This window comes from Enterobacter sp. RHBSTW-01064 (genome assembly GCF_014103035.1).
Classification (GTDB): domain Bacteria; phylum Pseudomonadota; class Gammaproteobacteria; order Enterobacterales; family Enterobacteriaceae; genus Enterobacter; species Enterobacter mori.
Genome location: NZ_JABXOU010000007.1, coordinates 1 through 57,671, shown reverse-complemented (window position 1 = coordinate 57,671; position 57,671 = coordinate 1). Strand labels below are relative to the sequence as shown.

The window sequence follows — 57,671 nt, the reverse complement described above, 5'->3', positions numbered from 1 at the left end:
CGTGGCGGTAAGCACCATGCCGAGCATGACGCCTGCGACGATGCGCCAGGAGGCCACACGACCAAACAGAATGATTGCGCCACCAAGCAAAATCATCAGCGTAGAGACTTCCCCGATGGAACCCGGAATGTTGCCTATAAAGGCATCGAACCAGGTGACCGGCTGGCCGGTAGCATTGTTAACCAACGTTTCGCCGCCGCCTGCCGCCCACTGGGAAAGCGGCGTCGCGCCGGAGAAACCGTCGGCTGCCGTCCACACCAGGTCGCCGGAGATCTGTGCCGGGTAAGCAAAGAACAGGAACGCGCGCCCCGCCAGCGCCGGGTTGAGGAAGTTACGCCCGGTGCCGCCGAAGATCTCTTTGGCAATCACCACGCCGAAACTGATGCCCAGCGCCGCCTGCCAGAGCGGCAGCGTCGGGGGAACAATCAGGGCAAACAGAATAGAGGTCACGAAGAAGCCTTCGTTGATCTCATGTTTGCGAATAATGGCAAACAGCACTTCCCAGAAGCCGCCCACGATAAAGACCGTGATATAGATTGGCAGGAAGAAGACCGCGCCCAGCGTCATCATACTCAGCCAGCCCGCGTCGGCCGCAAAGCTTACCCCCAGCGACTGCGCCAGGCGGTAATGCCAGTCGGACTGGATCACCTGCGCCAGTTGCTGTGCATCGTACATGTGGTGCAGTGCCGGAATGGTCTGCAAGCCGACGTTGTACATGCCCCAGAACATGGCCGGGAAGACCGCAAACCACACCAGGATCATCATTCGCTTGAGATCGATGGCGTCGCGCACGTGCGCCGCCCCTTTCGTCACCAGCCCCGGCGTGTAGAAAATGGTCGTTGTCGCTTCATACAGCGGGTAGTACTTTTTGAGCTTCCCTTCGGTAAAGTGCGGCTCAATTTTTTCAAAGAGGTGTTTTAAGCCCATCGTTATCCTTCCTGCTCAATGCGGGTTAACACCTCGCGCAATACGGGTCCGTATTCGTATTTGCCTGGACACACATAGGTACAGAGCGCCAGATCTTCTTCGTCCAGCTCCAGGCAGCCCAGCGCCTGCGCACCGTCGGTATCGCCAGCGAGGAGATCGCGCAGCAGCACGGTAGGCAGAATATCCAGCGGCATCACGCGCTCGTAGTTACCAATGGGTACCATCGCACGCTCACCGCCGTGGGTGCTGGTGGAGAAGTTGAAAAGCTTATGGCGCAGGAAGTGACCCAGCGTGGTGCGGGTTACGGAGTATTTTTCTGCACCAGGCAGAACCCAGCCGAACAGCTCTTTCTCACGCCCTTCCTGAACGATGCTCACCTGCAGATGGAAGCGCCCCAGATAAGCCTGCGCGCCAACGGCATGACGGCCACTGAGTACTGAACCGGAAATCAGGCGGTTTTCACCCGCTTTTGTTTCATCGGTCAGCAGCTCATTGATATCTGCACCTTGTAGCGTCTTCACCAGACGTGGGTTTGTCGCCTGCGGTCCACCAATGGCGATCGTGCGTTCTGCACACAGCTCACCCGTGGTAAAGAGCATACCTATGGCAATCACGTCCTGATAATTCAGATGCCAGACCTGTTTTGCCAGACTCACCGGTTCAAGGAAATGGATGTGTGTGCCAACCAGCCCCGCCGGATGCGGGCCAGCAAATTCATTAAACGTTACCTGCCCCTGCGGATGGCCGCCCAGCTTGCCGCCGCTCGCCTGGCAGACATGGACCTTCCCGGGCGTCAGACGCGTTAAAAGGGTCAACCCGGCATCAAACGCCTTGCGATGCGCCAGGATAATAGGCTGCGGATCCGCACTGAGCGGATTGGTGTCGATGGCGGTAACGAAAATAGCCGCCGGTACGGTTCCCGGAACCGGTGACTTGCTAAAGGGGCGGGTGCGAAATGACGTCCACAACCCCGACGCCAGCAGCTGCGCCTGCACGGATTCGCGGCTGAGTGTCGCGAGGTCGGCCACATCAAAACGCGCAAACTCGCGCTGCTCATCGCCTTCAAGACGGATCACAACGGATTGCAGCACGCGGCGTTCACCGCGATGAATCGCCACAACGGTGCCGCTGGCCGGGGCCGTAAACAAGACGCCCGGATTTTTTTTATCCTCGAAGAGCGCCTGGCCTTTTATGACGCGATCGCCCTCTTGCACCAGCATCGCCGGGCGCATCCCCACATAATCGTCGCCCAAAATAGCGACATGGCGAACGCTGGCCCCTTGTGCGACATGCTGATCGGGCACACCGGAAATAGGCAGATCAAGTCCTTTTCTTATTCTAAACATGTAGTTAGCAGGTATCCATGAACAACAATCCAGAGGGGGTGAAGTGTACCATTTTCGTCCCTGAGGGGGCAGAAGATCCGCCTCCTGGCGTGCCAAAATGCGAGCTATTACGCAAAGTTCCTGGAGTCAGGGCGATTTGAATGGGTTATAAAGTAAAACTAATTTGTAAACACAAAGGTTGGCTCTTGCGAAAATCTTTATCGGTGCTAATGTGAGCGCTCCTGTCCAGATTAATCTGATTTCGGGTCTCTTTTGCCGTCCTGGCAATTTGGTCATGGTTTTATCAAGGAACTAGTAGTATGCGTAAAATCGCATTGTTCATTGCGATGCTTCTGATGCCGTGCATGTCGTTTGCCGGACTGCTCAGCAGTAATAGCTCAACGACACCGGTTAGCAAAGAATATAAACAACAGCTGATGGGATCCCCGGTTTATATTCAAATCTTCAAGGAAGAACGCACTCTCGATCTGTTTGTGAAAATGGGCGAGACATATCAGCTGCTTGATAGTTACAAAATTTGTAACTACTCCGGTGGTCTGGGGCCAAAACAGCGTCAGGGCGATTTCAAAAGTCCGGAAGGGTTTTACAATGTTCAGCGTAGTCAGCTAAAACCTGACAGCCGCTTCTATAAAGCCATTAACATTGGCTTCCCGAATGCCTATGACCGTGCACACGGTTATGAAGGTAAATACCTGATGATCCACGGTGCCTGCGTGTCTGTCGGCTGTTATGCGATGACCGACTCCGGCATTGATGAGATTTTCCAGTTCGTCACGGGCGCGCTGGTCTTTGGGCAGCCTAACGTACAGGTCAGCATCTATCCGTTCCGCATGACGGACGCCAACATGGCGCGTCATAAGTACTCCTACTACGCGGATTTCTGGAAACAGCTGAAGCCAGGTTACGACTACTTTGAGCAGACCCGCAAGCCACCGGTGGTCTCTATCGTCGATGGTCGTTACGTGGTCAGCAAGCCGCTGAGCCACGAAGTCGTCCACCCGCAGCTGGCGTCAAATTACACGGTCCCCGAGACAAAATAGCACCCACTCGCCTGGCATAATCTTTTGCCAGGTTTCGTTGCCCGTCAGCGGCTGCGTTGCGATAACAGTGACCACATCGTTCGGTGTGGTCTCCTTCTGAAAGTCTATCTCCACATCCTGATCGAGCAGCGTCGCAACGCCAAACGGCGCGCGGCGGGTGATCCAGAACAGATTCGTTGAGCAGAACGCCATCACATAGCGCCCGTCAGAAAGCAGCATGTTGAACACGCCTTTTTCACGCAGTTCAGACGCCAGCGTCGCGATATATTTGAACACGGCGGCCATGTTGCCGGGCGTGCGCGGATAGCGCTCCGTCAGCTTGTGCAGCAGCCAGCAGAAGGCTTTTTCGCTGTCCGTTTCGCCGACCGGGCGGAAGTTGCCCGTCTCCAGCGACTTATAGCCCGTAAGCTGCCCGTTGTGCGCGTAGGTCCAGTTACGGCCCCACAGTTCACGGGTAAACGGATGGGTATTTTCCAGCGCCACTTCGCCGCGGTTTGCCTGACGAATGTGGGCGATCACCGAGCGGGACTTGATGGGGTAGTCCTGCACCAGTTTGGCAATCGGTGAGTTGAAGCTGGGCTGTGGATCTTTGAACGTGCGACACCCTTTGCCTTCGTAGAAGGTGATGCCCCAGCCGTCTTTATGCGGCCCGGTTCCTCCACCGCGCTGAACCAGCCCGGTGAAACTAAAGCAGATATCGGTTGGCACATTAGCGCTCATCCCGAGCAGTTCGCACATACAACACCTCCACAAAACGCCTTAACGCGGGAAGGCGTAATTATTGCAGCCAGTTTGGATTCGGACAGCGCGCAGAAACCGGAGCGTACACGTAGTACGTGAGGATTTCGAGCACTGCCCGGATTCAAAATGGCAAATAAAATAGCCTTCTTACTTAACCATCTCTTTTTCGATCAGTTGGATCAGGATATGGATCACTTTGATGTGAATTTCCTGAATACGGTCAGCATAACCGAAGTGCGGAACGCGGATTTCAACGTCCGCTGTACCGTCCATCTTACCGCCATCTTTACCTGTCAGGGTGATGACTTTCATCCCTTTTTCACGCGCGGCGGCGATCGCTTTGATCACGTTACCGGAGTTGCCAGAGGTCGAAATCCCCAGCAGCACGTCGCCTTCACGGCCTACCGCTTCAACGTAGCGGGAGAAGATGTGGTCGTAACCGAAGTCGTTGCCTACGCAGGAGATGTGGCTCACGTCGGAAATCGCAATCGCCGGGTAGCCCGGACGGTTTTCGCGATAGCGTCCGGTCAGCTCTTCGGCGAAGTGCATGGCGTCACAGTGGGAGCCACCGTTACCGCAGGAGAGCACTTTGCCACCGGCTTTGAAGCTGTCGGCCAGCAGGACCGCTGCGCGCTGAATAGCGTGAATATTGGCATCATCTTTCAGAAAGTTCGCCAGCGTTTCCGCCGCTTCGTTCAGTTCGTTACGAATAAGATCCTGGTACATGAGGATAATCCTTCAGTATTGATGAAATAACACAGTGGAGTGTACCGGATAGCGTCAAAAGCGAGAAGCTAAAGCCATGCGAATCGTCCGGCGTTTTGTTTTTTCGTGCCGACGAAAACGCGAACAATGTGAACCAGGTTGTAATTATTTTGTAAACACATTGCTAAAGGAATTTACATCAACTACAACCATATCATCACAAGTGGTCAGACCTCCTACAAGCAAGGGAGCTTTTCTTTATGATGATTTTGAGCATTCTCGCAACCGTTGTACTGCTCGGTGTGCTGTTCTATCACCGCGTAAGTTTATTCCTGAGCAGCCTGATTCTTCTGGCCTGGACGGCTGCGCTTGGCGTCGCAGGCCTCTGGAATATCTGGCTTTTAGTCCCTCTTGCCATCATTCTTCTGCCGTTTAACCTGGCACCGATGCGTAAGTCGATGATCTCCGCGCCGGTGTTCAAAGGCTTCCGCAAAGTGATGCCGCCAATGTCACGCACTGAGAAAGAAGCGATTGATGCGGGCACCACCTGGTGGGAAGGCGATCTGTTCCAGGGCAATCCTGACTGGAAAAAGCTGCACAACTATCCGCAGCCGCGTCTGACCGCTGAAGAACAGGCCTTTATTGACGGCCCGGTGGAAGAAGCGTGCCGCATGGCAAACGACTTTGCCATCACCCATGAAATGGCCGATCTGCCGCCAGAGCTGTGGGCGTATCTGAAAGAACATCGCTTCTTCGCGATGATCATCAAGAAAGAGTACGGCGGTCTGGAGTTCTCCGCCTACGCTCAGGCTCGCGTCCTGCAAAAGCTGGCGGGCGTTTCCGGGATCCTGGCGATTACCGTTGGCGTGCCTAACTCCTTAGGCCCGGGCGAACTGCTTCAGCATTACGGTACCGAAGAGCAGAAAGATCACTACCTGCCGCGTCTGGCACGCGGTCAGGAAATCCCTTGCTTCGCGCTGACCAGCCCGGAAGCGGGCTCCGATGCAGGCGCGATCCCGGATACCGGCGTGGTCTGCATGGGCGAATGGCAGGGTGAACAGGTGCTTGGCATGCGCCTGACCTGGAACAAGCGTTATATCACCCTGGCGCCTATCGCCACCGTACTGGGTCTGGCCTTTAAGCTCTCTGACCCGGAAAAACTGCTGGGCGGCGATGAAGATCTGGGCATTACCTGTGCGCTGATCCCAACCTCTACCCCAGGTGTTGAAATTGGTCGTCGTCACTTCCCGCTGAACGTGCCGTTCCAGAACGGTCCAACCCGCGGCCAGGATATCTTCGTGCCGATTGACTACATCATCGGCGGTCCGAAAATGGCCGGTCAGGGCTGGCGTATGCTGGTGGAATGTCTGTCGGTGGGCCGCGGCATTACCCTGCCGTCGAACTCAACCGGCGGTCTGAAGTCGGTAGCGATGGGGATTGGTGCGTACGCCCACATCCGCCGTCAGTTCAAAATCTCCATCGGCAAGATGGAAGGTATCGAAGAGCCGCTGGCGCGTATCGCGGGCAATGCCTACGTGATGGATGCCGCTGCTTCTCTGATTACCTACGGCATTATGCTGGGCGAAAAACCGGCCGTGCTATCCGCGATTGTGAAGTACCACTGTACCCACCGCGCGCAGCAGTCGATCATTGACGCAATGGATATCGCAGGCGGTAAAGGCATTATGCTCGGCGAAGGCAACTTCCTGGCGCGCGGCTATCAGGGCGCACCGATTGCCATCACCGTGGAAGGGGCAAACATCCTGACCCGCAGCATGATGATCTTCGGTCAGGGCGCAATTCGCTGCCATCCGTACGTACTGGAAGAGATGGCCGCTGCGCAGAACAACGACGTGGATGCCTTCGATAAGCTGCTGTTCAAACATATCGGTCACGTGGGCAGCAACAAGGTGCGCAGCTTCTGGCTGGGCCTGACGCGCGGCCTCACTAGCGCGACGCCAACCGGCGATGCGACCAAACGTTACTACCAGCATCTGAACCGACTGAGTGCCAACCTGGCTCTGCTGTCTGACGTCTCCATGGCGGTGCTGGGCGGTAGCCTGAAGCGTCGCGAACGTATCTCCGCCCGTCTGGGCGATGTGCTGAGCCAGATCTTCCTGGCCTCTGCGGTCCTGAAACGCTACGACGACGAAGGCCGTCAGGAAGCGGATCTGCCGCTGGTGCACTGGGGCGTGCAGGATGCGATGTATCAGGCTGAACAGGCGATTGACGACCTGCTGGCGAACTTCCCGAACCGCTTCGTGGCGGGTGCCCTGCGTGCGGTGATCTTCCCAACCGGACGTCACCACCTGGCACCGTCCGACAAGCTGGACCACAAGGTAGCGAAGATCCTGCAGGTACCGAGCGCAACCCGCTCGCGTATCGGTCGTGGTCAGTATCTTGAGCCGACGCCGCATAACCCGGTGGGTCTGCTAGAAGAGGCGCTGCTGGACGTGATGGCCGCCGATCCGATTCACCAGAAGATCTGTAAACAGCTGGGCAAAAACCTGCCGTTTACCCGTCTGGACGAACTGGCAAAACAGGCGCTGGCCGGTGGCATTATCAATAAAGATGAAGCCGCTCTGCTGGTGAAAGCCGAAGAGAGCCGTCTGCGCAGTATTAACGTGGATGATTTCGAACCGGACGAGCTGGCGACGCAGCCGGTAAAGCTCCCGGAGAAGCACCGCAAACCTGAAGCAGCGTAACGCGTTTCGCTCTGACAAACCCCGCCCTGAGCGGGGTTTTTTATTGCCACATTTTCTCGTAATGACGTGCTACAGTGTCAAAAAGCGGTCTTTTGAGGAGTCTGTATCGTGCCTGGTTTGAAGATTTCGATTTTGCAGCAACCTTTAGTGTGGATGGATGGCCCCGCCAACCTGCGCCACTTTGATCGTCAACTGGAAGAGATTACCGGGCGTGATGTGATTGTCCTGCCGGAGATGTTCACTACAGGTTTTGCCATGGAAGCGGCGAAACAGTCGATGCCTCAGGACGAGGTGGTCGCCTGGATGCAGACCAAAGCGCAGGAGACCAACGCGCTCATTGCCGGTAGCGCCGCGCTACAAACCGAACGCGGACCGGTGAACCGCTTCCTGCTGGTGGAGCCGGAAGGGAAAGTGCATTTTTATGACAAACGCCACCTGTTCCGCATGGCGGATGAGCACCATCACTATGAAGCGGGTCACGAACGCGTAGTGTTCGAGTGGCGCGGCTGGCGTATTTTGCCGCTGGTCTGCTACGACCTGCGCTTCCCGGTGTGGTCGCGCAACCGCAACGATTACGATCTGGCGCTGTATGTCGCCAACTGGCCCGCGCCGCGCTCCCTGCACTGGCAGACGCTGCTGGCGGCACGCGCGATTGAGAACCAGGCGTACGTGGTGGGCTGTAACCGCGTGGGCACGGACGGCAACGGGCATCACTACCGCGGCGACAGCCGGGTGGTGAATCCACAGGGCGAGATTATTGCCACCGCCGAGCCGCACCAGGCGACGCGCATTGATGCGGAGCTGTCGTTGACGGCGTTGCAGGAGTACCGGGAGAAGTTTCCGGCATGGCAGGATGCGGATCCGTTCAGTATTGGGTGAAAAAAAGCCGGGTGGCGGCTACGCCTTACCCGGCCTACATAGAGCACAGCGTAGGCCCGGTCAGCGCAGCGCCACCGGGCGTTAATTAACTCACCAACGCCTGCCCGTCTTTGCGGCTTTCCGTCGCGGCCACGTAGTGCCCTTCCGGCAGGCGATAGATCACCTGCGCACCGCCAAAGTTATAATCCTGAAGCGGATCATCCACCACGATCTGATGCCCGCGTTCGCGCAGCGCGGCAATCGTATTGCGATCGAACGTTGATTCAACGATCACCTCCCTGCCCTGCACCACGCGCCAGCGCGGGGCGTCAATCGCCGCCTGCGGGTTTTGTCCGTGCAGCATAATGCGCAGCGCCATCTGCATGTGCCCCTGCGCCTGCATCGGGCCGCCCATCACGCCAAAGGACATCAGCGGCTGGCCGTTGCCGTCCATCGCAAAGCCCGGAATGATGGTGTGGAACGGACGCTTGCTGCCCGCCAGCGCGTTCGGGTGATGTGGATCCAGCACAAACCCGCAGCCCCGGTTTTGCAGGCTGATCCCGGTGTCCGGCACCACAATGCCTGATCCAAAGCCCATATAGTTGGACTGAATAAACGAGACCATCATCCCGCTGGCGTCGGCGGTGCTGATGTAGACCGTGCCGCTCTGCGTCGGGGAGCCGTAGACAAAATCAGAGGCCTTATCGTGATCGATAAGCGCCGCGCGCGACTTCAGATAAGGGTCGCTCAGCAGCTCTTTTGCCGCGAACGCCATGTGTTCTTCATCCGCCACGTAGCGGTCGAGATCCGCCAGCGCCAGCTTCATCGCCTCGATGGAGAGATGAAGAGACTGCACGGAATCCGGGTGATGCTTCTCAATGCCGCACTGCTCCAGAATGCCGAGCGCAATCAGCGTGGCGATCCCCTGGCCGTTTGGCGGCAGCTCCTGCACCGAACCGCCCGCGAAGTCGCGCGACAGCAGCTCAACCCAGTCCACGCGGTGGTTTGCCAGATCCTCAGCCGTCAGGTGCGCGCCGTGCTCTTTAGCAAAGGCGGCAATTTTCTGCGCCAGCTCGCCGCGGTAAAAGGCGTCGCCGTTGGTTTTCGCAATCAGCTCCAGCGAATTCGCCTGCGCCGGGTTACGGAAGATTTCCCCCACGCGCGGGGCGCGGCCTTCCGGCGCGAAGCAGGCGCTGAAGCCCGGCTGATCCTTCAGCTTGTTATAGCCGCGCTGCCAGAGATGGCCAATCAGCGGGGAGACCGGGAAGCCGTTGCGCGCATAGTCAATTGCGGGCTGCGCCAGCGTGGTCAGCGGCAGCGTGCCGAAGCGTTCCGCCAGCGCGACCCAGCCGGATACCGCCCCCGGCACGGTCACCGCGTCCCAGCCGATTTCCGGCACTGCGGTTTTACCGGCAAACAGATCCGCATGCCAGCTCGCAGGCGAACGACCGGACGCGTTCAGACCGTGCAGCTTTTCACCGTCCCAGACGATGGCAAAGGCGTCGCTGCCGATCCCGTTGCCGGTCGGCTCAACCACCGTCAGCGCCATCGCGGTGGCAATGGCCGCATCTACAGCATTCCCGCCCAGCTGCAGCATCTTCATACCTGCCTGTGCCGCCAGCGGCTGCGATGTCGCAACCGCGTTATGGCCCAGCATCGGCGGGCGTCGTGAAGCGTAACCGGACGTAAAATCAAGCGCTTTGGTCATCATGACTCCTTAGTCGTGGCGCGGATCGAGCGCATCGCGCAGCCCGTCGCCGAGTAAATTAAAGCCCTGCACGGCAAGGAAAATCGCCACGCCGGGGAACACGGACATCCACGGCGCCTGCTCAAGAAACCCTTTCGCGGTATTGAGCATGGACCCCCAGGACGGATTGGGCGGCTGCTGTCCCAGCCCTAAAAACGACAGGCTGGCTTCGGCGATAATCGCCGAGGCAATCGCCAGCGTGGCCTGCACCAGGATCGGTGACATCACGTTTGGCAGGACGTATTTAATGATGATCCAGCGATCCGGCAGGCCAATCGCCCGCGCGCCGTCGATGTACTCTTCGTTGCGAATGGCGATCACCTGGCCGCGCGTCAGGCGGGCGAAGATCGGCATCGCCGAAAGACCGATGGCGATCATCGCGTTGGTCAGGCTCGGGCCCAAAAATGCCCCCAGCGCGATCGCCATGATCAGGAACGGACAGGCCAGCAGCGCCTCGATAAAGCGCGAGATCACCCCGTCCCACATCTTCTGGAAGTAGCCCGCCACCAGCCCCAGCGGCACGCCGATAACCACCGCAATCACCACCGACATACAGCCCGCCATCAGCGAGGTGCGCGCCCCCCAGATAATGCGGGATAAAATGTCGCGCCCCAGCTCGTCGGTGCCGAACCAGTACATCGCCGACGGCGCTTTGCGCACCGCCAGAAAGTTGGCTTTAACCGGGTCGAACGGGGCAATCCACGGTGCCAGCAGCGCCACCAGCACAAAGAACCCCACGACCACCGCGCCAATCACCGCGCTTTTATTGCCGAGGAATTTCTTCAGCACCCGGTTCTGCGCGCGCGGCAGCGCGGGGGCAACGGTTTGCGTTGTCAGTTCCGCCATGGTTAACCTCGCATTTTCGGGTTGATAAGGACGTAGAGCACGTCGGCCAGCAGGTTGAGCATGAGGAAGCCAATCGCCACGATCAGCACCACGCCCTGCACCACCGCGTAGTCACGGTTAAATACCGAGTCGACGATCATCTTGCCGAAGCCCGGAATGGTGAAGACCTGCTCGGTCAGCACCGCGCCGCCCAGCAGCTCGCCGAACAGCAGCGTGGTGAGGGTGATCACCGGCACCAGCGCGTTGCGGAACGCGTGCTTTAGGATCACCGCCTTCGGCAGCAGCCCTTTCGCCCGCGCGGTGCGGATGTAGTCCGCCTTCAGTACCGCAATCATCGAGGCACGGGTGTGGCGCATCAGCGTTGCCGCGAGCCCCGTTCCGAGCACGGATGCGGGCAGCAGCAGCGTGCGCAGGTTCTGGAGCGGATCTTCACTGAACGGCACGTAGCCGGAGGCAGGCAGCCACTGCAGGTTCACCGAAAAGACCAGAATCAGCAGGATCCCCAGCCAGAAGTGCGGGATCGAGATCCCCGAGATCGCCACGAAGTTCGCCCCGTGATCGACCCAGCTGTTTTTGTTCACCGCCGCGAGGATCCCCATGCTGATGCCAAACACCAGCGCGATAATCATCGCCAGCAGCGACAGCTCCAGCGTAACCGGCAGCTTGCTGGCGATCAGCTGCGTCACCGGTTCGTGCGTGCGTAAGGAGACGCCCAGATCGCCCTGCAGCGCCCGCGTCAGCCAGTGAAAATACTGCACGGGGATCGGCGCATCGAGGTTCAGCTCCGCGCGCAGCTGGGCGATGACGGCCGGATCGCGCTCCTCCCCGGCCATGGCGATCAGCGGGTCGCCGGGCAGCAGCTTTTGCAGCCCGAACACCATCATGCTCACCAGCAATAGCGTCGGGACGGCCAGCAGCAGACGTTTGCAAATCAGTTCCAGCATGGGTTCTCCTCAGGACGTTTATTTCGCCAGCGTCAAACCGGCCAGACGCACGATGCCGTCCGGGTACGGCTTAAAGCCCTGCACGCTTTTGTTCAGGCCAAAAATGCGCGGCTCAAAGTAGAGGTAGGCAATCGGCATATCGGTCTGGAGCTGCTTCACCACCTTGTCGTACAGCGGCTGGCGTGCGGTCTGGTCGGTGCTCTGGCGCGCCTGGGTCAGCCATTCATCAACCTGCGCGTTGCTGTAGCGGCCGTCGTTAAGCGTGCCTTTGCTATTGATAAAGCCGTAGATGCTGCCGTCCGGATCCGGGCGTCCCGACCAGCCGGAGAAGCTCAGCTGATAGTCACCGCTCTGCTGGCGATCCAGCAGCGTGGCAAATTCGGTCATTTGCAGGTTCAGGGTGAAACCGGCTTCGGCGACCATCGCCTGCAATACCTGACCCACCTGCTGCGAGGTTGGGTTGTTTGGCACCAGCAGGTTGACGGTCAGCGGTGCGGTGATGCCTGCCGCTTTCAGCAGCGCTTTGGCTTTGTCGACGTCACGCGGCGGGACCGGCAGGTTAACGTGATACGGGCTGACCGGTGAAAACGCCTGGTTGGCCGGGGTGTAGAGCCCCTCAAAGACCACCTGGTTTAACGCATCGCGGTCGATGGCCTGAGAAAACGCCTCGCGCACGCGAGCGTCCTTAAACGGATCGTTCGCCGGTACCTTGCCGTTGTTGATATTGAAGGTGATGCCCTGATAGCCCAGACCGGTCACCTTCGCCAGCACCAGCTTGCTGTCGGCTTCGACGGTTTTAACGTCGCTGGCGGCGATGCCTTCGGTCAGATCAAGATCGCCCGCACGGAGGTTCGCGAGGCGCACGGAGGCATCCGGGATCGGCAGATAGATAATTTTGTCGAAGTGGTAAGCACCTTTGTTCCAGTAGTTGTCGAAACGGGTCAGAACGATGCGGTCCTGGGACACGCGGCTGTCGAACTTGTACGGGCCGGAACAAACCGGATGGGCGGCAAAGTCAGGCTTTTTCGCCGCCTCGGGGGCCATCATCGCGCCCGCGCGGTCGGTGAGCTGCATCAGCAGCGCGGCATCCGGCGTTTTCAGGTGCAGCGCAATCTGCATCGGGCCGGTGACCTCTACCGACTCCACCGACGAGATCTCGCTTTTACGCAGGGAGCCTTTCAGGGTCAGGGCGCGGTCGAGGTTGTATTTTGCGGCGGCGGCATCGAATTTCTCACCGTCGTGGAAGGTGACCCCGTCTCGCAGATTGAGCGTCAGGGTTTTACCGTCCTCGCTCCACGCCCAGTCTTTAGCCAGACCGGGGACAACCTTCAGGTTTTCATCCACGTCCACCAGCCTGTCGCAGAGAGAGGCAAAGACGAAGCGGCCATAGTAGGTGCGCGCCAGATGCGGGTCGAGCATGTCCGGGTCAGCGCCCAGACCGATTCGCAGCACGCTTTCAGAATGGGCGGGCAGCGCCGCGCCAAGCAACATAACACTTCCCAGTACGGTCAAAAGAGAATTACGCATTGTCATTATCATGAGTTCCTTGAAGGAAGGGACGAGTGAGTGGCCGCGTGTTCAAACAGCGCGCGGCGGCGCAGAAAAGCGGCGGATGGCGGAGCAATCTGGATAACGCTGCGATCGCGGTTAATTTCCTGCCAGCGGTGGCAGGCAACCTGACGGCCCCCGTCGAGCACCTGATTAATCGGCTCGACCTGGCGACATTCATCGGTAACGTACGGGCAGCGGGTGTGGAAACGGCAGCCGGACGGCGGACTGGCCGGGTTGGGCAGATCCCCCTGCAGCAGCGGCGCATCGCGCTCAACGCCCGGCTGCATCTGCGGTGCAGACGCAATCAGCGCCTGGGTATAGGGGTGCAGCGGTGCGTCAAAAATCTCATCGACGGTGGCAAGCTCAACGATTTGCCCAAGGTACATGACCGCCACGCGGTCGCTCATATGGCGGATCACCGCCAGACCGTGGGCGACAATCACCATCGTCAGCCCCAGCTGGTGCTTCAGGCTTTCCAGCAGGTTGACCACCTGCGCCTGAACGGAGACGTCCAGCGCGGATACCGGCTCGTCACCCAGCAGCAGCTTCGGCCCCGAGGCCAGCGCGCGCGCGATGCCGATACGCTGGCGCTGACCGCCGGAAAACTCGTGCGGGTAACGCCCGGCCCAGGCGGCAGGCAGACCAACAGTTTTAAGCAGTTCGGCGACGCGATACTGGCGGTCCGCTTTTTTCATGTTCTGATGCAGCCACAGCGGCTCACCGACAATCTGCTCCACCGTCATGCGCGGGTTCAGCGAGGCGAAGGGATCCTGAAAGATAATCTGCAGCTCGCGCCGGAGCTGGTTAAGACGGGCACCGGAGGCGTCGGTGATCTCCTCCCCCTGATAAAACACGCGCCCTTCGCTGGCGGCCAGCAGGCGCAGCAGCAGACGTCCGAGGGTAGATTTCCCGGAGCCGGACTCGCCGACAATCGCCAGCGTTTCGCCCGGCATCACCGAAAGTGAGACGCGATCGACCGCCGTGACAAAGCGTGCCGGGGCAAAGAGCTTTTTCGGACCGGGGAAGCGTTTACTCAGGTCGCGGGCTTCAAGAATGGGGATGGTCATGCGATTTCTCCCAGGGCAATGTGCTGTTCGAGCGGCACGCGGAAGCAGGCAACCTGATGGCCCGCGCCGAGCGTAGTAAGCTGCGGTTTTTCAGCGTGGCAGCGCGTCTGAGCAAACGGGCAGCGCGTTGCGAAACGGCAGCCTTCAGGCATGGATTCCGGCAGCGGTACCGCGCCGGGAATGGTGGAGAGTTGCCCTTTACGCGCCCCAAGAGAAGGAATCGAGCCCATCAGGCCGATGGTGTACGGGTGCTGCGGGTCGGCGAATATCGCCTCGACGCTGCCCTGCTCCACCACCTGCCCGGCATACATCACCGCGACCTGCTGGGCGACTTCCGCCACCACGCCTAAATCGTGGGTGATCATCAGCACCGCCGTGCCGGTTTCCGCTTTCAGGGTGTTGAGCAAGGCGAGGATTTGCGCCTGAATGGTGACGTCGAGCGCGGTGGTGGGCTCATCAGCAATCAGCAGTTTAGGGTGGTTAATCAGCGCCATCGCAATCATCACCCGCTGGCGCATACCGCCGGAGAGCTGATGCGGATAGGCTCTGAGGCGCATCTCTGCCGCCGGGATCTGCACCTTCTCGAGGATCTGCAGCGCGACCTTCATCGCCTCGGCGCGCGAAACGTTCTGGTGGCGTATGACCGCTTCGCTGAGCTGATCGCCCAGCGTAAACGCCGGATTGAGCGAGGTCATGGGCTCCTGGAAAATCATCGCCAGCTCGCTGCCGCGCAGATCGGCATATTCCCGCGGCGAGAGCTTGCGCAGGTCATGACGACGAAACTGCATCTCACCGCTGACAATCTGCGCGCTGGCGGGCAGTAACCCCATCAGCGCTAATGAGGTGATACTTTTTCCGCAGCCGGACTCCCCCACCAGCGCCAGCGTTTCGCCCGCTTTGACCGTCAGGGAAATGCCGTCAAGCACGCTCACCGGCGAGCCGGAAAACCTGACGTTGAGATTATTCAGCCGCAATACGGGCGTGGCGTCCTTAAAGGGTAGGGTCGTCATAGCGTGAAATCGTCCTCAAGGTGGATCGCCTGAATCAGCGCGGCCTGCAGGCTGAGCAGGTGCTCGCGCATCGCGGCGGCGGCTTCATTAGGCTGACGATGGATAATCGCGGACATGATCTTGTGATGGTGGTCGTTGTAGCTGTCGACACGTTCAGGCGTGCGGGCAAGTTCACGCAGATGCTGCCAGCCGGGTTCCCGGCGGACGGCATCAATCGCATCAAAAAGCCCGAGCATCAGGCGGTTGCCTGCGGCTTCGGCAATGGCGCGATGAAAGGCGCTATCCCACAGTTCGTTGAGATCGCGGTCATCCGGGCTGACCTTATCAATGCGTTCCAGCATGCGCTGCATGAGCGCGAGGTTTTCCCTGGTGGCACGCAGTGCCGCAAGCCGGGCTAAGCCGGGTTCAAGCTGTAGACGAGCTTCCATCACTTCCAGCAGGTTAGTCTGCTGAACCAATCCCTGAAGGGCCAGCGGTTCAACAGGAGCTGCCGGGCCAATAAAGGTCCCTTTCCCCTGCTTTCGCCAGATACGCCCCTCTTCTTCCAGCACGTCCAGCGCACGACGGACTTCACGTCGCCCTACGCCGAGAGTATCCGACAGCTCACGTTCCGTGGGCAGCGGAATGCCTGGTGTTGACTCATGCTGGTTGATTAACCCGCGCAGCTGCTCAAGCGCGGTGCTGGAATTGGCCAGAAACCGTGACGTTTTTTCCATATTGGTTCGCTCGCTTTCATCATGACTTTATTTTTATTAACGATAAGTTATTGATATGACGCGCTACTTATCGTGCTAATGATTAAGCAATAAACGAACCAATTCGCCATTGGTTCAAATACAAATGACAGGGGTAAAATTAAGGTGATGATTTTTAATATATTATTTTAATCGATTCGGTCGGGCACAGACACACGCCAACACGCATACATGCCAGGGAATGCACAAAAATAGTGCAACATATGCACCAAAAACGATCAATTGTTAATTTTATGCACCTAAATTGTTTTTATTGTGTTAACCAACGGTTATGTCATATGCGCAACTTTGCCCCCTAAGGGCGAGCGTTCTCATTATTGATATCTTCACCCTCTTCTTTATTGATATCTTCACCCTCTTCTTTCGCCGATCCCGGTCATTAAAATACGCTTGTCATTATTCTATTTTTTTATTTTTGCCAACAGACCATTTCAGATATTTAAAATATCAACTCTGATTACTTTAGTTAATAAAGTCCAGGGACGTAACGGTCGATATTTCCGATATCTCAACATACATTCCACGACGTAAAGAGCGCATCATAAAAAATCAACAAAACGACAACAACCACAACGCTAAATAAACATTTCACATGTCACATTTCCATTTAAGAAAACACATAACTAACTGTTTTTAATGGATTTAAATCTTAATAAGAGTACCAGAGTGACAATTCATATTATTTAATTAAGAATTTTACCTGGTGGTCTGTATGATTATTCCTAAAGAACGAAAGCAATTTCGCTAAACATCTTCTCATTATTAATGTATCGATTCAGTGCGTGTGAGGTAAAATATGTACAGTGCGACTAACAACCCAATCTATTTATCTTCCACTGATAGACTGCCCGTCTGTCATACGCCATCTATGCATTGCTATGGTTGTGATAAAAAATGTCATTTTGACAATTCCGCACTGCATGAAATTAAAGAGTGCTCGGGTCTTGAGTATTACATCTGGCCTGACAATAATAGTTTTCTTGTTGAAGGCATTCGTCATTATTTCACTGACGTAAATGATAAATACATTACTCAGCCTGTGGTGATTATTGATTTTAGCCATAAAAACATCAATTACTTCCTGTCAGACAACTGGCTGGATCAGTTCAAGAACATGAGACTGATTCTTGTCACCGATAAGAAGATGACCGCCATTGCCCATTACTGGTTTTACAACGACACGTCCGACACGACGATAAGTTCGGTGATCTTTTACGACGACACGGCCGAGGAGGTGGCAACAAAACTGCAGAAAACCTTCCTCGCGAAAACGATTAAGCCCGCAGGCAGCAGGCCAAAACTGAGCCAGAATGAATACAGTCTGTTTGCGTTTCTTTTCAACGGATGGACGCCCAAGAAAATCGCATACCGAAACGGAACCAGTGTCAAGAACACCTATGCGATGAAAAACAGAATCGAACGCAAGCTGGGTGTGTCAATTACGCGACTCGCAAGCTGACGTATACTGAAAAAAACGGCTGGCATGGCATCATGCAGTAAAATACTCGCTGTCGAAAATTCCTGGTACGACCGCGAGTAATCTTACTGCTACCCGTTTTCATCCGTAATGCAATTTTAAGATGAATGTTGATATATTATATCAAATTTAATATTTATAATATGGACGCACTGCGTTTAACTTAATGGATAGAGTGATTATTAATAATATTGAACACCACAACAACGCAATGCGCTGCTATGGATGCGTGAATAAATGCGTCTATACATCTGTACAAACAAAAAAGAATGTAGAGTGTACCGGTGTAGAATTTTACATTTGGCCAGAGAATAACTCATTCCTGATTGAGGGACTGCTGCAATATTTTAGCAATATTAATTCAAAAGTGATTTCACAGCCTATTGTGGTTATTGACTTTAACTATAAAAACATAAATTACTTCTTAACAAACAACTGGTTAAGTCAGTTTAAAAACTCCAGATTGATTTTAATCACGGATAAAAAAATGGCCGCTATCGCGCACTACTGGTTTTACAACGACACGAGCGAAACGGTCATCAGCGCGGTCATTTTTCATGATGATGTGACAGAAGATATCAAAACCAAGATTAATCAATCCTTTATGGGCAAGATCACACGCCCCTCGGAGAAAAAGGCAAAGTTAAGTACAAATGAATACGCGCTTTTTGCTGAATTGTATAAGGGACAACTGCCAAAAAAAATCGCCATGAAAAATGCGACTAACGTAAAAAATATCTACGCCATGAAAATACGTATAGAGAATAAACTTGGCGTTCCCATATCAAGACTTGCCAGTTGAATAGTAATACGCAGGAAGCAGACATTTACCTGCCGAGATGTAAATTATTCCTAAGCGAGTGGTTACTTATCCTTATTGTGTGCCTGATGCTTAACTCATACACTAAGATATTGCCAGCGCTTGTATTTTCAGCATAAACAATCCGCTACCACTCATCGTATTCATGGATGTTTCTGGTCGTTTTTTAAATCGCACATTCTTTACTTTTTTAATTCTAAGTGAGGAACGTCACTACAGGTCTGGATTCGATAATGAGCACGCATCTTTCCACCGTTGAAATTAATTCAGAGCACGACTTCAATAATATTGAAGATCCCCGAAAAGATTCCCTTCTGTGGGGTGTTGAATGGCTTTGTACACATCATGCTAAGTTTGCCAGCAAAGAAGTCCTCTATGCTGGCCTGCCAAAAAGCGACAAGCTTGAGCCAGAAATGGCATTGCGCATGCTTGACCAGATGGGAATATCTGCCGGTTGGGTAAAGCGCGATCTGAGCACCCTCTCCTCGTGGCTATTTCCTTTACTGATAGCACGTAAAGACGGGACCTATTGCATTCTTACCGCGCGTAACGGAAAGCGCGGAGAACATACTTATAAGATTGTGGTACCGGAAAACGAAGGAACCGTTGTCGTGACGGAGGCGGAGTTAAACGACGTCTACGGCGGTTATGCCCTCGTCACGACGCGCAAGCCGACGCTGGACGAGCGTGCAGACGATCAGCTGTTGCCGCAGGCTCAGGCGGAAGGGCATTGGCTCTATTCGACGCTATGGCGCTACCGCCACTACTTCTACAGCGCGGCGCTGGCCGCTCTGCTGGCGAACATTCTCACGCTGGCAGGCACCTTCTTTACCATGAACGTCTATGACCGCGTCATTCCCACGCAGGCCTACGTAACGCTGTGGTCGCTGGCGATTGGCGTGGTGATTGCCATTGTATTTGAATTTTGTAGCCGACAAATTCGAGCCTACCTGATCGACATCGCCGGGAAAAAAGCGGACCTGATACTCGGGGCAAAACTGTTCCGTCAGGTGATGTCGATGCGAATGGAATACAAGCCACAGTCCTCGGGCACCTTTGCCAACCAGCTGCGTGATTTTGAGGCCGTGCGCGACTTTATTACCTCAGCAACGCTGGCAACGTTGTCCGACCTGCCGTTTTGCGCCCTCTTCATGTTCGTCATCTACCTGATTGGCGGCCCGCTGGCGATCGTGCCGTTAGTCGCGATGCCGCTGATTTTGATTGTCAGCATCATCATCCAGTGGCCGCTGGGCCGCTACATGGAAGAGAACGTCCGCGAAATCTCACTGAAGCAGGGTCTGCTGATTGAGAGCATTGAAGGGCTGGAAGCGCTGAAAGCGGCACAGGGCGAAGGGGTGATGCAAAAACGCTGGGATGATTTCAGCGCTCTGGCAGCCGCGTCGTCGATGAAAACGCGTTATCTCTCGATGCTGACGACCAACTTTGTCTCTTTCGTGCAGCAAATCACGACGGTCTGCATCGTCGTTCTTGGCGTGTATCTCATTCACGCTGGCGAGCTGTCGATGGGGGCGATGATTGGGGTGGTGATCCTTTCCAGCCGCTCGCTTGCGCCGCTGGCGTCGGTTGTCGGATTAGCGCTGCGCTATCAGCATGCCAAAACCGCGCTGAAATCGCTGAACCAGCTGATGGAAACACCGACCGACCGCGATGCCTTGCTCAATTATCTGCCGACGCCGAATTTCACCGGCAGCATGCGCCTCAACAAGGTGGGCTTTACCTATCCGGTGCCGGGCATGATGGTTGCGCCGCGCATCCTCGACAACATCAACATCAATGTTGAAGCCGGTGAGCAAATCGCCGTGCTGGGCAAAATCGGCAGCGGGAAATCGACGCTGTTGCGCGTGATGGCCCGCCTGTATCAACAAAGCAGCGGCCAGATGTTCATTGACGGCGTAGATGCCACCCAGATTGACCCGGCGGACTGGCGAGCCGCGGTGGGCTATGTCGGCCAGGATTGCCGTCTCTTTTTCGGCACGCTGCGCTACAACATCATCATTGGCAACCCCGGCGTAAGCACGGAGGAGTTCCTGCGCGTCGTGCGTCTGACCGGGCTGGATCACGTGGCCGCCAGACACCCGCTGGGTTTTGACATGCCAATTGGCGAAATGGGCAACTGCCTTTCCGGTGGACAAAAACAGCTTGTCGCCCTGGCCCGCTGCCTGCTGCTGCGCCCAAAGGTCCTGCTGATGGATGAACCCACCAGCTCAATGGATGCCATGACCGAAACGCTGTTCCTGCGTCGGCTCAAAGAGGCGACGCAAGGGCAAACGCTGATCATTGTGACCCATCGCATGTCGGTACTGAGCCTGGTTGAGCGTCTGATTGTGCTGGAAGACGGGCATGTCGTGAAAGACGGGCCAAAAGATCAGGTGATGGCCAGCCTGAATGAGAATGTGATGAAGAAAAAACAAGCGATGCATTCGGTTGAAGAGAAGCAACAGAAACAAGGTGTAAATGGATGATGAACGAGGACGAAGTTAATCATAACGCCTCAAAGGGAGAGGCCGACTCCGGGACGGATGCATCCTCCACGGCGTTGAGAAAGGTAGACGGCAACGGCGGGAAAACGCAGCTGGCAGTGCAAAAACCGCAGGCCACAGGAAAGGTCAAAGCAGACGATTTGAAATTCATGCATGACCTGCAGGGCGCGCTGATCGCACAGAAAACCCCGTTCAGCATGATCATGCTCTACACCATCGCCCTGGTGGTGGTGGTGTCGCTGGTGTGGGCGCATTTCGCCCGGGTTGAGGAGATCACCCGTGGCGATGGCAAAGTGATCCCGGCCAGCCGCGAGCAGCTCATTCAGAGCCTGGAGGGGGGGATTCTTGAGGAGCTGAACGTTCAGGAGGGGGATATCGTCGAGAAAGGGCAAATTCTGCTGAAAATTGACCCGACCCGCGCCGGGGCCAGCTACGGTGAATCCCTCTCTAAAGTGCAGGGGCTTAAGGGCAGCATTGCCCGCCTTCGCGCGGAAGCTTACGACACGCCGTTGTCCTTCCCGCCCGACATCGCCGGGATTGAGTCCATCGTGCGTGATGAAACCCAGGCCTATAACGCGCGCCTCAAAACCCTGAACGAGAGCGTTCAGGCCTTACAGCGCAGCCTGTCCCTGGCGCAAAACGAGGTCAGCCTGTCAGAGCCGCTGGCCCGTAAAGGGCTGATGTCAGATGTGGAGATCCTGCGCCTGAAGCGTCAGGCCAACGAGTTCAGCCTGCAGATCGCAGAGCGGACCAACCGCTTCCGCTCCGACGCCAACAGCGAGCTTAACCGGCTGGAATCTGAACTGGCGCAGGCGGAAGAGATCCTGCGCGGGCGTCAGGATGTGATGAACCGAACCACGGTGGTTGCGCCGGTACGCGGCACCGTCAACAACATTCGCGTGACCACGCGCGGCGGCGTTATTCAGCAAGGGGCGGAAATCATGACCATCATCCCGCTCGAAGATAACCTGCTGGTCGAAGCCAAAATCAAACCGTCCGATGTGGCCTTTATCCATCCGGGGCTGCCCGCCACGGTAAAAATTACCGCCTACGACTACGCCATTTACGGCGGGTTAACCGGCGTCGTCGAGCACCTGAGTTCCGACACCCTGATTGATGAGGAAAAAGCGCGTCAGGGACGTGGCGATTCGACCTATTACCGGGTCTTCGTCCGCACCAATCGGGCGGCACTGCAGGTTAAAGACAAGGAGTTCCCAATCATACCAGGCATGGTGGCGAACGTTGAAATCAGAACCGGGGAGAAGACCATTTTGTCTTACATCCTCAAACCGATACTGAAAGCGCGCGAAGCATTCAGAGAGAGATAATTTTATGGTTAAGGCACGTAAAGAGCGTCGTTGGGCCAGGGTAGCCACCGCGGTTGCACTCTGTTTGCCCTGCTCTTCTTTTGTCATTCCGCTCCACGCGGCTGACGTGGCGCAGGTTAAAAAAGACCTGTCCTCGCTGCCGCCGATGCGCACACAGTCACAGTTAACCCGCGCCGCGCAGACGCCAGCGCAGCCTGCGGTACGCGCGAGCACGCCGGGGACGGTTCAACGGACTTCGCTGCCCTCGATGCGCACGCAGTCGCAGTACGCCAGTACGCATAAAACCGTACCTACGCAAACGTACCCCGCATCGCGACCGGCAAGCTACGCCGCGACGCAGCAAACTGTGGCACCTGAGCCGACGCTCGAGAACAGTACGAGTAACAAAGCGGCACTGAAAACGAATTACGATTTCTTCCCGCCCGTTAAAGAATACTATAAGCCCGAACCGGCCTACGCGAACGTTCGCCAACAGGGCGCATCGGCAAGCCCCCGCGCCACCAGCGGCATGTCGCACGGCTATTTCAACGGTGCCAGCACCAATGATTCGCGGGAATTCCTGCGCAGCATGGTGGCAAGAGCGCTGGCGTACAGCCCTGAGCTGCGTGCGGCCTCCTCTGAGGTTCTGGCCTCGGACTACATGGTGGATCAGGTCAAAGGCCAGCGTATGCCGCAGGTGCGGCTGGGCGTAACGTCGCCGCTGACAACCGTGGGGGGAGACCGCCAGTCGTCCAACAATACGCATATCAGCGACTCCAGCGGGACGGTATCCGTCAACACCCCCGTGATCGACTGGGGACGAATCAGCCATCAGGTCGATAACTCGCTGGAAACGGCAAAAGCGGCCCGCTATTCCAAAGAGTATTCTCGCGAGCAGCTGGCCTATAACACCGTGTCCGAGCTAATGAACATGAGTCGGTACCAGCAAAGTAAACAGGTGGCGAAGAACTATGTTGGCCGCATGAAAGAGCTGGTCAACATGCTGTCGCAAATCACCCAGGCGGACCGCGGCAGAGAAAGCGAACTGGTGCAGGCGAAAGCGAAACTGATGTCCGCTCAGGCGAGTCTCGACAACATCGAGCATCAACTGAGCGCCAGTAAAATCAAGCTTGTGCGCCTGCTTGGCGCAGAGCCTGTGCTGCCAGAGAATTTGAGCTGGCAGGATACGATTATCCCGGCATCCGTCGCCATCGGCTCGCTGGACAAGAACCCGATGATGCTTAACCTGCAGTCCAAAGTCCGCGCGGCGGAATCGGAAGCAGAAAGCATTAAATCGGCTGCGCTGCCGCAGGTAAACTGGGTGGTCTCCAAGAGCACCGCCAAGGACGGTAACGGTAATGAAGCGGGCTGGTATACCGGCCTTAACGTGGAGTGGGAGGCGTTTAGCGGCGGCTCTCAGCGCGCCGCTCAGATGACGGCCCGCGCAAAAGCCAACGTGGCGCAGCAGCAATATGAAGTGAGCTACCGCGATCTGGAGTATCAGATTAACTATCAGGTGCAGGTACGCGACTCGTCATTCCTGCGTGCAGATGATTACGAGCGTCTCTCAGGCGAAACTGACCGCGTGCGCCAGATGTTCTACCAGCAGTGGTATCACCTGGGTAAACGCACGTTGCTGGATGTGCTGACCGCTGAAAACGACCACTTTAACAACCAGCTTTCCGCCATTAATAATCGTTATGACGGGTACATTTCCAACGTGAACGTCATTGCCAGCGCCGCGATGATGCTCACCTGGATGCGGATAGCCTGAGCCGTATCGACCTGATAAAAAAAGCCAGACCCTCATTGCTGAGGGTCTGGCTTTTTTATTGCCCTTCGCGTCTTACCAGAGGGCGTTTTCTTTATCGATCTCCGCCCAGCGCAAATACATGTCGCTCGACATCATGAAATCGTTATGCCATTTCCACCAGGCGTGGAGGGTGTAATAGGCCAGACAAGGCAGGTAGCTCAGCAGGAAATACACCTCAAACCACACCTTCCACCCCAGCAGCGTGAGTAGCAATCCCACCACGGCCGACCAGACAAACTCCACACCCACCAGCATCACCAGCCTCAGCCACAAAGGTTTTTCGGACAGGCTGCGCCAGGGGATCGTCGGGGAGAAAAACAGGTCGATCTCGTTAAGGAAAAGATGCCCCAGGAAGATATACCGCTTCGTGAACCGTAAAAACAGCAGATTAATGGCCAGCACCACCGCGCAGAGCACCAGCATGGTAATGATGGACTCGAGGGTGAAGTAACGGCCATAGCGATCGAACTGTTCACTGTTCCGTAAGGGGCTAATCGTCAGCAGGTTCATGACGACGGACATGACGACAGCAATGGCGACATAATGGGACAGACGTTTATATTTCCCTTTGTCCCGCGCCGAGGCGATGACCTGTCGGATGTAGATCGAACGCATCGCCGCAAACATTCCCCAGACGATGAGCGGCGCGACGATGGTCAGCGTCAGCAGCACGATCCCAGGCTGAGCCAGGGTGAGCATCAGCGCAATAATGCCTGCGAAAACCAGCGTGGCGATCGCGAGCACCATCACCGGTTCGACAATCATCGCATTCACCGGCTTATTCTCTTTCTGCAGAAACACAGATAAATCGACATTTTTGACCACGCACTTATAGGCCCAGAACGCCTTGAGATCGGCAATGAAGCTATACAGGATCAGCGCAAAAATACCGCTCGCCAGCCAGGCATCCTGCCGGGTAAAGGAAAATCCGGCGTTTTTCCAGTAAAAACCCATCAGGATCAAGGTCACGATAGAGATAAAAAGAAGGTTCCTTTTATCCTGAAAGCGAATGAACGTTAAATAATCTGGAATCATATTTCGACCATTACATCTCTAATGCTTTTCTGCAGTGCAGGACGCGTTCGGCATTAAAACCGGCAAAATCATTCAGCATTTGACCGAGATAAGGTTTGTTACTCATCTCCAGGAACAGCGGACGCTCTGAATGGTTGATAAATCTGGCGACAGAATCGTTCCATTTCACCGTGTGGGTCAGGTGCAACGACAGATTTTCTTTGATGTTTTCCGGCACGATTTCCATCCTGCCCGTCACGTTCATCAGCACATCATACGCGGGTGAGGTGAAAGGTTGTCCGGCGAGGAAATCCCGCATCAGCTGGACGCCCTCTTCCATTAAACGCGTGTGCCAGGCACCGCTGACGCCGAGTTTGATCGGCTCATAGCCCTCATCCGCCAGCACCTGGGCGAAGTCGCTCAGTGCCGCCGGTGTCCCGCCGATAACCTGCTGGCGCGGCGTGTTGTCACAGCTGATATCCAGCGCAATCCCGGAACGGGTGATGATGTCGCTCAGGGTGGCAAAATCCGCCCCTTTCAGCGCGATCATTGCCCCTTTCTGCTTTTTGCTCACCGCATCCATGGTGCTGGCACGGAAATGCAGGGTGCGGAATAAGGTCTCCAGAGAGACTGCCCCCGCCGCATAGAGCGCACTGTATTCCCCGACGCTGTGGCCGCAGGCCCCCGTCACCCGCAGGTTGGGGAAACGCTCACGGCAAAGGCTATAGAGCGATACGTTGATCGCCGTGACGGCCAGCTGCTGTACCGTGGTCTGGATCAATCTGTTCATCGGCCCCTTGAGGCAGAGTCGGCGAAGATCGAGGCCAGAAATATCGCTGGCGCAATCCCAGATCTGTTTCGTCGTCGAATTCAGATCCCACAGATCGCTGCCCATCCCGATTACCGGGTTCCCTTGCCCGGAAAACAGCAGCACGACAGGCTGCGATGCATTATCAAGCGTCATAGTCATTTCCTTATAAATAATACTTAAAGCCAACGTAACCACCGGCGACATCACCGAAGAATGCAAACTCAGAATTTGCGCTACCCAGTGCGGAATAGACGCCGGTATACGCTTCCAGCTGGTCATCAATAAACGTCAGCGGTGCGCTGAGGTGTAGCCCTGCCATGGTGCTTTTATCCATCAGGTTAAGGATGAAATAGGGCTGTGCGGTAATCTGATGCGTGAACTGCACGCTGGACCAGGCGTTGAGATAATGTTTTCCCTGCAGCATGCCTTTGTTCCCGGTATTGCTTATCTCGGAGGCCATCAGGTATTTATAGGAATCATATGCCCTGTCGAGCGGTGCATAGCCTGTGCCGGTGTTCAAAAAGGTCATCAGATCGCGCTGCTTGCGCCATTCTGATCGTGAATAGCCTTCGCTCTGGTAATAGTATTCCAGGCCGAAAACGTTGAAGGTATCAGAGGTATATTGCCCGCCCACGGCCAGCTCAACGCCCTGTTTCTCTTTTGTTTCATACAGCGAGGTGGGGAACTGATACCGCTCCAGCTCAGCGCTTTTCTCTTCAGACAGATGACGCCAGCGCTGCTCCGCATGCCACGCCACGTCGGCATTGAGCGTGAGCTGAGGGGTATAGTTGTAACTGTCTGAAAGCGCGAGCGACAGCGAGTCGCCCATCAGGACGCGCATCCCCGGCGTATGGTCACGGAAGACATGGGAGTTATAGCTCAGCAGCCAGGATTCACTGCTGTTGCCACGCTGATTCGCAGACCAGTTCCCGGAAGTCAGATAGTATTCATCCACCGTCGCCAGCTTCGGGATCATCGTCAGCGAAAGCGACTCGTCCCGGCTATCCATCGTCAGCGTTGCAGCCCAGGAGGAGGACTGATAAGCCGAGCGGAGCTGAGGATCGTAAAGCCGCGTCGGTTTTGCACCGTCGTAATAATGCGGCGTGAGATCCGAAGGCGAGCGCAGGAAGAAGAGCCCCGGCCTGGACGGAAGCTTCCCGACCTCAAGCTGCAGGCTGTCCGACAGGGTGTAGACCAGCTTAAGGCGCTCAATTAACAGACGTGAACGGCGGTCATCTTCTTCAAACGCACCGAGCTTACGTGGGGAATACCAGGTTAGCCCATAGAGGGATAAATCCAGGTCCAGCGTATCCTCAACCAGCGAACAGCGGCTTGCGACATTCACCCCGGCATCGTTGTAGATATTGTGTCGGGTGTACGGGTTTCGGCCATTGATTCGCCACTCCGAAATCTGTTTTTTAACGACAGACACCTGCTCATACAGCGTGACAGACGTGTTCTTTGCAACGTCACTGCCGGACAGACAATCCGCGAATACGCTGACGGGCAGCGCGGCGAGCATCAGGGTTAAGCCTGTTAACGTGCGCTTCATTTCGCGCCTCGCTGAATAGACTCTCGGGTGAACGCCGATTCAGGTAACGATTCATAACGCACATCGCTGTAGGTCATGACGGAATAACTCTTGCCGTGGCGCGCCTCTTTCACCACAATTTTCATCGGGCGCATTTTGCCTAATACCATCTGGAAATCCTGATACAGCACTTCTTTAATTAACTTATTGTCCAGAGAGAAATAGGCTGCTTTATAAGGACGGTTATCCCCCTCTTTTTCAACGTAATAGTCCACCTTCGGCCAGGTCACTTCAGCCGATTTACGCACCAGCTCCAGCTTATAGCACTGCGTTTCGCCGCAAGGCTCTTCACCCTTCAGCGTGGCGTCGTAGGCATATTCAAAGTTGGTGACAATGACGTCGCCATTGGAAATTTGCCCAATCAGACGCTGCTGGCGAGAGACGGGAACAGGACGGCGGAGTTCTGGCGTGTAGAACCATAAATCGTACCAGTCAGAGAGCAGCACCTTTCCCTTGTCGCGCGGCGGATAAATAAAGCGCGCCAGGGAGCGGGCATCCGCTTTCATCTCACCTTCTGGCTTCATAAAGCGCATGGAAATATCCAGCACCTGTTTATTGTCGGGCTGCGTGGCGCCCGTTTTAAATTCATGGATGGTGAGGGTGTAGCGAAAGGGTTTATTTGGCGAACGGACTTCATCCGCACGACGAATAATATCCACCGCCTTGTCATCGGCAGAGGCGGAGTACGCCCCTGCCGAAAACAGACAGGCACCCAAAAGGAGTGAGGCCATAACACTGCGTTTCATATCGCTTCCTTACGAGAATTTAAATGCGTCCGAAATATTGAGCCGTGAAGCACGTAATGCGGGTAATACCGAGGCCCCCGTGGCGGTCAGGATCGGCAATACCAGGGTTATCCAGTTAAGCGCGACGCTGTCGGTTTTAATAAATGCGGTATAGCCCTGCGATTGCCCCGGCGACGGTGGCATCGCGATACCGTACAGATTAATGACGCTGGCAATGGCGTAACCTATCGCCAGACTGCCAATCGCGCCGATAATGCCGATGAAAATCCCTTCCAGTAAAAACAGGCGGGTCACATGCAGCGGTTTGAGGCCGATGGCTCTGAGCGTCGTAATTTCACGGGTGCGTTCGATAATATTCATCGTCATCGAATTACCGATCATGAAGATGACAATCAGACCGACAATCAGCTTAATAAAGAAATAGATCCCGGATAACAGCCCTTCCACCTGCTGATAAAATATCGAGGCGTCTTTCCAGTCTTTTACGATCAGCGGTAAGTTATGCTCGGCAATAAAGCCACGCAGTTTCGCCGTGAACGCGGCTGTATCGTCCTCTTTCAGCAGGATCAGCACTTTACTCACGCTGTTGGTGCCCATAATACGTTGAGCCGTACCCAGCGGAATTTTCATCGCCACGTCATCGTAATCTTTGATCCCGGATTCAAAGATGCCGCGTAGCTTCATGGAGAGCGCGCCCTGCCCGCCCTGCGTATTGACCACCAGCACGTCCAGCCAGTCGTCGTAATGCGCATTCAGCGTTTTCGCCAGGCCGCTTCCCAGCGTGATTTCGTCCGTGCGGATGCGGGACAGATCGCTGCCGGTGATTAATTTATCAAACGAGCCCAGCTTCAGTGCAGGTAGCGGTTCAACGCCCAGCGCGGAAAAATAGCTGGAGGTTTCACTCTCATACTGTGAAATAACGCCGGTGAACTCCAGCTGACCAGAGAGCGTCGAGATATCCTCAGCCAGAGCCGGATCGTTAAGAATCGCTTTCTTTAATGCCGGATAATCGTCGATCAGGCTTTTGTTTTTATTAGAGGTCTCAAAATAATTTTTGTTATAAATTTGCACATGACCAATATTGGTTCGAATCGTTTGCTCTTTCAAAATCCAGAAAGAGTAATCAATAAACCCGCCGTACAGGAAAATCGACACGCCGCCCAGCATGATGGCCGCCATGGTCGAAAACGATCGCCTTTTGTGGCGAAACAGATTTAAAAAAGCAAACTTCACGTCCCGCGATCGGAATACGACACACCAGAGGACAAAAAGCAGGATCAACAACACAACGCTATTCGCTAACACCATTTCCCCGGACATTTATTTCCCTTTCGCCAGCGGCAACAATACTTCTGTCACTTCGTTGATATCCCACTCTGGCGCACTGCCCGATGCCAGAGACGATGCCGTATTCGCATTACGCAGTTCAATCTCTGCCAGTAACGCGTCTGCCTGCCGCTTGCGTTTGCAACTCAACAGCGCGCGATAACGCATTTCGTTGATGTGTTCCACCAGCCCGGCATTGAATACGTCAGGCGTATTCAGCATTTTTTCCGTATCGTTTAACGTCACCACGCAGCGCCCGATTGACGCAGGCAGCCAGGCATCGACCCGGGCACGCATATAGCGCACCAGCATGTTGTCTTCATACAGATCAACCGCCTCGTCCAGATAGAAAAAGCCCGTTTTCCCGTACTCAGATGCGCGAATAAAATCGTTGGTCTGGAGAGCGCGATCGGCCTGACGCAACGTTCCGTAGGCATAGAAAACCAGCGAAAGAGGATTGTCGTTGGCTTTGTATTCTTTAAAGAGCGACTGCGTCATCTCTGCAAGCATGTCCGCTTCCTGCGGAAAACCGCTCTTAATGACATGCTCGGCGACGGGCGCCGGTGCGGCTTTGATGTTCCCGACATAGGCCAGGCACAGCAAAAACCAGCAAAGAAGGAAAAAATTACGATTGTGAATCATGAACTAAAACTCCGTCCTTAATTTCAACCACGCGCCGCGCACGCTCTTTAAGCTGGCTTGAATGCGTGGAAATAATAAAAGTGGTGCGCGTCTCCTGGTTAATTTTCAGCAGAAGATCCAGAATGGCCTCCCCGGTGACCAGATCGAGGTTTCCGGTCGGCTCATCGGCAATGACCACCTGCGGGTCGTGCGCCAGCGCCCGGGCGATGGCCACGCGCTGCTGCTGGCCGCCCGAAAGCTGGCCCGGTTTACGCTCGGTGAATCCCGCAAGCCCGACGCTGTCGATGAAGTGCAGCGCCCGCTCTTTGGCCTCTTTTTTCCCGACGTGGCCGTTTAACACCAGCGGGAAAAAAACGTTATCGAAAACACTCAGTACCGGTATCAGATTGAAAAACTGAAAAATAAAACCCAAATGCTTGCCGCGGATCGCCGATAATTGGTCTTCCGGCAGATGATTCAGTAATTTTTTCAGAAACATCACCGAACCGACGGTGGGTTTATCAATTCCCGACAGGATATTTAACAACGTACTTTTGCCGCTGCCGGAAGGCCCGCAGAGCGCCAGAAATTCGCCTTTTTCTATTTCCAGATTGATATTTTTCAGGGCATTGACTTTGCCTTCGCCCGAGCCATAACTCTTATAGATATTGTTCAGCGATATCGTTGGGAGTTCTTTAATTATTCCGCTCATGGAGATGTCGTTATTCCTTGCAATATTCAATGTCGAAATAGCTGTAACCAAACTGCTTGTCGGGAACGATGGTTCTTAATCGCCCCGAAAAATCAGCATGTTGTTTGAGCCAGGCAAAACTTAACGCTGGAGTCAGGCAGCCGCTGGCACCGTAGAGATCAACCAGATCCAGCGTGTTCTTCGCGGGCAGCGTCGAGCGAGACAGCAGGTCTTTTCGCAGGCCCGAAAATGCAATCTGTTCAGGAACCTGAGTGTGCTCAATGGCATCGGCCATGACGTATTGCCCACCCTTCACCCGGATAGCGCTTTCCTGCTGGCTGAAGATGAAACACCCGGCGCGTTCAACCGTTAAATTGACGTCTTCGGCCTTGCCTTTACGCTTCTCTCCCCACTTGAGGGCAATGTCTTCATCAGAAAACACCAGGATCGGGATCGCCCGGTACGCCGTGCAGATCACGACAAAATCAAACACATCCCAGCTCAGGTAGTCGTTGGCCAGGCTGAGGGCCTGCACGAAGGATTGCTTCTCACCGCGGAGCTTGCAGGTGGGAGCGTTAACCGAGAATTTCTTGACCAGATTTTTGGGCAGCGTGTCGATCGCTGAGATATGCAGCGCGCTGGAAATATTCTCAAACGGGCCGGATTCCCCCCAGGCGTCGACATAAATAAATGCCGTGCGCTGCTTCAATAACCGCATCCGCTCTTTTGTGGGCAGCGCCATAAGCGCGTCATCCGCCGCCTGCTCCATCGCCTCAAGGTATTTTTGATATTGCGGGTTACGGATCATTTCACCGGGATAGAGATCCGGCTGCGTACCAAAACGTTTTAATCCCCAGCCATGAGCGTGGGTGGATTTCATCGCCTTATTGTATAAGTGTGCTTCCCAGGCGTTTAACCAGCTGGGTTGATAGAAATAAAATTTATCTTCCGGCTCAATAAGCGAAAATGAGGATAAATACATAGGGCTCTCCATAATCGTTCAAAGGCCTCGATGAATATCAGACATCACGGCACCGATAATTGAACCATCCACGCCAACCCCTACCTTAAGCAGATGGTTTTTGTGGTGCCCAATGATGCCGCGGTCAATAACAACATGCTGCGCAACGCTATCAATAATGGCGTCGTTGCCCACGGGTGAAATCAGCTCTTTCTGCGATAACGTATGGTGACCAATAATTAAATCGACGATGCCTGAGCCGGTGGCGGTATAGCCAATCTGGCCTTTATAGGCCAGAACCGGAAGGGTATTCCCCTCAGCAAAGACCTCTATCGCTTTTGCTTCCGCTTTATCACTGATGGATGAGCCGTTGCCGTGCGGCATAATCGCGCACAGATCTTCCGTGCTGAGGTCCGCTTTTTTCATCGCGGCCTGCATCACCTTTAATACATTGGTGCTGAGCCAGGAACTGTCATTGCTTCTTCCGGCGCTGATCTGCGTGTAGGTGGTTTGCAGTCGTATCCCATGCCCCGCTTTTCTGGCGCGTCGGTGGCGCGCATTTTCCAGCAGGATCGCGCTGTATCCCTCAGCAAAAAGCACGCCTTTACTGTTTTCACCGAACGGCTGGACCAGGTGCGTATCCAGCATCGACTGGGTATCGAGGAACCAGATATCCTGGGTTTTAATTTTTGAGCAGTTCACCACCAGCACAATATCAACGCCGCCATGCTCAATTGCCTGGCAACCTAAATGCACCGCCGTCATCGCTGAATTACTGGTGCAGTTCATATTGGGCGGTAAATACTGCAGGTGATATTTACGCGCAAGATTTCCGGCAATACGATCCTGCGACATATTATCGACGTGCAGGGTCATTAATGATTTTGTCAGATGAATATCTTCAATATCATTTTTGTTATAGAAACTCTTGAAGGCCATGCCATCGACCCGAGGGCCGATGCCGGTTAAATAAACGCGGGCGTTGCACCCGGCCAGCCATTGAACATCTAATCCGGCCTGGGCGAGTGCATCGTCGATCAGACGATAAAGCAGATCTAATGCGCTATCATCCGTATGATCCAGCGTGGCAATATGCTTATTGCCATCGAACCCACACTTAATTGCCTCGTCGTCGGATTTAAACCAGGGCTTTCTTTCAACACGTTTGCCCAGCTTCAGATTTTGAATAAGCTGAATACTGTCTTCGGCAAACGGCAGACAGGAACTGAACCCCGAAATGATAGCGGCATTATCCACAATATTATCCTTTAATCACAAACGCGTAGTAGTTGCCGCCTTCCGTCGCGCCCACCAGCAGCACGTGCTTCAGGGCGAGCGTCAACGGTTCACGAACGAAGTTGATTCGCTTATCGAAGAACTCAACGGTATGAGGAATGGCGGGAACCGCCTGCTTCTTAATACAGTCAATGATGACGGCCAGGTTAAGCAGCCCGGCAGCAGACGCGACAAAGCCAAAGCAGGCGTTATAGTTCACGACCGGCACGTCCGGTTTGGCCTGAGCGAAGGCTTCAACGATGGCATCGATTTCAATGCGTGAGCTTTCATCGCTGCCGTTGCTGGTGCCGCAGACCAGATCGATCTCCTGCGCCGTGACGCCGGCATCTTTCAGCGCACGGGTAATCGCCAGCGCCATGGAGGCGGATTTCTCGTCCTGCTGAGAGGCATCGAAATAGCTGTTGCTACAGGCTTTACCGTAACCGACCACTTCTGCCAGCACCTCAGCACCACGCTCTGCGGCGCGCTGCGGATCTTCCAGCAGCAGCATGCAGGCACCTTCGCCGGGAATGTAGCCCTTCGAATCGTTACCGTAGATGTGGTAGTCGCGAGCGTCAGAGGTCATATGGAGCTTGCGGGTGACGGCATTCATATAAAGTGACATCGACGGGAAATACTCGTCCGCACCGCCCACCAGCACCTGCGGCTGCAGATCCTGACGCACGATTTCGTAGCCGTAGGTTAATGCGCCTAATGCCGCATTCTCCCCGGTCGCCAGGGTGGTGGTGTAGCCCTTGATCCCTTCGGAAATACCGCAGAACGTCGGGATTGAGTTCATCAGCGAGCCCGGGAACTCAGAGGTTCTGACCTTGCGCGGGTCTGGCTTCAGGCTTTGCAGGTATTTGTAGGTGGTTTCCTGTGGGCCGCTGGACATCCCCATCACCATGCCTAGCGCATCGCCATCACGTTTAATTTTACGCTTCGCCTGTTCCAGCGCTTCGGACAGCGCAATCAGCGCGAAGGTGCCGCCACGGGTGGCTTTACGCGGGTCAAAGCGACGCAGATGCTTACGCGGCTCAAGGCCGGTGACCTGGAAGGTTTTAAAGTGCTCGTTCGCTTCCGGACGGGTGGCCGTCAGCACGCTGAACTCTTCACCAAACAGCGTCTCAAACTGACGGGTTGATTCAAGCACATCCAGCAGCTCTTTCGCCTCTTCCAGCGTGTCTTCCGGGAAGGTGACGCCACCCAGTTCAACGGTATGGTTCTGCTTCCAGACGTTATCGAGGATCTCGTTAACGGTGTGACCAATCGCGGAGACGGCCCCCAGACCGGAAATTGCCACGCGTTTTTCGTCGTAGGTGCTGACCGGAACAGAACACGGCTCCATGCTGATAATCATGCTGCAGTTATTACCGCCGAAGGCATAATTGTTCTTCATGAAGAGGTTGATTTTCTGGTCGCGGAAGTCGTTTGGCACGTAGTCCAGATCGCAGTTTGGACGCGCGTTGTTGAAGTTCAGCGTCGGCAGAACGCGGTTATCCGGCAACGTCACCAGACACGCGATCAGTTCGACGATACCCGCCGCACCGATGTTATGGCCAAAGTAAGACTTGGTGGAGCTGACCAACAGCTTCTCGTTGTTGGCGAACACCTTTTTCATTGCCAGCGTTTCGATGCGGTCGTTCGCTTCAGTGCCGGTACCGTGGGCGTTGACGTACTCAATCTGCTCCGGGGTGACGCCCGCGTTTTCCATCGCCTTATGCATCACCTGTACGGCACCGCTGGCGCGCGGATCTGGTCCAGTTTCGTGGAAGGCATCGCAGGAGGTGGCGTAGGAGAGGATTTCACCGTAAATGGTGGCGCCGCGCGCGACGGCGTGCTCGTACTCTTCCAGCACCACGGCGCCCGCGCCTTCACCAATCGACATGCCAGAGTTGCCGGAAAACGGCGTACAGGCTTCCGGATGCATGACGTTCAGGGCATAAAAACCGGCGAAGGTTGGCAGGTAGATCGGCTCTGTCCCGACGGCCAGCATCGTTTTGCTTTTGCCGTTCTGGATATAGTCAAACGCCATGCCGACCGCGTTAGGGCTGGCCGTACAGGCGGTCGCAACCAGTTCAACCCCGCCCTGCAGTCCGAGCAGCGTAGAGACGCTGGAACAGCAGGAAGAGAAACCGCCGGAGAACAGCGCTTTACGCAGGGAGAAATCTTCCATGCGTTGTTCAAACAGCGGTAAGAACGCCTCGGTGCCCGCGGAGGAGACGCCCACAATCAGGCCCGTCTCTTTCAGGTGCGTCTTGTTCTCGGCCAGCCCCGCCTGATTCAGCGCGTCTTTACCGACCTTATAGGCCCAGAGTGCGGCATTATCCAGTGACGCAATAACGTCATCCGGTAATTCTGAATAATCAATATCATGTAACACTTCAGCCGCGCGGGCGTTTTCAAACCATTTTGAAAAACGCACGCTGTCGGTGACGCCATTTTTTTTATTTAATAATGCGTCTCTAAAATCCTGAAGGTTTTCTGCCAGTGAGGAAAGGATCCCAATCCCGGTAATAACAACGCGTTTCCGGTTTGTCTTCATAACTATGTACCACCGTGTACAGACACTAAACAGTGAGAAAGGATCCGTGGCGTTATATTGCCCACGGATATCTCACTCACTGTTAAAGATGAATAATGAATTACAGCGCGCTTTTCGCTTTAGACGCGTCGATAAAGCTGTGCTCAGTCGGATTAACCAGCATGCTCAGGTTATAAATAAATGGCATACCTTTGGTTTTTGCCGCGACAGTTTCCGTATTCGTTTGAATAGAGAAACCGCTGATATCTGACCATGCGTATTCATTTTCCAGCAGTGCCAGGGCAATGAAGCACTGCAGCGCCGGAGAGAAGACCGCTTTCACAACGTTACCCACAGCCTGACCGTCAACCAGCACGCTGTCGCCTGGAGCAATGCCCGCGCATTCCCCTTCGACGATCATGCCGATAACCTTGCGCGCGCCTTCACCGTGAGACAGTTCTTCAACGGCGTCTTTACCTACAAAGCCTTCTTTGTCGTACTGCACGGCCCACTGCAGCTGCAGCTCTACCGGGTTAAGGTTGTAGCCAGCCCACAGCGCGTCATCCCAGCCTGGGTTTTCGATACGCACAATTTTCTGGTAGTCCAGCCCGCCGGTCTGCAGCTGGTATTTGCTACCGTGCTCCAGCAGCTGCTGCCACTGATCCAGCAGCTGTTCCTGCTGGCCCACAACCATGTAGGCGAACTCGCCGTGTTTGCCGCAGCGGAATACCATCAGTTCGTTATCGGTATTCATGTACTCGTAGTAAGGCAGGCCGATGACGTCGAAACCGTGGATTTCGGACATTAGCTCCCAGGAGTAAGGTCCTTCAACCATGATTGCGCCCCAGCTCTGCTCACGCATGTCGGCAATTTCCGGGGTTTCCTGGACATCCAGCTCGTCGGCTTTTTCCAGAAGGGCATTCAGACCCGCGATCAGCTCCGATGACGGGATGTTTTCAGACAGGATGTAATAGCCGTCGGATGAGCAGAGCACGTACACGTCGCCGCGGACGGTACCGTCTTCATTCAGCACCAGAGAGTAGATCCCCTGCTCGTCACGAATAATAGAGACATCGGCAGAGACCAGGTTATTCACCAGGGCCCAGGCGTCATCACCCATCACGCTGACGATGGACATGTGGGAATAGTCCACCAGCAGGGCATTTTCACGTACGGCTTTGTATTCCACCATCGGATCATGATAGGCAGAAGGAACGTTGGCATTGTTGTAAATGCCCATTTTCGCATTGTTTTTCAAATGGAAATCATAAAGAGACTTCATAACGGGATCCTGTTATTCGCAAAGATAAATTAAGCTTTTTTCTTCTGGATGATAAACGTCGCCAGATTATTGATACTTCTCATATAAGAAGGATCGTCGCTTTCGTTAACTTTAATATCGAAAACTTTATCCAGCATGACCACGATTTCCGTTGCATCGACGGAATCCAGCTTTAAGCCATTGCCAAACAGGGCTGTATCATCATCAATTTGAGATTCATCGCGCTGAATATTTAAACGCTGAATAATCTCGGTTTTAATTGTCATCAGCACGTCCTTGCGCTGGTCAATTTCATTTTTCATTGTTGTCATGGTATTAACTCTCTCAGGGGTTTACTTACTTTCGCGGTAATTAATAATGGTGCCGTGGCTGATTAATCGCTTTCCGACGTTTGCCGTCACGGAATAGTGCTTAAAGCCATGAGCATCAGAAAATGCCAGCTTGCTGGTGACTTCAATCGAGTCGCCAGGGTAGGCAATATCTTTAAATTTTAAATTCTGGGCAGCCAGTACGCCGCGCACCTGCGCGCGGCGGGTGCGGATGATCTCCCGCATCTCATCACGCGTGATGAGCGCATGGATATCGCGTAACGATTTGAGTTCACCGCCGTACGTCTCGCTGTAGATATCGCAGATATCGGTGAGGAACGAGAGGTACTCACTGGCCTGACCAAAGATTTCAGAAATAATCACCCCGGGCATGATCGGATCGTCCGGGAAGTGCCCGAGCAGATAAGGCTCGTTATAGGTGATGTGCTTCGTCACTTTCACAAAGCCATTTTCGCCGTATTTGAAGTCATCAATTCTGTCGACCATCAGCAGCGGCTGACGCCAGCCGCCCATTTCCAGAAAGATCTTCGAGGGGATAACGTATTTAGACATAACTCACCGCATCACCAGGCCGCCATCGATAACGATGGTTTGACCCACAATGTAACTGGACGCAGTCGAGCCCAAATAGACGACGGTATTGGCCACCTCGTCACATTTGCCCAGACGACGCAGCGGAATAGAGGCGGTCACGCCGCGCACCACCGTGCGGGAGACTTTTTTCACCATTTTGGATTCAATCATCCCCGGCGCGATGGCGTTGACGCGCACGCCGTACGGTGCCAGCTCGGCAGCCAGCGTGCGGGTGAAGCCCAGAATCGCCCCTTTAGACGCGCTGTAGTTCGCCTGCCCGACGCTTGGGATAATGGCCGCAATGGACGCGACGTTGATGATGGCCGGGTTTTCTGAAGAACGCAGCAGCATTAACGCCTCTTTGGTCAGGCGGAAAATACTGAACAGGTTGGTGTCCACCACCTGGCTGAAATCATCAAAGCTCATTGAGGCAAAGAGGCTGTCTTTCACAATACCGGCATTGTTCACCAGCACATCCAGCTTGCCGACGGCTTCCGTCAGGTGAGAACAGAGTGCAGAAACGCTCTGCGGATCGGCGAGGTCGCACTGAATAATAGACAGCTTGCTGCCCGCCGGATGCGTCTCTTTCAGCTCCGTTAACTGCGTAGCATTTGATTTATACAGCGCGTAAACATCGCAGTCCTGATCGAGAAACTTCGCGCAGATCGCCAGACCAATATCTCCGCTCGCTCCGGTGACCAGAACCGTCTTTTCCTTAAGATCGTTATATTGATACATAATATTCACAAATAGTTAGGTTAATAAAGTATGACAACGGCAGTCGCATAATTCTGACAATGCGAAATACTGAGCGAGGCATTCTCGAGCTGCTTTTCGACAAGCATCTCTTTTACTCGCCCGGAAAAAATAAAATGGGGGCAACCCAATTCGTCATGGCCAATTTCGATATCCTTAAAGGTGATCCCGTCGCGATATCCACAGCCGAGCGCTTTGACGACCGCCTCTTTTGCCGCCCAGAATCCCGAGGCGCGTTCATAATTCGGGTCTTCGCGGTTAATTTTTATATTTTCCTGCTGGGTAAAGACGCGATGTAAAAAATCGGTTTGCCAGTTTTTTATCGCCCGCTCTATTCGCGAAACTTCCACGATGTCCGTGCCGATACGCATTTTTCGTACTTCCCTGTTCAGAGCTGATAAGAAACATTCAGATTAAAATTAAATTTATTCACGTCCATGCTGCCCGGGTATTTTACCGGCATGGAGATTGACGAATCGTACGCCAGGCTTTTGACGTTACCCTGAATACCTATTGTGCTGCCGATGATAATCTCTTCGCCGTAGAGGCTGTCCCGTCTTATATGGCCTGCGTCGACACCCAAATAGTAGTTAGCGTCTATGCCCCGCACCGGACGATAAACGGTATTTTGCAGGTAGTATCCGCTGTTCCCGGTGAGGCCCACGCTGTTTTCAAACCCGCGCACGCTCCACCGGTCGCCCATTGTCATTTGGTCCTGCAGCGTCAGCTCGCGCGGCGCGTATTGCGCCAAAAAAAAAGCGTTATACACATTGCCGCCGAGCTGGCGGGTATAGTTACTTTCAACATTAACAAGCTGGCTAACAGGGCTGACGTTGCCATAGATCATATCGGGCGTATGTTCCGCCCCGAACCAGCTCAGGAATCGCTGCCAGGAGAGCGACGAATCCCAGTGAGCATTCACTAACTGCTGCTTATAGTTAACGCCAACCTTGACGTTATCCATATCGCGCTTCTGCAAGACCAGCTCTTCCCCCTCCACCGTATAGCCTGATTTCCGGCGTATCAGCTCGGCGCTGCCGCTCACCTTGCGGGTTTTATCCCGATAGAGCACGCGTGATGCTTTGAGGTTTGCGTAATCACTTTTCCCCGCATAGTCCACGGTGGTGTAGAAAAGCGGTAGGGTCTGACGCGACTTGCTGGTGCTGTAGAACAGTGAATAGTTCCAGTAGCCTACCGGCAGCGCGTAGTAACCACTCACACTTTCATAGCGGCCATTGGTGCTTTTTGTTCCCGCGAGATAAAACAGGTCGCTGAAGCGGGCAGTGTTGTACAGGTAACCCACTGCAGAGGTCAGATACTGCCCCGTTTCTTTCACACCCCAGTTGTTATAGCTCGCCCGCACGCTCCAGTTTTTTTCACGGTTCGTGTTGATGTGAATCGTGCTATATCCCTGCTTTGTGCCCGGTTCGATGTTGATTTTGACGTCAACACCCGGCTCCTGCTGGAGGTTTTCCAGCCCCTGCTCAATATCGCGAATATTCAGGATGTCTTCTTTCGCAAAAGGCAGCATCAGCGGATTAATGTCGTTACTGTCGACAATAATCTTTTCAATTTTCCCTGCACTCACGTCAAGCTTCAGCGTGCCGGACGCAATGTTTTGCGTTGGGATCGTAATACGGGTGGTGATGTAACCCGCATCGATATAAAAATCTTGCAGCGCCGCGGCAATTTTCACCACGCCAATACTGCCTACACAGCGGCCGAGGATCTCTTTTTTGATTGCCCTGTCGGTCTTACGCTGAAGAAAATCATTTTCAAGAACCAGAGACCTAATCGTGAAGCAGTTCTCTTCTTGCGGTAAATCATTCAGCCTGAATACTTTACGTTCGGTACTGGAATAAACGTCCTGCCGGTATACCTTTTGTTCTTTGAAAGTATTCAAATCGGCATTTTGCTGCTGTTTAATCAGGTTATTAATACCCTCTTCCGCGAAGGCATGAAAACTTAACAGCAACAATAAGGGTAAAAATTTAAATCGCGATTTCATTAACTTTCTCAGAAAAAAAGGCAGCAGGGTCTCGTTCTGACTTTGCGCTATCAGGCGATAGCTGCTGCCTTGTGTTACACCTTACAAATTACATACCTACAACGTCGCCGGTATTGGTCACTTTATTTGCATTAAGTTCCATACCAGACAGGCCGCCAAATACGGCGTTGCTACCGCTGTTAGTCAAGTTGTTGACGGTGACACCGGCAACACCATAACTCACCATATTCAGGTAGTTATAAATATTGCCCGCTGTTTTCACCAGCAGGGTATAATCGCTCACGATATTACCGCGGTTATTAATGTCGGTACCGGCATTAATCGCGATATTCTGCGCAAGGATATTGCTGTTGGCGTTATTGGTGACATGACGCTGAGTATCAATTTTCGCGCTGGTCACACCCACGATGTCTTTAAAGTTCTCAACACCGTTCAGGGCATTAATTGCCAGTGCGTTACCTGAAGAGATGGCATTGCGGTTAGTCAGTGCACCTTTCAGGATATTGAAGTTCAGATCGCCTTTACCGCTGATCCAGCCGTAGTTGGTCACGCTGTTATCGACAGTCAGATTAACGTTCTTGTCTGATGCGATAACGCCGGTGGCCGTGTTGTTCTCCATGCTGCCATCGCTGTAGTTGCTCAGCGAACCTGCGGTCACGTCCAGGTTGCCCGCGCTGTAGGTGGTAGCATAGTTGTTATAGAACGTACCCGCTGCTTTGATAACAGCATCTGCACCGCTTACCAGCATCGCACGGGTGTTATCCAGCGTCCCTTTGGACAGCACGCTCAGCGCACCTTCATCCGCGATGATGCTGCTGTTGTTGTTGTAGACGTTCTGACCGGAAAGCGACACGCCTTCACGACCAATCATGCCGCCAACATCGCCCGTCACGCCGAAGGTTTCGCCATGATTACGAACAAAGTTGTTACCGTCACGGTTTTCAATATTCCCTGCCGCGTTAACGGAGAGCTTATTGTCCGCCACGATCATTGCGGTGTTGTTGTACACAGTGCCTTTTGCATCGACGGTAACGTTCTTACCTGCGATCAGACCGTTGTTGTTATCAACGGTGTTGGCCGCCAGCTTGATATTACCCGCCTGCGAAAGAACTGAACCACGGTTGCTGTCGAAATTACCTGTCAGCGCCAGATCGATATTGCCGTTTGCTGCAACCCGACCGTAATCGTTATTCAGTCGGTTCGCTTTCAGGGCAATGTCGCTACCGGACAGGATCTGACCGTAGTAGTTATCAACCGTTCCACCTGCAGTGATAGTCACGTCGCCAGCCTCAGAGCTGATTTCACCGCGGCTGTTATTCACGTTCCCGGCGGCAGTCAGCGTTAAATCACCGACCGCTTTGATTTTGCGCGAGTTGTTATCAATGGTATTGGCACTTAAGGTCGCGTCACCATAGCTGATCATATTCAGATCGTTATAGATGTTACCTTTCGCGCTCAATGCCAGGCTGCTGTCAGCAACGATGTTCCCGCGGTTATTGATGTCATAACCCGCGGCGATCGTAACCTTATCGCCAACCATGTTGCTGTTGGAGCTGTTGGTCACGCCACGCTGGGAATTCACCACCAGATTCTCGCCAGCGGCGATATCTTTCAGGTTTTCGATACCGGTCAGCGCGGATACCGTCAGTGATTTCTCAGCAGAAACGGTATTACGGTTGGTGAAAGAGCCGTTCAGAATGTTGACGATGGCATCACCCAGGCTGCTGATCCAACCATAGTTGGTCAGGCTGCCCTTCAGATTCATGGTCAGGTTCTTATCCGCCGCAATCACGCCCGTTGCATTGTTGTCTTCGAGCGCGCCGTCGCTGTAGTTGCTCAGGCTGTTGGCATCAATAGCCATGTTGCCCGCACTGTAGAGGGTGGAGTAGTTATTGTTCAGCGAACCGCCAACCTTGATGGTGGCATCTCCGCCACTCACCAGCAGTGCACGGGAGTTATCCACGTTGCCTTTTGCCAGCAGGGTCAGTGGGCCATCTTCAGCAACAATACGGCTCTGGTTGTTGTAGATATAATTCCCGGAGAGCGAAACGCCTTCTTTACCAACCATACCGCCGTTCTGCTGCGGCATACCGAAATAGGTGCCGAACGCAGAACCGAAATCGGTACCGTAGCGGTTTTCGATGTTATCACCCGCAGTCACGCTTAATACTTTGCTTGCAACGATGAACGCCGTGTTGTTGTTCACGCCTGCGTTGGCATTAATGGAGACGTTTTGTCCCATAATGAAGCCGCCGCGGTTGTTCAGGGCATTGGATGCCAGAGCAACATCGCCCTCTTCAGAGCTGTAAACGCCGATGTAGTTCGTGATGTTGCCACCCACCGCAATGCTAACGCCGGTTTTACCCGCCACGCCGCCGTTGTCGTTACGCATAGAGGCCGCTTTGGCGATCACTTTGCTGGTGGAGTTCAGCTTGCCGGAGTAGTTATCAATAGCGCCGGCACTTTCCAGGGAGATATCGCCATTCGACGCCATCTGCCCACCGTTGTTATTGATGCTGTTCGCCGCAATCTGCACGCCCTTCTCGGCGATAATGCCTAAAGAGTCATCGCTGGCGGTATCGGCCGTTTTGGTCGAGCCGTTGTTGACCGCACCTTTGGCTGCGATTTTCGTGAAGCCGCCCGCGGAACGGATCATACCTCTGTTGTTGTCGACGTTGCCGCCGCTGACAACGTTCACATCGCCCAGGGAGTCAACCAAACCGCTGTTGTTGTTCACCGCGGCAGACTCAAGGCCAACGTATCCGCCCTTAATCTGACCGTTGCTGTTGTTCAGCGTACCGGTTTTTAACGCCACGATACCGGCTTCAATCCCAACCGCATTGCCTTTACCGTAGTTGGTTAAGGTATTGCCGTTGGTGTCGGCCGCCAGCATACCCGCCGCCGCCATTTTGCCGTTGGTGTTGTCGACAGCGCCGCTGTTGACATAGAGGTCAGCCATCGTCGAAATGTTGCCCGAACGGCTGTTATTGAGGCTGTTTTTGTTGGTGTCCAGCGCAATCGTCCCAACGGAGGTAATATCCCCGGTGGTGTTGTTCAGTGCACCCTTGGTTTTAATATTGATCTGACCAGAGGACTCAATGCGTGCATTGTTGTTCAGCAACTGGCCGTTGGCGTCAATATTGACCCCATTGAGGCCACCCGCAATAACGCCCTGGTTACGGACGCCGACACCGCTTTCGGTGCTGACGAGGTTAATCTTATTGGCGTACATACCGCCCAGCGCAGCAACGTCAATGCTATTGGCATTACGCGTACCGGCAGCGGTTACCGACCCGGTTACCTGGCCTGCAGCGTTAACGTAGTTATTGCCCGCCACAACGTTCAGCTCGTTAGCGGTGACCTTATCCGCCACAACGACATTACGAGACAGAATTTCAGTTGGGCTGGAGTTATTCAGTTTACCCAGGGTAATGGTGCCACCGTTGACGGAGTAACCCGCCAGCTGGTCATTCTGAATATCCGGCGTACCGGTCGTCAGGGTCAATTTACTGGTGTTAATTGAACCACCACCGTTAACGGTAATACCGTTCGGGTTGGCGATAATTAAATCTGCCTTATCACCTGCGACTTCCATCATGCCGTTAATAGCAGAGGCATTTTTCGAGGTCACTTCGTTCAGAATAACTTTCGCTGAGCCGGAGGTCAGGTTGCTGTTACCCTGAATCTGGCCTGCCAGAACGGTATTCGATCCTGCAGCACTGTTATTGAAGATCAGACCGTTCTTGTCCACGTTTAACTTGTCATACACATTATGCGAAAGCCCCTTATCGTTGGCTTTGTTAATGTTAATGACAGGCACGTTTCCAGCAGAAGCAACGATACCGTTCTTCATGCTGATCTCTGCTGTGTGCGCAACAAATGGCAGAGCGAGCAGAACCGAAGCGGCAACAGGGTGCCACTTAAGCTCTAATTGAAAGACATTATTCTTTTTACTTTTCATTATTACCTACTCTTTATTACGGAATCATTACATTCTTTTAGAAATATAACTTCGCCACTCTAAATAATAACTTCACATCCTATGATGATTGACCTCCTGTGGTTTCCTACCATTTCATTAATTAGAATTTAAGAGCATAGAATTGAGGCTAATTCTGTCATTTTTGATCTGAATTGGCATTCAGACTGCACCACATATATGGAACTTTTGATTAGGAACAAGTCATCCAATATTCGGAATTTTATACATCCCGGATAGTGTTGACCTGTTCCGTTACTAGATTTTATTCCTGATAGGAATAGTCGCCGTAGGTGTAAGGTTCAGCGGCGCGCTTCTCTACGCCGTTAAATATGGTGCCCTGAATGGCGATGCCATTTTGATCGAAGCGGCGCAGCCCTGCCTCCACCTCTTTCAGGGAGTTCTGTTCAAAGCGCACCACCATCAGGGATGTTGATGCATATCGGCCAACAATAGCCGCATCCGTCACGCTCAGGATCGGCGGGGTATCAATGATAATCACGTCATATTGCGTTGAGCACGACGTGAGCAGCGTCTTGAATTTCTCAGACATAAAAAGCTCAGCAGGATTATTGGTCATTCGTCCGCGACCAATAAAATCCACTTCCGGGTATTCCGTGTGCTGAATAACAGTCGAAATATTAACGTCCTGAGATAAATAATCCGCAAGCCCTGCCCCATTTTCTGCCGCAGAGAAAACACGGTGCAAATACCCTCGTCGTAAATCACAGTCGATCAACAATACCCGCGTACCCGCCTGCGCCATCAGTACGGCGAGGTTAGAACTCACGAAAGATTTACCGACCCCGGGCGACGTCCCGGAGATCATTAATATTTTGTTGTCCGATTTCAGCATCGCAAAATGGAGGCTAGTACGCAGCCCCCTCAACGCTTCGACCGCCAGCGACGTTGGCGTCGATTTCGCCAGCAGCTCGTCAGACTGGTAAGTCGGAATGGCGCGGCACCGTCTGCGCTTCGTTAACTCTGGCGCCAGGGGAACAACGGCGAGGACAGGAATGCCACGTCTCTCCAGCTCAGCAGGTTGCCGGATCCCTTTTATCAGCATGTTGCGAACGAGGATGACTCCGGAGGAAAAGAGGAACCCAATTAAGGCGGATAAGAGAACAATCAATATTTTTTTCGGTTTCACCGGTTTCTGCTGCGTGACCGCATGGTCAATAATACGCACATTCCCAAGGGTACTGGCCTTACTGATATTAAGCTCGTGCTGTTTATTCAGCAAAATCATATAAATATCATTACCCATCTGGACATCGCGGGTCATGCTTAAAATTTCTTGCTGGGTGCTGGGCATCGCGCTAATACGCTGGTTCAGCTTTTCTTTTTCCGCAACCAGAATGGCTTTTTTCTCAGACAACGCTTTATAGGCCGGGTGCGTGCGCTTATACAGTTTGGAAATTTCCGCCTCTTTAAAGGTCAGTTCATTAAGCTGCGTATCAATAGAGACGACATTATCCAGAATGAATTTAGCTTCTAATGACAGGTCAACGGACTCATTATTCTTTCTGAATTCATTCAGTTTACTCTCGGCGTTAACCAGATTGCTTTTGATCTGCAACAGCTGCTTATTTAAAAACGCCAGGCTTTTGCTTGCCTCCGCTGATTTGCGCTCAACGTCCTGCGCCAGATAGTTTTGAGCAATACTGTCCAGGATCTGGCTGATCGTCACCGGGTCGGGGCCGATCATGCTCAGGTGCAGCATGCCATTCCCCCCCGACTTGGTATCAATGGAGACGCGCTCTTTGATCTCTTCAATGACCGAATACTCATTGCGCTTCGTCACAATGAACGCGGTGTTTTCCGTGAGTTTGGCTGACGCGATCAGAAGCTCAATACCGCTGGCCTGAACAGGTACACCCACTTTACCTTTCACGACGGAATCCCCCACGTGCAGGGCGAAGTCTCCAGAAACCGCGATGTCCAGGTTCAGCGGAGTATTCATCCATTTATCCGGTACGGACAAATAGGCAATATCGAGCGTCGCCGGCTCATGACCCAACAGACGCTGCAGAGTGGCATTCGCAACAGGATAGGTTTTTTCTCTTGCGACAATATCCAGCTTCAAATCCCGTACCGTTTTACCCATCACTAATCGTGACTTGAGTATTGAAACTTCGGATTCAGAACTCACTCCGGAGCCTTCCGGGAGCATGGTAGACAGCTTGTTTAAAATACTTAATGAGGAATTCTTCTCAACCTGAATTAACGCATCGCTCCTGTAAACCGGCGTCGAGATGTTAGCAATAATAATCCCCATAATGATAAACAGAATGGTCGTCGCCGCTATCCAGACTTTGCTGTAAAACAGTACTTTAAGGATTTGAACAATATCAATGTCCTCCTCCCGCTGAACAGGATCGGGAGGGGGATTGCTAACGTGTTTGTTATACATACTCTAATCAGCCTTGATTATTTAACCTGCTGGAAAACCTTGACCCATTCTTCGGCAGCGGAAAAAAGTTGTTTGAAAATGATGTCGGATATTTCTGCTCCTCGGCGATATGGATCTGAAATTTCCAGTTGCTGGAGCCAATATCCGAATAAAAAGGTCTTACCCCGGGCTTCCATCGCCAGTTGTGTAACCGCTTCAATATGATGCTTATCCATGGTCAGGATCAGATCGTATTCGCGGCACATTGCAGGCGTAAGCTGCCGGGCAAGATGGCCCTCTAAAGAAAAACCCTGTTTGCTGGCCGACTGCCGCATGACGGGATCCGCCGGTTCCCCTGTTAACGCTGAAATACCGGCAGAGTCCACCCTCATGCCGGGTAAGCGCGAACGCAAAATCCGTTCCCCCGCCGGGGAACGACAGATATTGCCGGTGCAGACGACCAGGATGGAGGTATATCGCCCATACACGATCAGTTACCCCAGTTTCTGACAAAGCGCGTGGTTTCCGTCAGGCTGTAGATACCATTAATGGTTGGCATTAACTGGTTAATCACCCTGTTCCAGCGTGCAACCGGTGCCGTCGTGACATAGACAATATCGTATGGCTTAAGCTTAAATTCCGTGCCCAATACCAGCGCGGTGGCATCACGCGCGTCGAGCTGATAAATAGCCGCTTGTTTCCCCGTTTCTGCATCAGGTTTTGCTTCAGAGCGAATGACAAATATGCCGCTGGCATCGCTTGTCATTTGATTGATCCCTTCCGCATTCCCCAGCGCTTCTGTCAGCGTCATGCCGGAACGATCCATTTTCATGGTGGTTTGCTTGACGACATCCCCCATCACAAAGACTTTTAAATCGTCATTGCGCGGGATATAGAGAATATCGCCAGGGTAGAGCAGTTTATTTTGCTGCAAATCCCCATACTGCATGAGCGCCTGCAGGGAGACCTTCGACTTCTTACCGCCCTGGGTTAATACCACGTTGCCCCAGTCTGCATTCTCGGTCAGCCCGCCCGCCTGGTTTACCGCATCAATAATGGTCAGCGGCACGTTGGTGATAGGTTGCTGGCCGGATTGATTCACCTCGCCTGAGACCGTCACTTTTTGCGAGCGGAATGCGGCGATCCCCACATCGACCTGCGGGGATTCAATATATTTAGCCAGATGCTCGGTGATCATCTCCCTCACTTCGGTCACCGTTTTGTCCTTCACGGCAATTTTGCCGATGTAAGGATAAAAAATGGTCCCGTCCGAATGTACCCAGTTGCCGGTGTCGCTGGCGCTGCGATACTGGCCTGACGGCGTGGTGAGCTCCGGGTGTTCCCACACCGTCACCATAATGATATCGCCCACGCCAATACGGTACTCATACGCGTCCAGACGCTTGTTCAGCTCGGCATTACCCTGCGCAACCATCACGTTTTCCCGCAGCCGCTCGATCAGGGCTGGCGTAACGGGATAAACATTGATATCGACGTCGTTGAGCGTTTTATCATCCTGCGCCTGAACAATGTTTTTCCCGGACGTATCAATATGGCTGCCCGGCGCAATCTGGCAGCCTGCAAGCAAAATAATAGAGGTTAAAATAAACAGAACTGAAATTTTCTTCATGCTTTTCTCAATGTCACCTCTGAACAATGACATTCCCTTTTTAATTTTCCATCACACAAAACGTCGCTAACGAGGAGTAATACACGTGAATCGTAACTGTTGAAATTATAACGCCCCCCGTTTTATCTGTCCTGCATACGTGGAATATTCCTGGTTGAAAACCTCGCATTCTTACATTAATGTCTAAAAGCAAAACCGTGCGACTCAGGTAAACAATTCCCATTTAGTGAGGGAGTCTTCTCAATCAAGCGTTTATTTATATCGTGTAGAATATAAATATATTCATACCGTAATACCTGTCTGTCGGTATGCAAAGATTACGAAGATGGACTTTTTTCCATTTTATAGCCTAAATAATTCGAGTTGCATGAAGGCGGCGACGCAGCGAATCCCCAGGAGCGTACATAAGTACGTGACTGGGGTGAGCGAGAAAAGCCAACGCACAGGCAACTTGAAGTATGACGGGGATAGTTCACTAAAGGAATACCCATGGATACCTCCAGAGTTATTTTATCCCGATGTAACTTCAGTAACATCGGCCTGAGTCACTTGCTATCCGGTACATTCAGTAAAGAGAAAATTATCTCGTTTGATGACCAAAGAAACTTGTTTGCCTGGGCGAAGGAGATCAGGAGAGGGTCTTTTTATACGTTGTACCTGGTTTTACCTGATTCCATATACAGCAATATTGTTTATTTCCACTGGTTGATTTCCCTACGTAGAAAAACAAATAATGCAGCCATTTCAGAAATCATTATTGCTTATCACTCGGATATTTTTCCGGAGCTGTTTTCTTGCATTTGCTCTCATTACAAGCATCGCCTTGTGAATATCAACAATCTCACGAACGATGAGATCATAAAAAAAATGCATACGCAGCGCCACCCAAGCAAAAACAAGATTATCAAGAAATACATCGAACTGACGCATATGGAGTTCTCTGTGTTAAAGCTGATGATTGCGGGTTATTCCATTGATGATATCAGTATCGTGCACAACATTAAGCCCAAAACCACCTATACGTACACCAACAACATAATGAAACAGCTGGGCTTTAACTCTTTAAAGAAAATATACTCCTGCGGCGAGATCATTAAAGCGTCAATTGAGCATGAGATAATCAGAGAAAAGAAAAAGCTGTACACCAATGCGAAGATCAAAACCTACGAACCGCAGTTTGCATGACACCTCGTTTTTCAGAACCTTTCTCTTTGATATACCACTAAAAAAAATACGGATAGCATCTCTGCGATCCGTATTTTAGTCATACACGCGGCTTAGTGGCTTTTCACTAAAATTTCCACACGACGGCTGTTAACGTTACAGCCTGCCGCCTGCTGGCTGGCATTTGTACCGCAGCCTTCAGCGCTCTGCGCCACGCCCTGACCAACGGTGTTGTTGATCATCTCTGGTTTGATCCCTTTCTCGATCAGCAACGAACGAACGGTATTCGCACGTGCTTCAGACAGACGCTGGTTGGCCTCACGGCTACCAATCGCATCGGTATAGCCCACGATCTGGATCTCACGAACGTTATTCGCCTGACGGATAAACTTCACCACGTCATCCAGCTTCTTACGAGATTCTGCAAAAATTCCCGCCGAGTTGCTCGCCGCAAAGCGGAACAGCACCTGTTCCTGAATGAGCACTACGCCGGTGTTATTAATGTAATCACAGGGTTTGACCTGAGATGCACGGTTAATAATTTTGGTCTGCTTGTGCATATTTTTCAGAAGCGTTTCCGCACGCGAACGTTCCTCCAGCGCCGCTGTATTGCCCGCAGTGCCCGGATTAACCTGAATAAAATAGGTCTGCGCGCTTTCGGTGCTCAACTGTTGCTGAGGGTTTTGCTTGCCCTGGTACGTCGGGTGATCGTTGAAGAATGACTCCACCGTGTGCGCGCCCGGTGCCGCACACAGGACGGTAAACTGCCCTGGTAACAACACGGACTGCAGCTCGCGGTCAACATAGACCGCTGCAGGAACTGTGCCCTGTGGGTAATAGACGACAACCTGTGCCAGCTCAGGCGTCACGCCCGCCACCGGACGATAAGGTTGCGGTGCCGTATTTTTTGGCGTCGGTTTGATCACTACCGGTAAATCAATGGCCTTTTCCACTTTTTCAGCTGAATAAGCGGGGTTGGCCATAAATGCACTTAATGCAGCAGCGACACAGAACGCCAGGTTTATTTTTTTAAAATTCCGAGGGGTTATTTTCATTTTCAAATTCCTGATTCACCCAGTGATTAATCGTATTACTTCAGATATGCGCAGAAAGCCCGCCATCCGAAGATGGCGGGTTTTACTGGGTTACATCATTATTTGGTTATTCTGCAGCAGCGTAACCAGATCGGTTTGAACGTCAGCCAGTGTGACAACCTGCGTAAAGCCATGTTGTCCGCCCTGACCGTCACGGTCGATACTGATCACGGTATCGCTTCCGACAACCTCCACCTTGACGTAGTCAAGCACGCCGCGAGAGGAGTAATCCAGCTCCAGTTTTCCATCGTCCTCGAAGAAGGAGACAGAGCCCTTGTAGTCAAGCAGCTCGCTCATATCGAGCAGATCTGCATCACTGTCTTTCACCAGATTACCCACCTTGAAGCCGTGGATCGTGTCGTGGCCGTTGCCGCCGGTACCGTCGTTGGTCATTCCTGCCAGCACCTTGTACATCAGCGTGTCGTTACCGCCGTTGACCAGGTAGAAGGCATCATTGCCACCACGACCTTCGAACAGGTTGTTCGCGGAGTTATCCGTGAAGGTATCCTGCTGGTTTGACCCGACCAGTCCCTCAATGCTGAGGAGCTTATCGGTGCCGTTACCGGTTGCAGTACCTGTCCACAGGTTGGCGTTAACCGCACTGGTAGAACGGCTGTAATCAACCACGTCCATACCCGCAGTTTCACTCCAGACTGGCTTGCCGCTCACAATCTGGTTCCAGCCGCCGCCACCGTTGTAGGTGTCGTTACCCGCCGAACCGAAGAAGGTGTCGTTATAGCCCGTACCCACGATCCCGCTGTTGCCAGTGGTGTTGTTCGCGGCGCTGCCGCTTTCCGCCGTCAGCACGTAGGAGTCGTGGGCTTTACCTGTTGTCAGGCCACCCCAGTTCTCATTCACCGTACCGTTGGTGTAACCGCCAATGCTGCCCGTTGCGCCAACGTGATCCGCTTTACCGTCGGTAATACGCAGCATCTGCACGGAGTAAACTTCGTTCGGATCCAGTCCGAAGAAGCTCACCAGACCCATGCTGTTGCTGGAGCCGGAGGACTGCGGGTTAATCAGCTGGGTAGCGACAAGCTCGCCCGCCGAGTTATAGAGCTTCACGGTGTTGCTGTAGAAGGTATTGATACCGTTACCGTCAACAATACGGATCTGCAGGCTGGTGCCGTCCGCCGCGATATTGGTGTTTTTCACCAGCATCGTGCGTCCCGCATCATCTCTTGCCACCACATCAGCGTCCGCACCCGAACGGTACAGCACCAGGTCCATCGAACCGTCCCAGTCGTAGTCAAGCGCCACGGCACCGGTCATGTTGTTGAACGTCGTGCTACCCGTCAGGCTAACCTTATTGGTCCCCCAGTTGTTGCTGCCGGTATTGGTATACAGCATCGGCGAGCCTGTCACGCCAGAGCGCGGCACTTCGATGATGTCCATCTTACCGTCGTGGTTCCAGTCCACTGCCAGCGACGTACCGCCATCAACGTTATCGCCAAACCACTGCGCCTGACCGTCGGTTGCATTGAGCTTGCCGGTACCATCGTTGAGATAGATACGGCTCTCGTCGCTGTTAGAACTGCCCTTCGAACCACGGCTCAGGAACAGATCCAACCAACCGTCGTTGTTGTAATCCGCATATGTCATGGAGATAGACAAGTTACCGTAGTCTTCATGGCCATCGTCACGGAACACGTTCGCGTAGTAGCCGACTTCACCGAAGTTGGTCTTCGACGTTCCGGTAGTCTGGTTATACAAGATCCCCAGACCGCGTGAGTTGTTACCAACGAAGCTGCCTGCGCCGTTGTAGTCGATATGTGCCGTAATATCTACGGTACCGTTATTATCGATATCCACAGCGCCCACTTCGTGCAGCACGCTCAACGCCGTTGGCAATGCCCCGCCTGGGTGTCCGTCAGAGAAGCCGGAGTTGTCCTCGTAACTCAGCGTACCCTGCTCATTCTTGATGAATGAGATGGAGTCCGCTTCCGAGTCACCCAGCACAAAGTCCAGATAACCATCACCTTCACGGTCATAGGAAATCACGCCACCGAGGTGGTTCAGAGTGCCTTGATCCAGTGCCTTCGCAGAGTAACTACCATCGGCGTTCTGCAGCCAGTAGGCGGTACGACCCGCGTTACTATAGCTACTGATCTGAGACATTACGTCGGCATAACCATCGCGGTTGATGTCCGCAAAGGCTGCGGAGTTCACATAACGGCTGTACGACGTGCTATCTACGTTGTAACCCGCACCGTTGTCGGTGGACGGCTGTGCAAGGTACGTCGAATCGTAGTCTTCACGCGTGACGGAGTCGTACACTCGTCCGGCGTTAGCCGTTGTGCTTCCTGACGTGCCGCGGGCACTCTGGAAGAACGACCACAAACCGTCCTGGCTGATGGTGACCGCAGCGGCGTTCAGGCCACGGCTGTCCGCATCGGTTGTGCCACCCCAGGTCTGTTCAATCAGCGTACTACCACCACCTTCGGTGACGCCCGTGCTGGTGCTTGCGCTCATGCTTGAGCGGTTGCCCGCCTCGTCCCAGACCACAAAGGCCAGGTTATGCGCGCCCGCAGGCAGGGTCGTGTTCAGGCTCCAGGAGCCGTCCGCGTTCGCTTTCGCGAAGCCGATGATCTGATCCAGGCCTTCCTGATAGGTGCCGTTGCTGTTGACGTCGCTCACCAGAGAGACAATCGCACCCGCTTCAACGCGACCATACTGACCGCTGGAGAAGGTGAACGAATCCCCCGTGCTGGTGTGCTGAGGCACATCCGGCGCCATCGTGATGGCATCAGGCGAATCCAGATCGATGACCACGTTGTAGCTATCCGCAAACTTCGTGTTCGTACCCGGGTTGCCCGCAACGTCAATCACCTGCAGCTTGAAGCTGTGGGTGGTGCTTGCCGTCGCTTCCGGCAGTTCATAGCTCCAGCTCTGGCCGTTGAGTGCCAGCGTTTTCCAGGTCTTCCCGTTATCCAGAGAGATCTGCAGATGTTCGCCAGCCTGCAGCGCCGCGCTCAGGTTACCGCTAAGGGTGACGGTACGGTCACGGGTGACCATGTCGCCGTTAGTCGCCGTTGCGGCATGGCTGAAGTGATCCCCGGTCGTCAGACCATGGCTGGTATCGGTAGTCACTTTGGTTGTCGTAGACAGACCGTTCATGTCACTGCCGCCCGATGCCACCTGCAGCGCCTGAGAATCGGTGCTGCCGACGTTACCGGCGTTATCCACCACGCGAGCCTGAATGGTGTAAGCACCATCGTTCAGCGGCGTGCTCTGCATATCCACAGTCCAGGATGTGCCGGTTACCGTTGAGGCACGCGTCCAGGTTACACCGTTGTCGAGGCTAATCTCAACCCACTCGTCCGCCTGCAGGGCTTTGTTCAGCTCACCGTTAATCAACAGCGTGTTATCGCTGGTGATGAAGTCAGCGTCTGAAGCACCACGGTCTTCCGAGATCGAGCTGATGTTGATAACCGCGTCAGACACGGTGGTATCGACAACAATCGTCCAGGTGTTGCTTGGCGTACTGACGTTGCCTGCTGCATCCGTGGAGGTTGCAACCAGATTCCAGGTGCCTTCAGCCAGCTTGTTCGCGTCGCTGATTTGCAGCGTCCACTGACCCGTTGTGCTATCGGCCACGGCGGTACCCAGCAGAATGCGGGTTGTCGCATCCACCTGATGGTACACATTCACCGTGCTGCCCTTCTCTGCCGTACCGGTAATTTCCGGCGTGGTGTCGTTGGTCGGCTTGCCGTGAGCAACGGAACCCTGAACCGGATCCACATCGTCCAGCACGTTGGTAATAACCGGTGCAACAGGCGCAACCGTGTCCACAACCAGATCGAAGTCGATCGGCGTGAGCGGGTTATTCGACGGATCGGTCCCGGTGATGCGCAGGGTATGCGCGCCATCGCTCAGGCTACTCATCGGCGTGAATTCCCAGTTACCATTGGCATCCGCTTTCACGGTACCCAGCTGAACGCCACCGACATCGGTGATGATAATGGTGCTGCCTGCCGTCGCCTTACCGACCAGCTGTACCTGGCTATCGTTCGTGACTTCACCATCGCGAAGCACGCGAGAACCACCCGCTTCCTGGACATCATCCACCACCTGCAGCAGCTGCAGATAGCTTGCGCCCGTGGAGACGTTAACGGTGATATCGTCAACGATCGCACTGCTGTTACCCGCCGGATCCGTTACCTGAGTCGCGAACTGGTGTTCGCCATCAACCAGCGGCGTGGACGGGGTGAACTGCCAGCTACCGTCAGGGTTGGTGACGGTGACTGAACCGATCGCCTGGCCATTATCATAGATAGTGACCGTGCTGCCCTGCTCCGCTTTACCGGTGAAGGTCGGTTTGTTGTCGTCCGTGGTCATGCCCTCGGTCAACTGACCTTTCCAGGCACCCTGATCGTCAGACACCTGCAGACCGGAAACCGGATTCGGTGCTGTTGAATCAATGGTTACCGTGAACGAACCGCTGCGATCGCTCTCCTGACCCGCGCTGTTGGTATTGGTCACCGTAAAGGTGTAGCTACCGTCAGCCAGTGCCGGAGATGGCGTGAAGCTCCAGGTGCCATTGCTATTCAGCGTTGTTTTACCTACAACCTGACTGCCGTTGTAGATGGTGATCGTATCGCCCGCAGCACCGTCCGCAGTCCCGTTCAGGGTCGGCGTATCGTCTTTGGTCAACGCATTGTTGGCCAGGTTGATAACGGTTGTGCCGGTATCGTCCAGAACGTTAACGATCGCTGGTGCATCCGGGGTATCGGACATAATGACGTCATAGCTGTCAGCCGGTTTCGCCACGTTGCCAACCCGATCGGTTTCCGTCACGGTCAGTTTGTTGATGGAGTCACCGTACAGAGACTCAGATGGCGTCAGTTCCCATTTGCCGTTCTGATCAACCGTGGTGGTACCCAGTACCTTCGTGTTGCCGTCTTTATCGGTGGTGTAGACCGTAATGACGTTGCCCACTTCAGCACCAGAGCCGCGGATCACCGGACGTGAATCGTCCAGAACGCCGCCATCCGCAACAATCCCCTGAACGTTCCCCACGTTATCCGTGACGGAATCAATGGTCACTTTGCTCGCATCCGGCGCGGTGTAGTCGGTGGTCAGCACGAAGTCCGCAGACTTGTCGCTGACGTTTCCGGCTTTATCCGTCGCCGTCACATAGAAGGTGTTTTTCCCTTCTGGCAACTTACTGCCCGGCTTGAAGTTCCATGCGCCGCTGCTGTTCGCGGTGACTGAACCCAACAGCGTGCCATCAACGGAGTAGATGTTGACGGTGCTGTTCGCTTCGGCCGTACCGTGCAGGATTGGCTGTGGATCGTCAGTCACGTCGTTGCTGTTCAGGTCGTCCTTAACGGTACCCACCTGATCTTCCGCGTAATCAATGCTCGGACGATTCGGTGCTTTACTGTCAATTTCGAAGCTGAAGGTGCTGGAGGTATCCTCTTTACCGGTCAGATCTTTAGCGGTCGCCGTAATGTTATGTACGCCATCGCCCAGATCGCTGGTTGGAGTGAATGTCCAGTTACCGCTGGCATCTGCCGTCACGGTGCCCAGCACCACGCTGCCATCTTTGATGGTCACGATGCTGCCTGCTTTCGCCTTACCGATAATGTCCGGACGGGCATCGTCAGTCACGTCATTGGCCTTCAGTTCGCCAGTTACGGTGCCTTTATCGTCCATCACGCGAACGATAGTGACCGGTACGCTGGAGGTATCAAGCGTGACGGTGACGCCAGCATTTTCTGCACCCAGGTTGCCCGCTGAATCTTCAGCGCGCGCGGTGAAGGTGTATTCCCCATCCGCCAGTGAACCGGTGGTGTAGGTCCAGTTACCGTTAGCGTCTGCCACCGCGGTGCCGTTTTCCTGACCGTTCACGTAGACGTGAACAACGCTGCCAGGCTCTGCTTTACCGCTGATGGTCGGCGTCGCATCGTCAGTGGTGTCGCCATTTGACAATACGCCAGTCTTCGGACCTTCGTTATCGCTAACGATGAAGCCAGTGACTTCACCCGGCGCGCTGGTATCCACCGTGACCGGGAATCCGCCGGTTTGCGGGCTCACCTGTCCGATGTCGTTAATGGCTTCCGCCACAAACGTATGGACACCGTCTGCCAGTTTCGGCGTGTTGAAGCTCCATTTACCCTGGGCATCAGCCTGCGTTTCACCCAGTAAGGTGGTGCCGTTCGGGCCGCCGTAAATGCGAACCGTCACGTTGGCTTCCGCAGTACCTGTCAGAAGCAGGGTGTTGTCGTTGGTTGTCGCATCCTTCTGCAATGGACCGGTATGCGGCGCGACGTCATCTTCTACACTGCTCAGGGTCGGTGGCAGCGGCTGACCGCCAGCATCGATCTGAATAATGTATTCCGGTGAAGCCGCCGTGGTGTTACCCACGCTGTCGGTCTCTTTAACCGTCAGGTTATAGGTGCCGTCAGGCAGCGCCTTGGTGACCTGCAGTTCCCAGGTGCCGTCTGCCTGCACTTTGGCGGTGCCAATCACCTTGTCGCCGTTGTACACGGTGATGGTGTTGCCCGCTTCCGCGCCGGTGCCTTTGATCAGCGGCGTGTTATCGTCAGTCTTACCGCCTGACGTCACGGAGCCGGTCACAGAACCAAAGTCATCCACCACGTCAGTGATGCTCACTTTGCTTGCATCTGGTGCGGTGTAGTCCAGGTTCAGCACGAAATCGTCGGACGCTGCGCTGGTATTACCCGCCTTGTCCGTCGCCGTCACGTGGAAGCGGTGCTCGCCTTCCGGCAGTTTCGCCGT

General features: G+C 54.0%; 42 protein-coding genes (1 of these 42 running past the window's edge). 9 read left to right on the top strand and 33 right to left on the bottom strand.

Going from position 1 to position 57,671, the window contains the following annotated elements:
• Both HV355_RS19160 and HV355_RS19155 read right to left on the bottom strand, forming a co-directional pair.
• Positions 1–927: the 5' portion of an NADH:ubiquinone reductase (Na(+)-transporting) subunit B gene (locus HV355_RS19160; protein ID WP_120159506.1), read on the bottom strand. Its footprint begins 309 nt before the window's first position; only the first 927 of its 1,236 coding nucleotides appear in the window; its start codon is at positions 925–927; its stop codon lies beyond the left edge, outside the window.
• Positions 928–929: 2 nt separating this feature from the next.
• Positions 930–2,273, bottom strand: a complete 1,344-nt coding sequence (locus tag HV355_RS19155) for a Na(+)-translocating NADH-quinone reductase subunit A (protein WP_182403056.1) — start codon at positions 2,271–2,273, stop codon at positions 930–932.
• A 299-nt stretch (positions 2,274–2,572) separates the two neighbouring features.
• On the opposite strand from HV355_RS19155, the gene dpaA reads away from it, so the two are divergent.
• Positions 2,573–3,313, top strand: a complete 741-nt coding sequence (dpaA, locus tag HV355_RS19150) for a peptidoglycan meso-diaminopimelic acid protein amidase (RefSeq protein ID WP_174340776.1) — start codon at positions 2,573–2,575, stop codon at positions 3,311–3,313.
• On the opposite strand, the gene HV355_RS19145 is transcribed toward dpaA, so the two are convergent.
• The gene (locus HV355_RS19145) at positions 3,284–4,051 is read right to left on the bottom strand and encodes a class II glutamine amidotransferase (protein WP_010427885.1); all 768 of its coding nucleotides are present in this window, start codon (positions 4,049–4,051) and stop codon (positions 3,284–3,286) included. The two genes, dpaA and HV355_RS19145, sit on opposite strands and share 30 nt — an antisense overlap.
• A 150-nt stretch (positions 4,052–4,201) precedes the next feature.
• Positions 4,202–4,780: a D-sedoheptulose 7-phosphate isomerase gene (gene lpcA / locus HV355_RS19140; protein ID WP_010427884.1), complete on the bottom strand. Its 579-nt coding sequence runs from the start codon at positions 4,778–4,780 to the stop codon at positions 4,202–4,204.
• 239 nt (positions 4,781–5,019) lie between these two features.
• Here lpcA and fadE point away from each other — a divergent pair, with 239 nt between their 5' ends.
• Positions 5,020–7,464: an acyl-CoA dehydrogenase FadE gene (gene fadE / locus HV355_RS19135; protein WP_100167170.1), complete on the top strand. Its 2,445-nt coding sequence runs from the start codon at positions 5,020–5,022 to the stop codon at positions 7,462–7,464.
• Between the two features lie 108 nt (positions 7,465–7,572).
• The gene (locus HV355_RS19130; RefSeq protein ID WP_182403055.1) at positions 7,573–8,343 is read left to right on the top strand and encodes an amidohydrolase; all 771 of its coding nucleotides are present in this window, start codon (positions 7,573–7,575) and stop codon (positions 8,341–8,343) included.
• Between the two features lie 85 nt (positions 8,344–8,428).
• Here HV355_RS19130 and HV355_RS19125 read toward each other — a convergent pair whose 3' ends face one another.
• From HV355_RS19125 to HV355_RS19095, 7 genes are read right to left on the bottom strand one after another with little or no spacing between them, the layout of a single operon-like run.
• The gene (locus HV355_RS19125; protein ID WP_182403176.1) at positions 8,429–10,030 is read right to left on the bottom strand and encodes a gamma-glutamyltransferase family protein; all 1,602 of its coding nucleotides are present in this window, start codon (positions 10,028–10,030) and stop codon (positions 8,429–8,431) included.
• Positions 10,031–10,039: 9 nt separating this feature from the next.
• Positions 10,040–10,915 (bottom strand): ABC transporter permease, encoded by an 876-nt coding sequence (locus HV355_RS19120; protein ID WP_063431376.1) that lies wholly within the window; start codon positions 10,913–10,915, stop codon positions 10,040–10,042.
• Between the two features lie 2 nt (positions 10,916–10,917).
• Entirely contained in the window at positions 10,918–11,859 is a 942-nt protein-coding gene (locus HV355_RS19115) for an ABC transporter permease (protein ID WP_008500268.1), read from the bottom strand.
• An 18-nt stretch (positions 11,860–11,877) separates the two neighbouring features.
• A complete protein-coding gene (locus HV355_RS19110) occupies positions 11,878–13,392 on the bottom strand; it encodes an ABC transporter substrate-binding protein (protein ID WP_174340777.1) in 1,515 nt (504 codons plus the stop codon).
• A 2-nt stretch (positions 13,393–13,394) separates the two neighbouring features.
• Complete coding sequence (locus tag HV355_RS19105; protein ID WP_108415649.1) at positions 13,395–14,477, bottom strand: oligopeptide/dipeptide ABC transporter ATP-binding protein; 1,083 nt, start codon at positions 14,475–14,477, stop codon at positions 13,395–13,397.
• Positions 14,474–15,487, bottom strand: a complete 1,014-nt coding sequence (locus HV355_RS19100; RefSeq protein ID WP_120159498.1) for an ABC transporter ATP-binding protein — start codon at positions 15,485–15,487, stop codon at positions 14,474–14,476. The genes HV355_RS19105 and HV355_RS19100 overlap by 4 nt, the downstream gene beginning before the upstream one ends.
• The gene (locus tag HV355_RS19095) at positions 15,484–16,203 is read right to left on the bottom strand and encodes an FCD domain-containing protein (protein ID WP_182403053.1); all 720 of its coding nucleotides are present in this window, start codon (positions 16,201–16,203) and stop codon (positions 15,484–15,486) included. Before HV355_RS19095 ends, HV355_RS19100 begins: the two co-directional genes overlap by 4 nt.
• Positions 16,204–17,038: 835 nt before the next feature.
• Here HV355_RS19095 and HV355_RS19090 point away from each other — a divergent pair.
• The 5 genes from HV355_RS19090 to HV355_RS19070 all read left to right on the top strand — a co-directional run bounded on the left by HV355_RS19090 (position 17,039) and on the right by HV355_RS19070 (position 24,121).
• Positions 17,039–17,701 (top strand): hypothetical protein, encoded by a 663-nt coding sequence (locus HV355_RS19090; RefSeq protein WP_249420879.1) that lies wholly within the window; start codon positions 17,039–17,041, stop codon positions 17,699–17,701.
• 184 nt (positions 17,702–17,885) lie between these two features.
• On the top strand, positions 17,886–18,521 hold the full coding sequence (locus HV355_RS19085; protein WP_228864651.1) for a hypothetical protein: 636 nt from the start codon (positions 17,886–17,888) through the stop codon (positions 18,519–18,521).
• 251 nt (positions 18,522–18,772) lie between these two features.
• Positions 18,773–21,022: a type I secretion system permease/ATPase gene (locus tag HV355_RS19080; protein WP_148400251.1), complete on the top strand. Its 2,250-nt coding sequence runs from the start codon at positions 18,773–18,775 to the stop codon at positions 21,020–21,022.
• The gene (locus HV355_RS19075) at positions 21,019–22,368 is read left to right on the top strand and encodes an HlyD family type I secretion periplasmic adaptor subunit (RefSeq protein ID WP_120159496.1); all 1,350 of its coding nucleotides are present in this window, start codon (positions 21,019–21,021) and stop codon (positions 22,366–22,368) included. The genes HV355_RS19080 and HV355_RS19075 overlap by 4 nt, the downstream gene beginning before the upstream one ends.
• 4 nt (positions 22,369–22,372) lie before the next feature.
• Entirely contained in the window at positions 22,373–24,121 is a 1,749-nt protein-coding gene (locus HV355_RS19070) for a TolC family protein (RefSeq protein ID WP_089598140.1), read from the top strand.
• Between the two features lie 72 nt (positions 24,122–24,193).
• Here HV355_RS19070 and HV355_RS19065 read toward each other — a convergent pair whose 3' ends face one another.
• The 20 genes from HV355_RS19065 to HV355_RS18970 form a co-directional block, all read right to left on the bottom strand.
• A complete protein-coding gene (locus HV355_RS19065) occupies positions 24,194–25,195 on the bottom strand; it encodes a hypothetical protein (RefSeq protein ID WP_126816701.1) in 1,002 nt (333 codons plus the stop codon).
• Positions 25,196–25,205: 10 nt separating this feature from the next.
• Positions 25,206–26,138 (bottom strand): ACP S-malonyltransferase, encoded by a 933-nt coding sequence (locus HV355_RS19060; RefSeq protein ID WP_010427862.1) that lies wholly within the window; start codon positions 26,136–26,138, stop codon positions 25,206–25,208.
• Between the two features lie 10 nt (positions 26,139–26,148).
• Positions 26,149–27,537: a hypothetical protein gene (locus tag HV355_RS19055; RefSeq protein ID WP_182403051.1), complete on the bottom strand. Its 1,389-nt coding sequence runs from the start codon at positions 27,535–27,537 to the stop codon at positions 26,149–26,151.
• Positions 27,534–28,307, bottom strand: a complete 774-nt coding sequence (locus HV355_RS19050; protein WP_172701396.1) for an outer membrane lipoprotein-sorting protein — start codon at positions 28,305–28,307, stop codon at positions 27,534–27,536. The genes HV355_RS19055 and HV355_RS19050 overlap by 4 nt, the downstream gene beginning before the upstream one ends.
• A 24-nt stretch (positions 28,308–28,331) precedes the next feature.
• Positions 28,332–29,642 carry an ABC transporter permease gene (locus tag HV355_RS19045; protein WP_010427857.1) on the bottom strand — a complete coding sequence of 437 codons (1,311 nt, stop codon included), beginning with the start codon at positions 29,640–29,642 and terminating at the stop codon, positions 28,332–28,334.
• Entirely contained in the window at positions 29,643–30,290 is a 648-nt protein-coding gene (locus HV355_RS19040; protein WP_126816704.1) for a hypothetical protein, read from the bottom strand.
• Entirely contained in the window at positions 30,274–30,981 is a 708-nt protein-coding gene (locus HV355_RS19035) for an ABC transporter ATP-binding protein (protein WP_182403049.1), read from the bottom strand. Before HV355_RS19035 ends, HV355_RS19040 begins: the two co-directional genes overlap by 17 nt.
• Positions 30,982–30,991: 10 nt before the next feature.
• Entirely contained in the window at positions 30,992–31,942 is a 951-nt protein-coding gene (locus HV355_RS19030; RefSeq protein WP_182403047.1) for an ATP-binding protein, read from the bottom strand.
• 18 nt (positions 31,943–31,960) lie between these two features.
• Positions 31,961–33,178: a beta-ketoacyl synthase gene (locus tag HV355_RS19025; RefSeq protein ID WP_108415639.1), complete on the bottom strand. Its 1,218-nt coding sequence runs from the start codon at positions 33,176–33,178 to the stop codon at positions 31,961–31,963.
• Between the two features lie 4 nt (positions 33,179–33,182).
• Positions 33,183–35,741: a beta-ketoacyl-[acyl-carrier-protein] synthase family protein gene (locus tag HV355_RS19020; protein WP_182403044.1), complete on the bottom strand. Its 2,559-nt coding sequence runs from the start codon at positions 35,739–35,741 to the stop codon at positions 33,183–33,185.
• 100 nt (positions 35,742–35,841) lie between these two features.
• Positions 35,842–37,002 (bottom strand): aminomethyltransferase family protein, encoded by a 1,161-nt coding sequence (locus tag HV355_RS19015; RefSeq protein WP_182403041.1) that lies wholly within the window; start codon positions 37,000–37,002, stop codon positions 35,842–35,844.
• Positions 37,003–37,031: 29 nt separating this feature from the next.
• On the bottom strand, positions 37,032–37,313 hold the full coding sequence (locus HV355_RS19010) for an acyl carrier protein (protein WP_029484982.1): 282 nt from the start codon (positions 37,311–37,313) through the stop codon (positions 37,032–37,034).
• Between the two features lie 21 nt (positions 37,314–37,334).
• Positions 37,335–37,883 carry a 3-hydroxyacyl-ACP dehydratase FabZ family protein gene (locus HV355_RS19005; RefSeq protein WP_010427841.1) on the bottom strand — a complete coding sequence of 183 codons (549 nt, stop codon included), beginning with the start codon at positions 37,881–37,883 and terminating at the stop codon, positions 37,335–37,337.
• A gap of 3 nt (positions 37,884–37,886) precedes the next feature.
• Positions 37,887–38,651: an SDR family NAD(P)-dependent oxidoreductase gene (locus tag HV355_RS19000; protein ID WP_126816706.1), complete on the bottom strand. Its 765-nt coding sequence runs from the start codon at positions 38,649–38,651 to the stop codon at positions 37,887–37,889.
• An 11-nt stretch (positions 38,652–38,662) separates the two neighbouring features.
• Positions 38,663–39,031: a holo-ACP synthase gene (gene acpS, locus HV355_RS18995; protein ID WP_010427837.1), complete on the bottom strand. Its 369-nt coding sequence runs from the start codon at positions 39,029–39,031 to the stop codon at positions 38,663–38,665.
• A gap of 17 nt (positions 39,032–39,048) precedes the next feature.
• Positions 39,049–40,668 (bottom strand): ShlB/FhaC/HecB family hemolysin secretion/activation protein, encoded by a 1,620-nt coding sequence (locus tag HV355_RS18990; protein ID WP_174340784.1) that lies wholly within the window; start codon positions 40,666–40,668, stop codon positions 39,049–39,051.
• Positions 40,669–40,756: 88 nt separating this feature from the next.
• Complete coding sequence (locus HV355_RS18985) at positions 40,757–44,629, bottom strand: filamentous hemagglutinin N-terminal domain-containing protein (RefSeq protein WP_182403039.1); 3,873 nt, start codon at positions 44,627–44,629, stop codon at positions 40,757–40,759.
• 283 nt (positions 44,630–44,912) lie between these two features.
• Entirely contained in the window at positions 44,913–47,060 is a 2,148-nt protein-coding gene (locus HV355_RS18980; RefSeq protein ID WP_182403037.1) for a polysaccharide biosynthesis tyrosine autokinase, read from the bottom strand.
• A gap of 17 nt (positions 47,061–47,077) precedes the next feature.
• Positions 47,078–47,530 (bottom strand): protein tyrosine phosphatase, encoded by a 453-nt coding sequence (locus HV355_RS18975; RefSeq protein ID WP_133306415.1) that lies wholly within the window; start codon positions 47,528–47,530, stop codon positions 47,078–47,080.
• A complete protein-coding gene (locus HV355_RS18970; protein ID WP_182403035.1) occupies positions 47,530–48,669 on the bottom strand; it encodes a polysaccharide export protein in 1,140 nt (379 codons plus the stop codon). Before HV355_RS18970 ends, HV355_RS18975 begins: the two co-directional genes overlap by 1 nt.
• A gap of 489 nt (positions 48,670–49,158) precedes the next feature.
• On the opposite strand from HV355_RS18970, the gene HV355_RS18965 reads away from it, so the two are divergent.
• Positions 49,159–49,854, top strand: coding sequence for a LuxR C-terminal-related transcriptional regulator (locus tag HV355_RS18965; protein ID WP_182403033.1), 696 nt, complete (start codon positions 49,159–49,161; stop codon positions 49,852–49,854).
• Between the two features lie 92 nt (positions 49,855–49,946).
• Here the strand turns inward: HV355_RS18965 and HV355_RS18960 are convergent, their stop codons facing one another.
• Both HV355_RS18960 and HV355_RS18955 read right to left on the bottom strand, forming a co-directional pair.
• Positions 49,947–50,816 carry an OmpA family protein gene (locus HV355_RS18960; protein WP_275943579.1) on the bottom strand — a complete coding sequence of 290 codons (870 nt, stop codon included), beginning with the start codon at positions 50,814–50,816 and terminating at the stop codon, positions 49,947–49,949.
• A gap of 162 nt (positions 50,817–50,978) precedes the next feature.
• The coding region (locus HV355_RS18955; RefSeq protein WP_182403029.1) for an Ig-like domain-containing protein at positions 50,979–57,671 on the bottom strand (6,693 nt) is incomplete at its 5' end.

Coding starts and splice junctions, on each gene's coding strand:
- HV355_RS19155 (WP_182403056.1), bottom strand. CDS start 2,273: ATGTTTAGAATAAGAAAAGGACTTGATCTGCCTATTTCCGGTGTGCCC.
- dpaA (WP_174340776.1), top strand. CDS start 2,573: ATGCGTAAAATCGCATTGTTCATTGCGATGCTTCTGATGCCGTGCATG.
- HV355_RS19145 (WP_010427885.1), bottom strand. CDS start 4,051: ATGTGCGAACTGCTCGGGATGAGCGCTAATGTGCCAACCGATATCTGC.
- lpcA (WP_010427884.1), bottom strand. CDS start 4,780: ATGTACCAGGATCTTATTCGTAACGAACTGAACGAAGCGGCGGAAACG.
- fadE (WP_100167170.1), top strand. CDS start 5,020: ATGATGATTTTGAGCATTCTCGCAACCGTTGTACTGCTCGGTGTGCTG.
- HV355_RS19125 (WP_182403176.1), bottom strand. CDS start 10,030: ATGACCAAAGCGCTTGATTTTACGTCCGGTTACGCTTCACGACGCCCG.
- HV355_RS19120 (WP_063431376.1), bottom strand. CDS start 10,915: ATGGCGGAACTGACAACGCAAACCGTTGCCCCCGCGCTGCCGCGCGCG.
- HV355_RS19115 (WP_008500268.1), bottom strand. CDS start 11,859: ATGCTGGAACTGATTTGCAAACGTCTGCTGCTGGCCGTCCCGACGCTA.
- HV355_RS19110 (WP_174340777.1), bottom strand. CDS start 13,392: ATGACAATGCGTAATTCTCTTTTGACCGTACTGGGAAGTGTTATGTTG.
- HV355_RS19105 (WP_108415649.1), bottom strand. CDS start 14,477: ATGACCATCCCCATTCTTGAAGCCCGCGACCTGAGTAAACGCTTCCCC.
- HV355_RS19100 (WP_120159498.1), bottom strand. CDS start 15,487: ATGACGACCCTACCCTTTAAGGACGCCACGCCCGTATTGCGGCTGAAT.
- HV355_RS19095 (WP_182403053.1), bottom strand. CDS start 16,203: ATGGAAAAAACGTCACGGTTTCTGGCCAATTCCAGCACCGCGCTTGAG.
- HV355_RS19090 (WP_249420879.1), top strand. CDS start 17,039: ATGTACAGTGCGACTAACAACCCAATCTATTTATCTTCCACTGATAGA.
- HV355_RS19085 (WP_228864651.1), top strand. CDS start 17,886: ATGGATAGAGTGATTATTAATAATATTGAACACCACAACAACGCAATG.
- HV355_RS19080 (WP_148400251.1), top strand. CDS start 18,773: ATGAGCACGCATCTTTCCACCGTTGAAATTAATTCAGAGCACGACTTC.
- HV355_RS19075 (WP_120159496.1), top strand. CDS start 21,019: ATGATGAACGAGGACGAAGTTAATCATAACGCCTCAAAGGGAGAGGCC.
- HV355_RS19070 (WP_089598140.1), top strand. CDS start 22,373: ATGGTTAAGGCACGTAAAGAGCGTCGTTGGGCCAGGGTAGCCACCGCG.
- HV355_RS19065 (WP_126816701.1), bottom strand. CDS start 25,195: ATGATTCCAGATTATTTAACGTTCATTCGCTTTCAGGATAAAAGGAAC.
- HV355_RS19060 (WP_010427862.1), bottom strand. CDS start 26,138: ATGACGCTTGATAATGCATCGCAGCCTGTCGTGCTGCTGTTTTCCGGG.
- HV355_RS19055 (WP_182403051.1), bottom strand. CDS start 27,537: ATGAAGCGCACGTTAACAGGCTTAACCCTGATGCTCGCCGCGCTGCCC.
- HV355_RS19050 (WP_172701396.1), bottom strand. CDS start 28,307: ATGGCCTCACTCCTTTTGGGTGCCTGTCTGTTTTCGGCAGGGGCGTAC.
- HV355_RS19045 (WP_010427857.1), bottom strand. CDS start 29,642: ATGTCCGGGGAAATGGTGTTAGCGAATAGCGTTGTGTTGTTGATCCTG.
- HV355_RS19040 (WP_126816704.1), bottom strand. CDS start 30,290: ATGATTCACAATCGTAATTTTTTCCTTCTTTGCTGGTTTTTGCTGTGC.
- HV355_RS19035 (WP_182403049.1), bottom strand. CDS start 30,981: ATGAGCGGAATAATTAAAGAACTCCCAACGATATCGCTGAACAATATC.
- HV355_RS19030 (WP_182403047.1), bottom strand. CDS start 31,942: ATGTATTTATCCTCATTTTCGCTTATTGAGCCGGAAGATAAATTTTAT.
- HV355_RS19020 (WP_182403044.1), bottom strand. CDS start 35,741: ATGAAGACAAACCGGAAACGCGTTGTTATTACCGGGATTGGGATCCTT.
- HV355_RS19015 (WP_182403041.1), bottom strand. CDS start 37,002: ATGAAGTCTCTTTATGATTTCCATTTGAAAAACAATGCGAAAATGGGC.
- HV355_RS19010 (WP_029484982.1), bottom strand. CDS start 37,313: ATGACAACAATGAAAAATGAAATTGACCAGCGCAAGGACGTGCTGATG.
- HV355_RS19005 (WP_010427841.1), bottom strand. CDS start 37,883: ATGTCTAAATACGTTATCCCCTCGAAGATCTTTCTGGAAATGGGCGGC.
- acpS (WP_010427837.1), bottom strand. CDS start 39,031: ATGCGTATCGGCACGGACATCGTGGAAGTTTCGCGAATAGAGCGGGCG.
- HV355_RS18990 (WP_174340784.1), bottom strand. CDS start 40,668: ATGAAATCGCGATTTAAATTTTTACCCTTATTGTTGCTGTTAAGTTTT.
- HV355_RS18985 (WP_182403039.1), bottom strand. CDS start 44,629: ATGAAAAGTAAAAAGAATAATGTCTTTCAATTAGAGCTTAAGTGGCAC.
- HV355_RS18980 (WP_182403037.1), bottom strand. CDS start 47,060: ATGTATAACAAACACGTTAGCAATCCCCCTCCCGATCCTGTTCAGCGG.
- HV355_RS18970 (WP_182403035.1), bottom strand. CDS start 48,669: ATGAAGAAAATTTCAGTTCTGTTTATTTTAACCTCTATTATTTTGCTT.
- HV355_RS18965 (WP_182403033.1), top strand. CDS start 49,159: ATGGATACCTCCAGAGTTATTTTATCCCGATGTAACTTCAGTAACATC.
- HV355_RS18960 (WP_275943579.1), bottom strand. CDS start 50,816: ATGGCCAACCCCGCTTATTCAGCTGAAAAAGTGGAAAAGGCCATTGAT.